Below are 57,671 nucleotides of genomic sequence, written 5' to 3'. Positions count from 1 at the left end.
TCTGGTGCTGCCGGTCACGGATGGTGTTGAACTGGGTAACAAGATCATCCCGCCGTCGTCCGGCAAAATCACCGGAGCCGCGGGCGCTGCAGAAGGTGCACCCGCCCTTGGCAATCGTGCCGTCGCGGTTCGGACATGTAAAGCCCGCATCCAGCATAACCTTGAATACTTTTTCCTGGAACTCGCTGCGCATCTCGTAATTCCATGTATGAAATCGTTTGTCGCCCCATAACGTTGGGGCGGGTCTAAGTGATGTACTCATGTGTGCTCCTTTTATAGCCGCATATGATGAATAGAGACAGGTATAACTGTGCTGCCTCAAAGTATACATGTTTTTACTTACCTTTTACTAAAGCAGATATGTCCATTGTAACAAAAAATAAAGCTTTGCGTTATATACAGGTCTTCAAGCCTAATTAAGATGTTGTTACTTGAATGAATTGCATATAATTGGTATATTTAAAGTAGAAAAATAAAAATATGATTCAAGCAATTTTGGCATGGGTATATATCGGATAGGATTCATATTTGTGTGACGTCATGGATACAATAATACCGTGAGGTGATTACGAATGAATTCATCGACAGTAAAGAATGACAGTAAAGACAAAATCGCTGTGGAGCTTACCCCGAACGAAGCTTTAGCCCTTACCGGCGTGGAGTTTAACTCCAACCAGGATGTGAAGGCTTCGGCACGTCGCAAGATTCGGGCTGCCTTTGAGAAGGCGTTTAATTTTACGTCGGAAGAAAGGTAGACTATTCACAGTTTAACTATCGCGGAACCCCAATTCCAAATATAAGAAAGAGGAACCTAAAGCCTTTGCGTTAAGCAAAGCATGGGTTCCTTTTTCTATGGGACTCTTTACTTTTGCGATTAACTTCGTCACAATAAAATGCAGTATGGGGATATCATTCTAATTTACTTGGAAAGTTTCGGAGGTATGACATGCGTTTACGCGGAAGAAAAGGTATACGGGAAAATCTGGAGCAGCAGGAAGACCTGGTCGTTTTGGACCCCGGTCAATATAGAGGGAAATGGGCTTCATTATTTGGCAATGACCTTCCGATCCATGTCGAATTCGGCATGGGCAAAGGTCAATTCATAAGCCAGATGAGTTACAAGCATCAGAATGTGAATTTTATCGGAGTGGACATGTACGACGAGCTGATTCGCCGCGCTAGCGAGAAGGGGCGCAATGCTTGGGCTCAGGACGGTATCGATACGCCGCCGAATTTGAAGCTGGCACTGTTTAATATCGAGAACGTCGAGCAGGTTTTTGAACCCGGCGAGATCGAACGTTTATATTTGAACTTCAGCGATCCGTGGCCAAAATCCAAGCATGCCCGCCGTCGGTTGACGCATCCGCGTTTTCTGGACAAGTATTCCCAGATCCTGAACGAGCGCGGGGAAATTCATTTCAAGACCGATTCGGTCACGCTGTTTGAGTTCTCTCTGAATGCATTTGCTGATTATGGCTTGCAAATGACGAATATTTCGCTGGATCTGCATCGCGACGGGCTGAACGAAGAGCATGTCATGACAGAATACGAGACGAAATTCTTCGGTCAAGGTATGCAGATTCATCGCTGCGAGGCCATTGTCGGCAAGGAAGCACTTGCTTCCTACCAAAAGAATCGCCTTGAAAAATACCGGTAAATAATGCCTTTACGTAGAGTCTTTCCTATGATAGCGTTTGCAACTATTATAATAGTTAGGAAATCTATCAATGGCGATGATATGTTTACAGACAACGGCGTAAAAAAGGTGTGCTCCCTTTTTAGGAGTACACCTTTTCGTTTTCCAGCATGTCGATGATGCTGCGTGCGCTTTGCATCGGATGGAAGCGTCCGATGTCTCGCAAATTTTGCGCCCGTTGCTGTTGGATTACGTCATATTGATGAAGCAGTTTGTTCATCCAGTTGCCAATAACCTCGAGCGAGTGGATAGGCTCACCCAATCCCTGCGCCGTGAAGTACTGGCAGTTCTCTTCTTCCTGCCCCGGAAGTGGCTGATGGAACAGCATCGGGATTCCTTTGGCCAGGCCCTCGGTACATGTCATGCCGCCAGGCTTCGTAACGAGCAGATCCGACACCTCCATGAGCTTGTCGATCTCGCGCGTAAAGCCCAAAATCCGGATGTTCGGATGCTGGAACCGAGGGTTGTTCCCCAGCTCCTCGCGTCCCTTGTCGTTATTGCCGAGGCAAAATATAATCTGGACTTCTTCGCGCCATCTGGTTAGGAATTCATGCACAACTTCGTCGTTCATGATGCCCCAGCCTCCGCCCATCACAAGCACGGTGGGCATATCGGACAGATTAAACCGTTCTCTGATTTCCTTCTTGCTCGGATGCGTCCAGAAGTCGGGATGGATTGGAATGCCGGTGACCTGAATTTTGGCTTGGGACACCCCGCGATTGAGCAGCTTTCGCTTCACTTCCGGCGTGGACACGAAATATCGGTCGACTTCGGGACTAATCCATGTATCGTGAGCATCATAATCGGTTATAACGGTACACAGAGGCACATCAATGCCCAGCCGCTTCAAACGCGAGATAACCGCACTTGGTATGAAGTGGGTACACACAATGATGTCGGGTTTGAGCTGTCTGACCACATTTTTGGTGCTTGTATAGAACATTCGGTGAAGTGCTAAAGCCGTAAAGCGGTTAAAGGACTTTTGATGGCGGTACATGTACCCGACCAATCTCGGGCGAGTTGTGATTGTCTTTCTGTAGGCCGAAATGATCAGTGGAGCGATTTTAGGGTTCAAGAAGCTCCCGAGCTCGAGAACTTTGGTCTGTACGCTAGGCGATAACTGGCGCAGGCTGCTGGAGAGTGCATGAGCGGCCTGTGTATGGCCTGCACCGAACCCTTCAGATAACAGCAAGACTCTTTTTTTAGCCACTACTATTCACCCGTTCTGCAGCGTTATTCTTTAACTTTAACATATCGACTTTGGGAAAAGAAATCAACCATTCCCCACTTGCGTTTAGGGGACTTTGGTCCCGGAAACGTAAGCTTTATTCGGCAAGATTCTCGCTGGCGCCTTGCTACTTAAGGAGTTAGTCAGCGACGCGCATTTTGTAGAAAATCAGGGTCCGTGGTCTTTTGACTTGAGTAGGAGATGCCGCTACAATGATTCAAACGGACATCAAAAAGTTTATTAGAGAAAGAGCATGTAAAAAACGAAAACTTTTTGGGTGTTTGTTGCGTTTATTTATTGGCGGACAAGTCGAAAAAGAAAAAATGGGCAGCCAAGAGAAATAAAAAGTAAGGAAACGGATGAAAATAAGAACTAAAGCCGTTTGAAACGAAGCTTGCTGGCAAACTGGATTGCAAGCTGAGCTCTTTTACGAAGTTTTTCCGTAAATTAGAGCATTCCACGGTTTTGACAAAAGATTCAAAAGTGTGGAAAATCGTGTATGACGTGCGAAGTTGCCCCGCGGCACCGAGGCTACTAGAAGAACAGACACAAGTCACAGGGTCATAGCAACAACAAAAAAAGCGAAAAACTTAGAGAGAAAAAAATAACAAACATTCTCGGGTTATAAAAAGGGGGTAACGGAGAATCATGACAGACGCCATCTTTATCGCGCTCCAACTATTCTTGGCCGCGGTGGGTGTGTACCAGTTCGTATTCTCTTTGTTTGGTCTGGTCAAAAGAAAAAAGAAACAACATTTTAAACCCAATAAATCATTTGCAGTGTTAGTTGCTGCGCACAACGAAGAACAGGTTGTCGGTGCATTAATGGAGAACCTGAAACAGCTTGATTATCCGAAACATCTGTACGACGTATTTGTCATTTGCGACAATTGTACAGATCGTACAGCAGAGATCGTCCGTGCCCACGGGATGAACGCATGCGTGCGTACGAATCAGAATCTTCGAGGCAAGGGTTATGCCATCGAATGGATGCTGAAAGAGCTCTGGGCAATGCCGCGCCAGTATGATGCGGTCGTCATGTTTGACGCGGATAATCTGGCAGATCCGAATTTCCTGAACGAAATGAACAATGATCTTTGCTCTGGAGCAAGAGTTATCCAGGGATATATCGATACCAAGAACCCTGAGGATTCCTGGATCACTGCCTCTTATGGGGTGTCTTACTGGTATATCAACCGCTTGTGGCAGCTTTCCCGCAGCAATCTGAACATGGCGAACTTTCTCGGCGGTACGGGAATGTGCTTTGAGACCAATCTCTTGAAGGAGATCGGCTGGGGCGCAACCAGTCTGGTCGAGGATTTGGAGTTCACGATGCGCAGCGTTATGCGCGGTGTGTATCCGAAGTTCAACTATGACGCTAAGGTATTTGACGAAAAGCCGCTTACGTTTAAGGCTTCGGCCAGACAACGTCTGCGCTGGATGCAGGGTCACTTTACGGTTGCCCGCCGTTATTTCTTCCCGCTGCTGTGGCGTGCCATTAAAGAACGCAGCCTCGTGAAGCTGGACTTGGCATTGTACGGGGTCAATGTTTACATTGTGCTGTTGACTTTCTTGTTGACGGCCATCATCTGGGTTGACACCTCATTCTTCGATGGTCCGAATATCGCGAATCTATACGGTTACTTACCGCTGTGGCTGAGCTTTACGGCGATCGCGGCGAATGTGTTCACGTTCATGATCGCAATGATTCTGGAGAAGGTGAAGTACAAGAAGGTGTACTTGTATCTGGTGCTGTTCCCGATTTACCTGCTGTCGTGGTATCCTATCACGGTATATGCGTTCTTCACACAGAACAACAAGCAGTGGAGCCATACAGAGCATACCCGGGTTGTGCGACTTGAAGAAGTTCAAAGCAAACAAGGCTAATCCAATTTTTATTCCATCTATGTTGACAGAAGATAGGATGACCTGTTATACTATCCTAGTCTGTTAAACAGAATATCTGATTGCAAGCAGAAGCACCGCTTCTCACCTGACCGACATGTGTTGGCTGGTTTGATCACGAAATCAATGAATGGATTCAACTTCATTTGTGAGATGAGTATCAAATAGGGATGTCGGTGATTAACCCGTCATCCCTTTATTTTTTTTGCAAACAGGAACAACAAGTAATTTGGAGGTGGAGGACTATCAGTAAGGAACATATGATCAATGACGAGATTCGGGCCAAGGAAGTACGTTTGGTTGGTGCCGAAGGTGAACAAATCGGGATCAAGCCGATTCGTGAAGCACTGCAAATGGCAATTGATCTCAATCTGGATCTGGTGAACGTGGCCCCTCAGGCGAAACCGCCAGTATGCCGCATCATGGACTACGGTAAATTCCGCTATGAGCAGCAGAAGAAAGAGAAGGAAGCACGTAAGAACCAGAAAATTGTGGATATCAAAGAAGTATGGTTCCGAGCCAACATTGAGGAGCATGATTATCAAACCAAGCTTCGCAATGTCGTTAAGTTTTTGAAAGACGGCGATAAAGTGAAATGCTCTGTGCGTTTCCGTGGTCGTGAAATCACCCATGCTAGCATTGGTCAGAAGATTTTGGAGCGCGTGAAGGTGGAAGTGGCGGATCTCTGCGTCATTGAACGTCAACCGAAATTGGAAGGCCGCAGCATGATTATGATTTTGGCTCCAAAAGCCTAAGAGAAATTAGAGGAGGAAGTACTACAATGCCTAAAATGAAAACACATAGCAGCCTGAAAGGCCGCTTCAAAATTACTGGTACTGGTAAAGTTAAACGTTATAAAGCTTACAAAAACCACTTGCTTTCCCACAAATCCAAGCGTGCGAAGCGCGTATTGTCCAATAGCCCAGTTATGGCGCCTGGAGATGTTAAACGTTTGAAGCAAGGTCTGGCTAACTTGAAATAGTAAACAACAATTATTGGGAGGTCTTTTGATATGGCACGAGTTAAAGGCGGATTTGTCGTTCGTCGTCGACATAAAAAAGTATTGAAGCTTGCGAAAGGTTATTTCGGTTCCAAACACCGCATTTTTAAAACAGCTAACGAGCAGGTCATGAAATCCCTCGTTTATGCATACCGGGATCGTCGCAATACGAAACGTAATTTCCGTAAATTATGGATCGTTCGTATCAACGCGGCTGCTCGTCAAAATGGTCTGTCTTACAGCAAATTGATGCATGGTCTGAAGCTTGCTGGCGTGGACATTAACCGTAAAATGCTGGCTGATTTGGCTGTTAATGATCTGAACGCGTTCAATTCTTTGGCTACTGTAGCTAAAGAAAAAGTGAACGCTTAATTATACGTGTATGAAGAAACCGCCGCAATATTACGGCGGTTTTTTTATTTTGTGCTCCTGTCCGTCATACATAGGAATCGTAAGCGCTGAATGAGGGGATGAGAAGCTTTTTTACCTATCTTTAACCATCGTAAGGGCCATAAAACAAGCAAGGGAACTCCTTCCGGAATAGATTGAAATATATATTACCTGAGGAGGGATCTTATGCACAAGCCTGTCAGCAAGGCAAAAGTGAAATCATATGTGGGCAAACAGATCGTAGCGTATAAGAAGGACGGGACGATGGTGACAGGCAAGCTGGTACGCGTCTCCGGCAACCGCCTTTTTGTAGAACCGGCAACCAAAGGGAAAAAGGTGAAAACCAAGGCGATTCTTCCGCTCGCATTGTTTGATCTTCTTGCCATTGGTACAGCACCCTATGCATATGGTGGCGGGTTCGGTGGATATCCGGGAGGCTACCCAGGGGGCTTCGGCGGATTTGGACCGGGTTTTGGCGGACCAGGCTTCGGAGCGGGCTTTGGGCCAGGCTTCTTCTGGTAATTAGAGGAACCAACTCTTTTCCAGTTCATAACATCGACTGGGCTCGATGATTCTGGCTACCGTGTAGCCAAGCTTTCGGTAAAAGTTTAGGCCGGTATGGTTGCCAATATCCACCATAACTTTGGCACGTTTGCATCCGCGGGATACAGCGAAACGTTCGGCATATTCCATCAATCGGACACCCCACCGTTTTCGCTGTGCGGTGGATGCGACGGCCAGCATATCGATATACAGCAGTTCGCCGTGCAACATGAAATGGACAAAGGCAATGATTTTATCGTTATCCTGAGGCGAAGCAACAAGGGTCACGCCGCGTCGTAATCGAGAGGGAATATCCTTACGGATGACGTCCAGCTCTTTTTTTGTCATATGGGAAAGCGGGACGAGTTGGGACTCAATGAGTTGTAGAATCATCGGATCATCTTGCTCCGGTTTTCGATAGCGGATCATCGTGTTGTTTCCTCCCTTCACCGCGATTAAGGATAGCTCCATTTATCATATGTAGCAGGGTTTAAGAGCGTGTTTTGCATTAAGGAAACGAAGGGATTGCTCCAGTTGTGAATGAAAACCTTTCATCGGAAGTAAAATAAATGTGTTGACTTCTGGAATGAATGAATCATATAATGTTTCTAAACATTTTAACGAATATATCCAATCGGCAATGATGAGGACGAAGTTTAAAGGGCTCTTTTGCTCAGAGAGTGGATGGATCAGCTGAAACCACCACCAAAACCCCTTTTATACGAGCTCACCTCGGAGCTGTTTCCCTGAAAGATGCTACGCTATGACTTTATCGCATTAAGTCGTAACAGCGTTTATTAGGGGGAATCGTCTTAGTCCACGTTACGGACTGCAGATATTGAAGAGCTGTGTTCATTATGTTCTTCATACCTGCTGAGGCTTTACACTGCGAAGTGTAGGGCAAACATGGGTGGTACCACGGAAGCTAAACCTTTCGTCCCTCACACGGAGATACTTCGGGTGTGGCGACGGAAGGTTTTTTTGTTGCTTGAATGAAGAGTGCCAATATTTGAGAGGAGGATGACTGATGAGCGCGCAAACTCCAGAAGTGCGGTCTACAGAACAATTACGAGAGAAATGGTTGAAGCCTGAAGTGATTACCGGATCGGAAATCTTGCTTCGGAGCCTTCTGCTCGAAGGTGTCGAATGCGTCTTCGGGTATCCGGGCGGAGCGGTCCTGTACATCTACGATGCCATGTATGGTTTTGAGGACTTTAATCACGTCTTGACCCGTCACGAACAAGGCGCCATTCATGCGGCTGACGGTTACGCTCGCGCAAGCGGCAAAGTCGGTGTGTGCATAGCGACTTCAGGACCGGGGGCAACGAACCTTGTGACCGGTATCGCAACAGCTTATATGGATTCCGTTCCGCTCGTTGTTATAACCGGTAACGTTGCAACAACCCTGATCGGTACGGACGCTTTCCAGGAAGCGGACATTACGGGCATCACGATGCCGATTACGAAACACAGCTATCTGGTAAGAGATGTAAATGATCTGCCAAGGGTGATTCACGAAGCCTTCCATATCGCTTCAACCGGCCGCAAGGGTCCGGTGCTGATCGATATTCCGAAGGATGTATCCGCGGCAACAACGCTGTTCCAGCCGGAAGAACGAATTCAACTGAGAGGATATAATCCTCGAACGGTACCAAACAAACTTCAGTTGGATAAGCTGGCCCGCGCGATTGAGGAAGCCGAGCGTCCGATGATCATTGCTGGCGGCGGGGTGATTTACTCCGGAGCTCATGAAGGGTTGTACGAATTCGTGAACAAATCGGGGATTCCGATCACGACAACGCTCCTCGGTCTGGGTGCTTTCCCGAGTGGTCATGACTTGTGGACAGGAATGCCGGGCATGCACGGAACCTACACATCGAACCATGGTATTCAGCAGTCGGACCTGCTGATCAACATCGGGGCAAGATTCGATGACAGGGTTACAGGTAAGCTCGACGGATTCGCGCCACATGCGAAGATTGTTCATATCGACATCGATCCAGCTGAAATCGGCAAGAACGTCCCAACCGATATCCCGATTGTCGGAGACGTGAAGACCGTGTTTGAGATGCTGAATCCGCTCGTTCCATACGCAGCGAAAGCAGATGCTTGGAGAGACCAGATTAGAAAATGGAAAGCTGAATACCCATACCGTTACGTCGATTCAGATACGGTGCTGAAGCCGCAATGGGTTATCGAAATGCTGAACGACACCACGAAGGGTGAAGCGATTGTAACGACTGACGTTGGTCAGCACCAAATGTGGTCCGCTCAGTATTACAAGTTCAACCAGCCGCGTTCCTGGATCACCTCCGGCGGTCTCGGAACGATGGGCTTCGGATTCCCGTCCGCGATTGGTGCCCAGATGGCGCATCCGGATCGCCTGGTCATTTCGATCAACGGGGATGGCGGCATGCAGATGTGTTCGCAAGAACTTGCCATCTGTGCCATCAACAACATTCCGGTAAAAATCGTTGTTATCAACAACCAGGTGCTCGGCATGGTTCGTCAATGGCAGGAGCTGATTTACGATAACCGTTACAGCCACATCGATCTGGCAGGCAGCCCTGATTTTGTCAAGCTGGCAGAAGCCTACGGTGTCAAAGGACTTCGTGCCACCACGAAAGAAGAAGCACAGCGTGCTTGGGCCGAAGCGATGGAAACACCGGGACCCGTCCTCGTTGAATTCGTTGTAGAGAAAGGCGAGAACGTGTATCCGATGGTGACGCAAGGGTCGACAATCGATCAAATGCTGATGGGGGATGCGTAAGATGAGTACAAAACATACCATTGCCGTACTAGTGAATGACCAGCCGGGTGTCCTGCAGCGCGTATCGGGGTTATTCGGGCGCAGGGGCTTTAACATCGAGAGCATTACCGTGGGACAGTCGGAGGAATCCGGTTTGTCCCGGATGGTTATCGTAACCACCGGTGATGAAACGACGCTGGAGCAGGTGGAGAAGCAGCTTTACAAGCTGATCGATGTCATTAAAGTCATCAACCTGAGCTCGAAACCGATGGTAGCCCGAGAGCTCGCCCTGATTAAAGTAAAAGCCGAGCCATCGGCCAGACCGGAAATTATGGGCGTTGTCGAGACTTTCCGTGCATCCGTCGTGGATATCGGGACAGTCAACCTGATGGTTCAGGTTGTTGGCGATACCGTCAAAATCGATGCCATGATCGAGCTGCTTAAGCCGTATGGCATCCAGGAGCTTTCCCGTACCGGGGTTACCGCGATGATTCGCGGTAATGCGTAATGATTTTACGTTTTTCTTTTATCCGGATGACAAAGTTATTGCAATATAAGCGTTAGACACCTGCATGACATGAGCGGGTGTCTCAGCAGATCGGAAAAGGGATCGGTCTATTGAGATACCCGCTCATCATGAAGGGTCTTTAAAATCAAAGGAGGACTTATACAAATGGCAATTACTACTTATTATGAACAAGATGCAGAACTCAGCGTGTTGAAAGACAAAACGATCGCGGTTATCGGTTATGGAAGCCAAGGTCATGCGCAAGCGCAAAACCTGCGCGACAGCGGACTTCAGGTTGTCATTGGCCTTCGTGAAGGCAAGTCGTTCGACAAAGCGAAAAACGATGGTTTCGAAGTACTTCCTGTAGCTGAAGCTGTTAGCCGTGCAGATGTAGTACAAATCCTGATGCCGGACGAAACGCAAGCAGCGGTGTACAAGAACGATATCGAGCCAAACCTGAAAAAAGGCGCGGCCCTGATGTTCTCCCACGGTTTCAACGTTCATTTTGGTCAAATCGTAGCTCCTAAAGACAACGACGTCCTTCTGGTTGCACCTAAATCCCCGGGCCACATGGTTCGTCGTACGTATGTTGAAGGCTTTGGCGTACCTGGATTGATCGCAATCGAGAAAGATGCAACTGGACAAGCTAAGGCGATCGGTCTTGCTTATGCCAAAGGTATTGGTTGTACTCGTGCAGGCGTTATCGAAACTTCCTTCCGCGAAGAAACTGAAACAGACTTGTTCGGTGAGCAAGCCGTATTATGCGGCGGTGTATCCGCATTGGTTAAAGCCGGTTTCGAAACGTTGACTGAAGCTGGATACGCACCGGAAATGGCATACTTCGAGTGTCTGCATGAACTGAAACTGATCGTAGACATGATTTATGAGGGTGGTCTTGCAAGCATGCGCGACTCCATCAGCAACACGGCGGAGTACGGCGATTATGTAACAGGCCCGCGTGTGGTAACCGAAGATACGAAGAAGGCAATGAAAGAAGTCCTTTCCGATATTCAACAAGGTAAATTCGCTCGCGACTTTATCCTTGAGAACCAATCGGGACGCGCGTTCCTGACCGCTACCCGCCGCAACGAGTCCGAGCATCCGATTGAAGTGGTTGGTGCCGAGCTTCGTGAAATGATGCATTGGATCAAGAAATAAGAATATATAGAATTCATAAGGAATTTCTTCCGGGTATAGAGCAGTTCAGCATGAGATGGATGGTGCTGCTGCACGGGACCCGTTAGATTAAGCAGCCGGCGGCAGGGGATTAAGTCAACCTGCCGCCGGATGTTTACGTCAAGCGATAAACTTCAAGGAGGTGCCGACATGCGAAAGATTTATGTCTTTGATACAACGCTGAGAGATGGAGAACAATCTCCTGGCGTGAATTTGAACACTCGGGAAAAGGTGGAAATTGCCCTTCAACTCGAAAAGTTGAAAATCGACCGCATGGAAGCAGGGTTTCCAGCGGCGTCACCCGGTGACCTTGCTGCTGTGAACGCTGTGGCACGCGCGGTTAAGGACGTCACGGTCATTGGATTGTCACGCTCCAGAGAGAGTGACATCGATGCGGTTCGCGAAGCGCTTCAGGGTGCACAGGATCCATGCATTCATGTATTCCTGGCCACTTCCCCGATTCACCGCAAGTTTAAGCTGCGGATGGAGAAGCAGCAGGTGCTGGAAACGGCCCAGGCCTCGATCCGTTATGCAAAGAAATACTTTTCCAAAGTGGAGTTTTCCCTGGAGGATGCCGGCCGGACGGAGCTGGATTTCATGGCTGAGGTTGTCGGCATGGCTGTGCGCGAAGGAGCCAATGTCGTGAACATTCCGGATACCGTGGGTTATTTGAATCCTTCGGAGTACGGGGCCATCTTCAAATACTTGAAGGAAAATGTTCCGGACATCGAGAAGGTGCAGCTGAGCGCGCATTGCCATAACGATCTGGGCATGGCGACGGCGAACACCCTTGCCGCCATTCTGAACGGGGCCGATCAGATCGAAGGAACGATCAACGGAATCGGTGAACGTGCAGGTAACACCGCGATTGAGGAAATTGCGATGGCGCTGGAGACGCGTTCCGAGTTTTTCGGAGCGAAGACGGGGCTGGTACTGACGGAAATCGCCCGCACGAGCCGCCTTGTGAGCAAGCTGACTGGTATGGTTGTACCGGGCAACAAAGCGATTGTCGGCGCGAACGCATTCGCTCATGAATCGGGCATTCATCAGGACGGCATGCTGAAAGAGAAGACGACCTACGAAATTATGACGCCGGAGTCCATCGGGCTCAAAGAAAGCAAGCTGGTGTTAGGCAAACACTCCGGCCGCCATGCTTTCCGGGAGAAGCTGCTGGATCTGGGTTATGAGCTGAGCGAAGAACAGGTGAATGATGCATTCGCCAAATTCAAAGTGCTGGCCGACAAGAAGAAGGAAGTATCCGATGAGGATCTGCTGGCTCTGCTGGAAGAGAAACTGATCGATACGCCGGAAGTGTTCAAGCTGGAAACAATCTTTGTTGCTTACGGCAATGAATCTACGCCGACGGCGCGGGTTCGTATTGCGACTGCGGAGCAGACGATTGAGGGAGAGGCCGAGGGCAACGGTTCCGTGGACGCGATCTATAACGCGATCGACAAGGTGACCGGAGAAGAGGTTACGCTTGCGGATTATTCCATCAAGTCGGTTACGCATGGCAAGGATGCTCAAGGCGAGGTGCATGTGGTGCTGTCGCAGAACGACGTGGCAGCACAAGGCCGCGGCTTGAGCACGGACATTTTGGAGGCGAGTGCAAGAGCTTACGTGGATGCGGTTAACGTCCTGATCGAGAAACGCAAAACGTTTAGCCAGCGCGAGCGCGCTACACTGTAATCCATACTTGGCGTGATGGGAGCTCTGATTGTAGTGTGAGCGATGAAGGAGCATACCATGATAAAGAGGGGCCGCTGTTGAAGCGGCTCCTCTTTTAATTGTTTTATTAAACTGTTGGGCAGACGTGTAATGCTGGTATCAAAACACTTGCACCGAGCCTTAACGCCTCATAGCAGTGCGCCGATACCGGCTTGATGCAGCTGATCAACGAGATAAGACAGAGTTTTATTTGGGCATCGAAGCGGAATCCGAACCTTACCAGGCGTAGGCCTGCGGAGCGGCGCCGCCCGGACCCGGGAAGATTTCATCCAGACGCTTCATCACGGATTCATCGAGTTCAATCTCAAGTGCGCCCAGAGAGCTTTCGAATTGCTCCAACGTGCGCGGCCCGATAATCGGTCCCGTAACCGCGGGGTTCTTAAGCACCCAGGCAAGGGCGACATTGTCCTGCGGTTCGCCCAGCTCCTGGCAGAGTGCCGCGAACTGTTCCAACTGCGAACGATACTTCTCCACGCGTTCCGCGTTGCCTCCGCTGCGCGTGCCTTCTATTTTCTTAAGCGCATTGCGTCCCAGCAGCCCGCCGTCCAGCGGACTCCATGGAATAACGCCGAGTCCGAGCTTCTGTGAAGCGGGAAGCACTTCGAGTTCCGGCAATCGGCAAGTTAGACTGTATTTATGCTGCTCGGAAACCAAGCCGAGTAAGTGTCGGCTCTGAGCTACGGCTTGTGCAACCGCAATCTGCCAGCCCGCAAAGTTACTGGATCCGACATACCCGATTTTTCCTTGATGAACCGCAACCTCAAAAGCCCCCCATAGCTCGTCCCATGTGACAGAAGGATCCACGTGATGCATTTGGTACAACTCGATATGATCTGTCTGCAGACGCTTTAACGATGCTTCCAGATGACGGCGCAGTTTATAGCTTGATAGTCCGGCTTCATTGTTGGGGCCATCCAGAGGATCACTCATGGAGCCGTAGAATTTGGTAGCCAAAACGACGTTCTCGCGGCGGCCCCCGCCTTGATTAAACCAGCGTCCGATAATAGTTTCAGTCAGCCCGGAGTTCTCGCCCCAGCCGTAGACATTGGCCGTATCGAAGAAATTGACGCCGGCGTCAAGCGCTGCATCCATGATGCGGAAGGCTTCCTTTTCATCCGTGGCAGGACCGAAATTCATCGTCCCCAGACACAAACGACTTACTTTCATACCGGATTTACCTAGAGCAGTGTACTGCATAATCAATGATCACTCCTTGGTCGTTTAGGGTATAAGACAAATTCACCCCTATTGTAGCGTATTGGCAGAAAAATGTAACTAATGACGTGGGAGAACTTAATTTCAAAGAAGCAAGAAGTAGAAACAAGCAGCAAATCAAGCAGCAGGAGCAAGAAACAAGTAGCAGACAAGCAGAAAAAAGAAAGTCTAGGAGTAAAAGAGCTCCCAACAAGATGTTACCTTGAAGAGCCGCCCCATGCTTTATGCATAGGGCGGCTCTTCAAATTCCCACAACCCTTGTGGTCAGGGAGATTCGCTCTTCTCCATTGAGCCTGCTAATCCGTTCGGCTTCGAAGCAGCGGAGAGGACGAATCGATTCCGGAAAAGCGAAGCGGTCGCCTTTGGAGCCGAATTTCAACCCCTAAAATACACTCCAGAAATTCGGCGACAACAGCGATTGGAGGAACGATACGTACTCGGAGCCTCCACACCAGGCCTGACCTCGAAGCAACGGCCATCAGAAACCTCTCCTCATGACTTTCGCTCACGACTTTCGCTCACGACTTTCGCTCACGACTTTCGCTCACGACTTTCGCTCATGACCTTCTCTCATAGCCTTCTCTCAGGACTTCCCCCCAGGAACTCCCCCGAAAGCAGCTCCAGCTCAAAAGCGCTCCGCCACCAAAGCGCATCTCTCTGATCACATTCCCCTACTTATAGGCAAAACGAATTAAGTTCATAGTTTCTATATCTTGGTCAATCGAGGGGGAAGTATGTTACAACAGTAACTAGATGATTAAATACGACCAGTGTATATATAAATAAGGAGTGACGAAGAATGGCAGAAACGAAAAAAATCGCGGTAATTGCCGGAGACGGCATCGGCCCTGAGGTAGTGGCGGAAGCAGAGAAGATCATTAAACGTACCGAAGAGGTGTTCGGATATTCATTTACGACGGAACATGCGCTGTTTGGCGGCATTGCCATTGACGAGAAAGGGACGCCGCTGCCAGAAGAAACGCTGAATGTATGTAAAAGTGCTGATGCTGTATTGCTGGGTGCGGTGGGCGGACCGAAATGGGACAACAATTCGAAGGAGCTTCGTCCGGAAACCGGATTGCTTGGCATCCGTAAAGAGCTTGGCCTGTTCTCCAACCTGCGTCCGGCTGTCATTTTCGATTGCTTGAAAGATGCTTCCACATTGAAGCCTGAAGTTCTGGAAGGTACCGACTTGATGGTCGTTCGTGAGCTGACAGGAGGCATATACTTCGGCGAGAAGTTCAGACGCGAAGGTGCTGGTGGGGAAGAAGCGGTAGATACCTGCGTATACAACACGGCGGAGGTAGAGCGGATCGTTCATCAAGCCTTCGAGATTGCACAGAAGCGCCGGAAGAAGCTGGCTTCTGTCGATAAAGCGAATGTGCTGGAAACGTCCCGCTTGTGGCGCGAAACGGTAAACCGCATCGCTCCTGAATATCCGGATGTGGAACTGGAGCATGTGCTGGTAGACAATTGCGCGATGCAGCTTCTGCGCCGTCCGTCCAGCTTTGACGTGATCGTAACCGAGAACATGTTCGGCGACATTCTAAGCGATGAAGCAGCGATGCTGACAGGTTCCATCGGCATGCTGGCATCCGCATCCATGGGCGAAGGAGCTTTCGGTCTGTACGAGCCGGTACACGGTTCGGCACCGGACATTGCCGGTCAAGGCTTGGCAAACCCAATCGCAACGATTCTTTCCGTAGCGCTGATGTACCGCCTCACCTTCGGCTATGAGGATGCGGCAGACGCAATTGAACGTGCAGTTGCCGAGGTGCTTGATGCCGGACATCGGACAGCAGACATTGCTGTGGATAAGGGCAAGGCGCTCAGCACGACTGAAATGGGCAATTTGATCGCCGCGGCTATCCGTTAATAGAGGAAACATTCGTTCAAAGAAACTCCTTATTTATAATAATTATAATAAAGTAACGTTTACAATCTTGACTTTGATTAGCCTCAATGATAACATTTCTATTAAATGTTCATAGGAACATAGCATGTAGAAAATACTCGTATTTTCTTACATATGTTAAGGAGGAATTCAATCATGGCAGAACGTTTGGTTGGTAAAGCGGCTCCTGATTTTACAATGGAAACTGTATCAGGAGACGGTAAAGATTTTGGTAAAGTAAGCCTGTCCGACTACCGCGGCAAATGGCTCGTATTCTTCTTCTATCCGCTTGATTTCACTTTTGTATGTCCAACTGAAATCACGGCTCTCAGCGATGCTTACGATCAATTCAAAGCATTGGATACTGAAATTCTGGGTGTAAGTGTTGACTCTATCCACAGCCACAAAGCTTGGATCAACACAGCTAAAGAAGCTAATGGTCTGGGAGCATTGAACTTCCCACTGGCTTCCGACATCACCAAAAATGTAGCAAGAGACTACGGTGTTCTGATCGAAGAAGAAGGCGTTGCTCTGCGCGGCTTGTACATCATCGATCCAGAAGGCGAATTGAAATATCAAGTTGTTAACCATAACGACGTAGGCCGCAGTGTAGAAGAAACGCTTCGCGTTCTTCAAGCACTTCAATCCGGCGGATTGTGCGCTATGAACTGGAAACCAGGCGACAGCAACCTGTAATTCCATTTCGTTAAAGAAGTGAAGGCAACCCTCATTATCTGACATTATGTGCAGGTAATGGGGGTTTTTTCACCTCTGTTTTTATTGGATGAAATCGGGGAAGACTCTTGTTTAGAGAACCGCTCTTGCGTTGATATATAATAAATATATAGGCTTACAGACTTAAGCCTGGGGAATAGTTCCTAAATTTTTAATCGAGGTTTTTTTCATGAAGGAATTAGCGGGAGTGAAAGCGAATACAATATTTTGAAACGGTTGAGAATCCACAAAAGGAGGGTGAACGATATGAGTTTTTGCTGTGGGGCTAGTATGATGGGTACAAAGGGTACACTGAAGCATTATCGCACTCAAGTACATAATGTTCCCCTGCTGTCTTGTCCGGTCTGCCATCGCGTTGAAGTACATCATCGGGTTGAGAATGAGTATGAAATATTAGCCGAATATGCCCATGGTGACGGAGCATCCCAGGTGGATTTTCAGGATTATGTGATGGAAGATGAGGACGCGATTTTTGAGAATGTTGTCAACCGGGAGTCGGAGGATCCGCTAACGGTGGTTCAGAGTCAGATTGATATGTCGTTAGATCTCCTGGTGGTTGCCAAATGGATGGAGGATGAGAAGTGGCAGGGCGAACTGAAAAGACGACTTGCCGTGATGAGTCAGCGCAGGCTCCGACTCCAGAAGCAACCTTAACAGGAATTAATAAAGCCTCGTGAATATTCGGGGCTTTTTTAATGTTTCAAATGGAATCAAAGGGGGTAATAATTATATTAGTTGTTTGGGAATAGGTGTTAGATACAATACATAGACAGAAAAACATAAGAACTAAAGATGGTATTTTTATGCAATTTCCCATTTTTCGACAGGATTTCTGATTGACGTTTCTTTGTCTCGATGACTATCATGGAAGGAAGCAGATTCGGGCTGCTTCTGATTCAAAGGCGGACAAGCTGATTATTGCAAGGTTTTTTGTCGGTTTGGTGAGTTCAACTTTTCAAGAAAAGGGGGAGCCATCTTGTTGAGTCAAATCCGTGAATCTGAGCTGCAGGCTATTCGTTCTTTTCATTCCAGCCAGCTTATTAGGAACAAGTATGAGAACATACTGGAGAATCTCGACAGCGGGATCATCCTCTTTGATAGTGACGGTGTGTTGGCATTTGTTAATGTACAGATGGCAAAATTATTAGGTGTATCCCGTAAATCGCTGACTGGCTGTACGCTGACCCAACTGTTGCGTCATCCCCAGCTATCCAAATTTAAGAAGAGAAAAATACTTCGCATTTTTCGGGAAACGGTATTCCATCGCAAGAGATTTCATGAACTGGTTGATGAATATGGCAGATCGTGGCTGATCACGATGACTTATGGGGACCAGATGGAAGGCGATTTTCTGATCAGCGTGAAGGATGTATCCGACTTCAAACGAATTGAGCAAACCGCTTATCAGAACGATAAGCTGGCCATGCTGGGAAAGATCTCGGCCTCCATTGCCCATGAGATACGCAACCCGCTCACCTCCATCCGTGGCTTCATCCAACTGCTTCGTCCGCATCTCGTAAGTTTAGGTAAGGACGAGTATGCCAGAATTATCCTTACGGAGATCGATCGTGCGAATGATATTATATATGAATTTCTAAATTCCTCCAAACCCTCTGCTCCAGAAACCAAGATTGTGTCCGTATCCTCTTTATTGAAGGAAGTCGTTCTACTAACTGAAAGTGAAGCCTTAATGAAGGGATGCCAGATTATTCTGCATACTGATAAGACCCCACCTGCGTTTATTTCCGTGGATGTGAAGCAGATCAAACAGGTGATTCTGAATATTATTAAAAATGCCCTGGATGCGATTAATGAGCATCATGATGAGAATATCACCGGAGTGATTGATATTTCCGCCCGCGATACGGGGAAACATATCAACATCTGCATTTCAGATAACGGCAGCGGCATGGATCAGAATACATTGAACCATCTATTCAATCCATTCTTCACGACGAAAGAGAGCGGAACGGGGCTGGGATTATCCGTGAGTTACAGTATTATTAGAAATCATGGTGGCTCGATTGCCGTGGATAGTCAGGTTGGTAGCGGGACGGAGTTTGTAATTACATTTCCCAAGTTGGACGTTTCGGAAGTATAAGAATGTACGATACATGCCTGAAATAAATACGAGAGCAGCTGTTCCGATGGAATGGCTTTTTCTTTTTTAGGAGGAGAAGAACGCATGCAGTGGACATTACAATTGATTGATGTGGCCACATTGACAGGTGCTGTCGTTTCGGCTCTTGGGGATATAGCCACTGGGTCCGTAACTAAGGATGGGACCTTTTTGCAAGAGCTTATTACCTCCTCTCGGAGGGCCGGCGAAAAAATATGGCCACTTCCATCCTATCCGGAGTTCTGGTATAAATTGAAGCGCTTGTTATGAAATGAAGAGTCAGTGGGAGTCCCATATCCCTTTGAAAAACGTCCGTCCTTTGGACGTTTTTGCTTTACTTTTCAACCGGGATTCAAGTATGATGAAGAGAAAAATTGCCGAGAGGAGAGTTTAGCTTAGAATGATTAAGAGTAGTCAGACAAAGATTGTAGACTGTACCATTCGCGATGGCGGACTGGTCAATAATTGGGATTTTAGTGTGGAATTCGTACAAAATTTATATGCGGGCCTGAATGAGGCTGGCGTGGACTATATGGAAATCGGTTATAAAAATTCGCCTAAACTGCTGAAAGGCGCTGATCAGGCGGGCCCTTGGCGTTTTCTGGATGATGAATTCCTCAGAGAAGTGATTCCTCATAAAGGCAAGACCAAACTGTCCGCCCTTGTAGACATCGGCCGTGTGGATGAAGACGATATTTTGCCGCGCGAGGAAAGCTTGCTGGATCTCATCCGTGTCGCTTGTTACATCAAAGACGTGGATAAGGCGCTTGCGCTGGTTCAGACCTTCCATGATCGTGGTTACGAGACTACGCTGAACATTATGGCTCTCTCCAACGTGATGGAGAACGAGCTGCTGGAAGCTTTTGAGCTGATCAAGGAGAGCGTCGTGGATGTGGTGTACATCGTCGATTCTTACGGAAGCCTTGATCATAAAGATGTGGAATACCTTGTAAATAAGTTCAAGACCCATCTGCCGAACAAACGTCTGGGCGTTCATACCCATAACAACATGCAGCTGGCGTTCTCCAACACGCTGGTCGCTGCAGATCTTGGTGTTGAGCTCCTGGATGCATCCGTGTACGGGATGGGACGTGCGGCGGGCAACTGTCCGACCGAGCTTCTGGTTACCCATCTGAAAGGCACGAAGTATGAGCTGCGACCGGTACTGGATATTATCGAGCGCTACATGATCCCTCTTCGCGAAAAAGAAGAGTGGGGTTATATTATGCCTTACATGATTACAGGCACCCTGGACGAACATCCACGCTCCGCCATGGCACTCCGTGCTTCAGAGGATAAAGACAAAATAGTGGATTTTTATGATAAATTGACGACACCGGAAGTGACATTCGACAAAAAATAGGCAAGGTGCTTTTACAGCCCTCATATCAGGTCAAGGTAAAGCAGCATCCTTCCCTCCCGGGAAGGATGCTGCTTGCTTTAATATACGGACGATCCATTTTCCATAAAATACATGTTGAAATTATATGTTCGACATGGTATATTTATTTTTGTCTTCAAAAGACGCCATCTTCATTATCGGGACGTAGCTCAGCTTGGTAGAGCACCTGGTTTGGGACCAGGGGGTCGCATGTTCAAATCGTGTCGTCCCGATTCGCTTATGAATTAGGGCCTCGCAAAAGTAATCGAAATATGCTCCGAAGCATAGCGTCGCTTTTGTAGGTATATGTGCGGGTGTAGTTCAATGGTAGAACTCCAGCCTTCCAAGCTGGTAGCGTGGGTTCGATTCCCATCACCCGCTTATAGTTAGAACGAAAACCCTTGGTGACAAGGGTTTTTTGTTTGCGGAAATCCGAATTTACGAACTTTCGATTTCCCGTTCGATTCCTATAACAAGCACCATACATACAAAAAAGTCCTTGAAAGAACAAGGGCTTTTTTTGCTGTAACGATGCTCTTATCTAACCGAAGCTTGATGGGCTGCCGGTAGAGCGCTGCCAATGCCCCCGCATGAAGGGCTAGCGACTTAATATGCTGCAAAAGTACAGTTTTTTACCGCGTTGGCGGGGAATTTCGGGAGAATTCTAACGATTGCTTTGTCATAAAAAAGGTGGTACACTCTCATTAAACAGTGTTTAAAACAATATTTAAAACAATGTTTAAAACAATGTTTAATAAATTGTTTGCATCAGGATAGATAGGGAGGGGTTCGATGGCATCGCCAGACCACAGCAATGACACCAAAGAGAAAATTTTGCAGACGACACTAGACGTAATCAAGCGGGAAGGATTCGACAGTGTTACGATTCGCAAGATTGCTTCCCGTTCCGACGCCAACATCGCGCTTGTCAATTACTATTTTGGCTCGAAAGACAAGCTGATCAACGAGGCGATCAAGGGATTGCTGATCGGCTTCCGGGATACATTCGATGTGTTCGATCACGTGTCTGTGCCACCGAAGGAGCGATTGAAATTATTTTTAACCCGTTACGTTCAGGTCATTCAGCAATATCCGGAGCTGGTGCTGCACACGATAGCGGCCGGCTCGGCGATGTTCGCGTCTCAACATGAGTATGGGGAATTTTTGCAAGCAACTGGATTTCATAAGCTTCAAAAGGTGTTTACAGAGATCACGGGGGAGGAACGGCCGGACTCGTTAATGATGATGGTTACGCAAATTTTCGGCGCCATTTTTCTCCCTGCATTAATGAAGCCGCTGCTCGAATCCGGAGCCGGGGTCAAGCCTGCTCCCATCGACCGGCAAATCGATTTTTTGTTTGAGCGCTATTTTCCTGAACATGGAGAAGCAAAGGAGCGAGGAAAATGAAATTTCTAAGAGATTATTGGCAGGATCTGGGCATCGCTGTCGCCTTCTTTGTATGCATTGGATTGTTGGTCAATGGGGATCGCATGCCGGAAATCGAAACCATTTTATGGCTCAGCTTTGTGGCGATATTGGTGCATCAATTCGAAGAATATCGGTGGCCGGGGTATTTCGGAGGGCTGTTTAACGGCGTCATTTTTCGAAGCGAGCATCCGGAACGCTATCCGCTGAATACGCAGTCTGCTATGATCATCAACCTCGGCATCGCTTATCTGTTTTACCTTCTTCCCGTGTTTGTCCCGCATCTCATCTGGCTTGGTCTTGCCCCCGTCTTCATGGGCTTTTTCCAATTTATTTGGCACGGCATATTTGCCAACATCAAAGCAAAAACGATATACAATCCCGGCTTGGGCGCCGTCCTGCTGTTTCATTTTCCGATCGGCGGCTGGTATATCTATCATATCGTTAGTTACAATCTGGCAAGTGCGTGGGATTGGATTTTGGGCTCGGTTTATTTTGTTATCGCCGCGTATATCTTCATCATCAAGGGGAATATGTGGCTGAAGGACGAACACACGCCGTATTCGTTTTCTCCGAAGCAGCTAGGCCCTTATAACGTGTCTCCGAACACGGTATGGGTCGACGACGAAATATAGGAGCGACATTAGGCCCCTGCAAAGATCGGTCATCTAGAAGGTTGACGGCGGTGTTGACCGACAAGGGCGAGATGAGTTTACCCCTTTTACAAGCGCAGAATATCTGTTATAATGACCATAATTTCATTCCAAGAATGCGAGGTAACCCAGTCCAATGAAGTAAGACACCCTTTTCTCTAAACAACTGCATGTGGTTTTGCAGGCGTTTCTCTACGGCGGTAGAGGGAGAGATTTGGCGTGTCTGAACAATGTGACTGGGGTACCTCTTTTTGTTATGTCGAAACGGTACTCTTATGAAAGACAATCACATATACGGAACGGATTTGCAGCTTCCGCTAACGGCGAGGTTATTGAGCTTCATCTCAATGACAGTCAAGGCTGGACTGGAATGAACAGCCGAAGTTAGTGTCGGTCGTGCGAATTCGTCCCGTTAATTCAGACCAAACCCATACCTCTCTTTATAACATCCGCCGCAGGCCATCGCTTGCGGTTTTTTAGTTTTTTCAAAGAGAGAGGATGAAGCGATATGACCATGATTCTAAAAGCGAAAGATATAAGTATGGAGCTCCAAGGAAGGCCGCTGTTTGAAGGTATTCAGCTGGAGGTGGCGGAAGGAGAACGGATTGCGCTGTACGGGCGCAACGGTACCGGCAAAACCACGCTTCTCTCGATTCTGGCCGGCGAGCTCGAACCGACCTCGGGCGTTGTGGAGACGATTCTCCCGCGGGAGCGCTGGGGCTGGCTCAGGCAGCAGGATGAGCCGAACGAAGTCGATATGAGTGCAATTGATACGGTGCGCAGCCGCAGTCATCCTTCATTATGGCAGCTGAAGCTTCAGCTTGCCGGAGTGGAGCAGCGAATGAATGGCGGCAGCCCTGCAGAAATGGAACCATTGCTTGAGCAATATGGCAATCTGCTGGAGCGTTACGAGTCCCAGAACGGTTTCCAGTGGGAAACCGAGGTGGAGAAAGCGATGACGATGCTGGGCATCGGGCCGGAGGTGTGGCCTGTATCCTACCGCGAGCTGAGCGGAGGCCAGAAGACGAAGGTCATGCTGTCAGGGCTCCTTGTATCGGCACCGAAATTTTTACTGCTCGACGAGCCCACGAACCATCTGGACAGTGACAGCTTGGTCTGGCTGGAGCAGTGGCTGGTATCGTCCTATAAAGGCACTGTGTTGTTTGTTTCCCATGACAGGGAATTCATCGACCGGGTAGCAACCTCTGTATGTGAGCTGACCTCGGAGGAACTCCGGCGTTACCGGGGAGGATATACGGATTATCGCCGTGAAAAAGAGCGGGAGCTGCGCGAACAGGAGACACTTTACCGGAAGCAGGAGCTGGCTCGCAAAGCGCTGGAGGAATCGATCCGAAGATACGAGGAGTGGTTCCATAAAGCGCATAACGCGGCCGGGGACGTAAGTGACGTCAAGATCACCGCCAGCTTTTACAAGGCCAAGGCCAAGAAGAACATTTCAAGATATCATGCCAAGGAAAAAGCGCTGGAACGGCTGGAAGCAGAGCGGGTGGATAAACCGCGAAACGGTCCTAAGCTGAACATGGAGCTGGAAGGGGAAGCTTTCGGCGGCCGTACTCTTGTCCAAGTGAAGGACATCTGTTTTGGCTACGAAGATCAACCGCTTTTTAATAAGCTCACCTTCTATCTGAACCGCGGCGACCGGTTGGCCGTAAGAGGCCCTAACGGGAGCGGGAAAACAACACTGCTCAAGCTGCTGCTGGGCGACATCGAACCGCAGGAGGGCCGAATTACCCGAAATCCTTCCGTTAAGATCGGTTATTTCTCACAGGAGCTTGAGGGGTTAGAACCCGAAACCACGCTGCTGGACAGTCTGCTCGTCATTCCGGGAATGACGGAGAGCCGTGCGCGTACCTTGCTGGGCTCGTTCCTCTTCAGGCGGGACGATGTGTTTAAGAAGATGGGGCAACTGAGCATGGGGGAGAAGTGCAGAACGGCTTTTCTCAAGCTGTATTTCAGCGGGGCGCACCTGCTCGTGTTGGATGAACCCTCGAATTACCTGGATGTGGATACCCGAGAGGTGATTGAACGAGTGCTCGTGAGCTTTCCGGGTGCGATTGCGCTCGTATCCCACGACCGGTATCTGGTGCGCAAAATCGCGAACCGGCTGCTCACGCTGAAGCCTGGGGAAGCTCCGGTTTGGTTTGAGGGAAGTGTGGATGAGGAGGAGGAACAGGCCTCGCGGACCGGCGTGATCAGGGGGAATACGGAGAAGGACAATCGGCGAATGGAGCTCGAATATCGGATTCAGGAATTACTGGGCTTATCAGCCGAAGATTTTGAAGCCGGGGACGAGGTGAGCTGGCTTGCCGAGATCAGGGAGCTCCGGGCTGAGCTGACCAGGCTTCAGTCGGAATAAGATCAGGGATCACGATTAAAATCAGTCAGATGGGGTTAAAATGGGGAAATGAAACTTGCCATATCCCGAAAGGTTGCATATAATAAACCCTATATATTTGCATATGTAATAAATGCGTGGATGGAGAAAAGTAGCTAGTGCCTCTTTACAGGGAAGGGATGCCGTGGATTGAGAGTGTCCCTATAGAAACAGGCTAGTGAAGTTCGCTCCGGAGCAGTTCCTTGAACACGGCATGCAGCCGGTCAGTAGGGGATAACGGGTCCGATTCGTTACGTCGGTCAAGTGAGCATGATGATGCATACTCAGGGCCTAAGGCTTTTTCCCGCCTTGGTTAGGGTATGATGCATGTTAACAAGGGTGGTACCACGGTCTCTTCGTCCCTTTTCGGGAGGAGAGGCCTTTTTTGTTTTCAGTACAATGATGGAGTTTACAAAGGGGTGTGCGAATAGCCATGAAGGAAAAATTAGAAGCATTGAAGCAGGAAGCATTGGCGCAATTGCAGGATGTTACCGATCCGCAGCAGCTGAATGATTTGCGGGTGAAATACCTTGGCAAAAAAGGTGCTTTGACGGAAATCCTGCGCGGAATGGGAGCGCTGAGCGCAGAAGAGCGTCCCGTTATCGGCCAGGTGGCCAATGACGTTCGGGGCGCGATCGAGGAAGTCATCTCCGGCAAGCAGGAAGCGTTCCTGCAGCAGGAAACCGAAGAGCGCCTGCGTGCAGAGAAGGTGGACGTAACCCTTCCGGGGCGCAAGCTCAGCCAAGGCGCGGTTCATCCTTTGAGCAAGGTGATCCAGGATATCGAGGATATTTTCATCGGGATGGGTTATCAGGTAGCGGAAGGCCCCGAGGTGGAAACGGACTACTTTAACTTCGAAGCGCTGAATCTGCCGAAGAATCACCCGGCACGCGACATGCAGGATTCCTTCTATTTGACGGAAGATCTGCTGATGCGTACTCAGACATCCCCGGTGCAAGCCCGGACGATGCTGTCGATGAATGGAAAAGCACCTGTCAAAATCATCTGCCCGGGTCGTGTATTCCGCCGGGACGACGATGATGCGACGCATTCGTTCCAGTTCCATCAAATCGAGGGCTTGGTCATCGGCGAGAACATTCGCATGAGTGATCTGAAAGGGACGCTGCTGCAATTCGTGCAGGAGATGTTCGGCGATAACACGCAGATCCGTCTGCGTCCAAGCTTCTTCCCGTTCACGGAGCCGAGCGCGGAAGTGGACGTATCCTGTGTAAGATGCGGCGGCAGTGGCTGCCGTGTATGCAAGCAAACAGGCTGGCTTGAGATTTTAGGCTGCGGCATGGTTCATCCGAAGGTGCTTGAAATGGGCGGTTATGACCCTGAGAAGTACAGCGGTTTTGCTTTCGGTATGGGGGTTGAACGGATTGCGATGCTGAAATACGGTGTGGATGACATCCGTCACTTCTTCAACAACGATACAGCATTCTTGAATCAGTTCACGCGGATCTAATTTTAACGATAAAGGGAAGTGAATAGACAATGAGAGTTTCAACCGATTGGTTGTCCGATTATATTTCGCTCGAAGGCGTAACCTCAGAGGATTTGGCGAGCCGCATTACTTCGGCTGGTATTGAAATCGATGTGATCGAGAAACGGAATCAAGGCATTAACAAAGTGGTCGTAGGCTACGTCAAGAGTAAGGAGAAGCATCCTGACGCAGACAAGCTAAATGTATGTATCGTGGATGCGGGTCAGGAGGAAGATCTCCAGATCGTGTGCGGAGCCAAAAATGTGGATGCTGGCCAGAAGGTGCCGGTGGCGCTTGTTGGCGCGAAGCTGCCTGGCGGTATGGATATCAAGAAGGCCAAGCTGCGCGGCGTGCTCTCCCAAGGCATGATCTGCTCGGCGAAGGAACTGGGCATGAATGGCAAACTGCTGCCTAAAGAATTGCAGGAAGGGATTCTGGTCCTTCCGGCTGATACGGAAATCGGCAAACCAATTGAAGATGTGCTGGGTCTGAACGATGAAATTTTGGAGCTGGATCTGACGCCGAACCGCTCCGACTGTCTCAGCATGCTGGGAGCAGCTTACGAAGTGAGCGCCATTCTGGGGCGCGAGCTGAGTCTTCCGAACCCGGAGAAGGAAATTCTGGAGGTTCAAGATGCAGCAGCCGATCATATCTCGGTTACGATCGGTGCTGATGAGCAGTGCAGCCATTACGCGGCACGTTATATTACCGGGGTCAAGATCGGTCCTTCTCCGCTGTGGATGCAGAACCGGTTGATGGCAGCGGGCGTGCGCCCGATCAGTAATATCGTGGACATTACGAACTATGTGATGCTGGAATATGGCCAACCGCTGCACGCTTTTGATGCAGATCAGCTAAAGGATGGCGCGGTCCATGTGCGTATGGCTGAAGCTGACGAAACGATGGTGACGCTGGACGACGCGGAGCGTCGCCTGGAGCCGCATATGCTGGTGATTACAGCAGGGGGCAAGCCGGTAGCCTTGGCTGGCGTTATGGGCGGCCTGGACTCCGAAGTAACGGACAGCACGGTGAATATTTTCCTGGAGTCGGCTAAGTTCGATGGCGGTACCGTTCGCAAAACATCCCGTCAACTGGGACTGCGTTCGGAGGCAAGCTCCCGCTTCGAGAAGGAAGTGGATCCTGCCGCAGTTATTCCTGCACTGAACCGTGCAGCGGCATTGATGGCGAAATATGCCGGCGGCGCTGTCCATCAGGGAATCGTAGAAGCAGGCAGTGCGGACACCGAGCCTACCGTGATTACGTTGTCGCTGGAGAAGCTCAATCGTTATCTGGGTACGGAGCTGTCTCTGCTTGAGGTAAAAACGATCTTCGCCCGATTGCATTTCCCTTGCGGAGATGCGGGTCAAGGAATGGTGGATGTTCAGGTGCCGTCCCGCCGCGGCGATATCGTGCTTGACGTAGACCTCATTGAAGAGGTGGCCCGTCTGTATGGATACGACAATATCCCGACAACGGCGATTGAAGGTCCAACGACACCGGGTTCATTGACCATCGCACAGGCCATCCGCCGCTCGCTTCGCCGTTTACTCACGCATAGCGGATTTCAGGAGGTTCTGGGGTATTCCTTCATCCATCCGCAGCAAGCGGAAATGTTCACCTCTCTGTCGTCAGATGGCACGGCTGTTAAGCTGGCCATGCCAATGAGCGAGGACCGCAGCGTCCTTCGCACCAGCCTGCTTCCGCAGCTGCTGGATATCGCGGTGTACAACCATAACCGGAAACAGCCGGACTTGGCCCTGTTTGAAATAGGGAACCTGTTCCATACGCATGAGAAGACGTTGACGAAGCAGCCGCTGGAACGCCCGGTTCTCGGGTTGCTGCTGACGGGACGCAAAGGCAGCAAGCAATGGAATGTTCAGCCGGCCAAGGTCGATTTCTTCGATTTGAAGGGGGCGCTCGAAACGGTGCTCGACTACCTTGGAATTCGCGCAGAAGAGATCACTTACGAGGCCAACGGACCGGAGGGCTTCCACCCGGGACGTTCCGCTTCCGTATATGCGGGTCAAGGCGAGAACAAGCAGCTGTTAGGTGTACTTGGACAAATTCATCCGAAGACGCAGCAGGAGCTGGATTTGGAAGATACCTATGCCGCCGAGATTCTCCTTAAGCCGCTGTATGATCTGACTAACGCCCGCGTCGTTTACCGCGATTTGCCTAGATTCCCGGGTATGGAACGTGATCTTGCCATCGTGGTGAATGAGGAGGTTGAAGCCGGCTCCCTGATTCAAGTGATCAAGGAGAATGCAGGTGAGCTTCTGCAGCAGATTCAGGTATTTGACGTTTTCACAGGCAGCAAGCTTGGAGAGGGTAAGAAGAGTGTTGCCATCTCCATGACGTACCGTCATCAGGAACGGACGCTGACCGATGAAGAGGTTGCAAGCGTCACGGAAAAAGCAGTTGCTGCCCTTCAGCAAACTTTTGGCGCGGAATTAAGAAAATAGCAGGAATTGTGAACGTCCGCATCGAATCCATTACATCAGGGATTCGATGCGGGCTTTTTTGCTCTAAATTGAACTGGGATTTGCATCGGGACGCCCGCAGGGTACATAATTATAAGCACAAAACTGTGTTATCATATACCAAACTTCGGTCTGTTTTCTTGAGGTTCGTCTACAGACGCTATCTCATATATAATGAATGTAGAGAATAGACCATTTCAGACATCATAGAATCTACACATAATAGAAGGAGGGCACAATTTTGACTACATCGGACCGTAAAAGCGTTACCGTAGACATCTACGGAACTTCCTATAAACTCGTTGGCAGTAGCAGTGATTATACCAGACAGGTAGCGAACTATGTAGATGACCGCATGCGCACCATATCCAAGGCGCACTCTCGATTGGATACCCCGCGCATTGCCGTCCTAGCTGCAGTACATATGGCTGAAGAAGCTTTGCAGAAGCTGGAGTTTCAGAATGAGGCCAAGCAGATGACGGCCGAGCGAAATGAACTGCGCACGGAGCTTGCCAAGGTGCAAGGACTTCAAATCGAGCAGCAGGAGAGACATCGTCAGCAGATGGAGCAGCTGGAGCGCGAGCTGGCGGAGCAAACAACGCTGGCTGAGGAATACAGGAAGTCCAAGGAGAATCTAACCGCGGAGTCAGAGCGTACGAAGGAATTGCTCCAGAAGGAATCCGACCGCGTGGCGGAACTGCTGAAGGAGAAACAGCAGCTTGAAGCACGTCTTAAGGAGCAGCGCGAGAAGCTGGAGAGCGGCCATAAGCAGTCTATTGAAGATATGAAACGCCGCTATGAAGGGCAAATTTCGCAGCTGACGCTCACTCATAAGCAGGCTATCGAGAAGCTGGAACAGAGTCAACGGACCTCTGCGAAGCAGGCCGAAGAGAAGCTGGCTGAGCAATTGAAGAAACAGGAGAGCACCTATAAACAAGAGGCCCTCCTGAAGGAGCAGCAGCACTCGAAGACCGTGCACGATATGGAGCAGAAGTATACGAAGACGGTGCAGGATATGGAACAGAAGAACACGAAGACCGTGCAGGATATGGAGCAAAAGCATACAAGTACCGTCCAGGAGCTGGAGAAGCAGCTTGCCGAGCAGCGAACACGCGGAGGGCAGCTCCAATCACGTTTGTCGTCCGCGGAGAAGGAACTGGGTGCTGTAAAAGCAGAATCGGACAAGCTGAAGGAAGCGCTCCAGTCGTCCAGACAGCAAGCCGAGGCCTCTTCGCAGGAATTGCGTTCCTTCCGTACGAAGGTGGAAGGGCTGACGAAGGAGCTCGAGGGCCTGAAGCAGGAATCCGCCAAGTCGGAGGAAGAGCGCCGTCGTCTGCAGAAACTTGTGGTGGATGCGAATCAGACCTCCCGCAAGCAGCAGGAAGAGCTGCAGCGTCTAAGCAGCGAGCTTCAATCCTGGCGCACGCTGGCTGATCAGCGCAAAGAGGAAACCGGTGAGCTGGAGATGAGAATTGTCGAGCTTATGGAAGCGAACGAGAGCCTGGAAGAAGGAATGAAGGGACTTCAGGATGAGATCCAGGTCATGAAAGACGAAGCTGACCGGAGCATGTCCGAGCGTAGAAGTGCCCAAGAGGAATTGAAGGAACTGCAACTTCGCCATGAAGAGCTGGAGAAGCTCACGAAGGAAGCGGGAGTCCGAGAGGAAGAGACCAGCAAACTGTACGCTATGCTGGAAGAAGAATACGATACGGTGTCGAATCAGCTGGATGAGCTTCGCAAGAAGGCGGCTGCCAGTGAAGAGCGCGCACGTGAACTCGCCGAGCAGCTGAGAGATTCAGGGGAACGCGCCGTTCAGTGGCAGGAGCAATACCAGCAAGGGATAGCGGAACGGGAACAGCTTGCCGATGACAGCGAGAAACTGGCCGCAGAGCGTGATGAGTGGAAACGAACCAAGCTTGCTCTCGAAGAAGAGCTCCAGTCCTGGCAGCAGGAAATTGCATCCGCGCGCCAAGCCTGTGAACGTCTGGAAGACGAGAAAAGTGAAGCGGCACAGCAGTATTCCGATTTAGGTGAACAGTATGAGCTGGTCATGCACCAATATCGTCTGCTTCAGGCAGAACAGGAATTGAGGGCGGAGCAATCTGCGCAGCTTGAAGAAGAACACCGTAAGCTGAAGGAAGAGTATGCGAAGCTCCAAGTTGAATATAATGAGTGGATCGAGTTGATTGAGCAGGATCAGCGTTAGGCCATGGCGAAGATGTGAACCTGAAAAAACCTCCGGATTAGACAGAGGATACTCTGGCGATCCGGAGGTTTATTTTCGTGAGGAAGATCTACTATTCTTCGACGATAAGTTTGGATATCATTTTGCTGTGACCCGCTCCGCACATAATGGAACACGAAACTTCGAATTCTCCCGTTTCATCTGGCGTAACGACAGTTGAGTTGTTTTTACGGTCGAGCTGCAGTCCGAGTGCAGGAATCATAACGCCGTGGTTGCCGTCTTCGTTCTCGTAAGTAATCTTGACAGGCACACCTTTCTTGAGACGATATTCCTCTTGGTCGAATTGGAAATTGGTGCCCTTAATCACGAGTTCAGCTTCCGGTGCTACACCAGTATCCGAGATCGCTGAATCTCCCTGGGACTCTTTCTGGTCTCCACCGCAGGCAGCCAATACAAATAGGAGCATACATGAAACAAGTAAAGCAATGCCTTTTTTCACTGAAATCTCTCCTGACTATGAAATAATTGTGAAATATAATTTCCAATCTTTATGATAGCGCAGAAAAAGAGTAGGTGCACATACGTGTTATGAAAAATTGGTGAACGTGAACGGTTTCAAAAGATGATATAGATTTACTTTATAATATAGGGGAAGATGGAAAACCCCCTGTTCAGATTAACAGGGGGTTAGTGTGGGGATACAGCTGCCGTTCGGTTCGTTTAGAAAGAGGGCTTCAGAGGAATCCTCTAACAGAAGCGGGCGTTCTGCTATCTTATTCTTTGCGGGATTTGCCTGCTTCAAAAGGGGTGGAAACCGGAATGAACAGATCGATGATCCCGATGACCAGTGCAGCAAGCAAGGCGCCCAGTACGGAGACGCTAACGCCTCCAACGATGAATTGGGCAAGGTAAATCACGAGTGCGCTCACCAGGAAGCCCACGATACCACGTCCAAACGGCGTGACTTTTTTGCCGAAAATGCCCTCGATAGCCCAACCAATCAGGGCGATAACGAGTGCAAGCAACAGGGCGCTTCCGAATCCGCCGACGGTGAATTGGGGGACAATCCATCCGACAACCATAAGAACGAGCGCGGCAACGATAAATCGAACAACATGCCCGAGAAATTGCATGGTACCTGCCTCCTTAGAATAAGACTGGAATGTTACGCAGAATTTATTTTGTTCAATAGGGCCGTCGGTTATGTGTGGAAGGTTTTTGGATTCCTTGGCGAATTCGTATTAGTTTCGATATAATATATGCATTGATTGAGAGGAGTTGTGAACTTCTTGAATGACAAGATTTTGCAAACTTTAGAATACCGAAAAATTTTAAATACATTAACACAATACACTCAAACTTCCATGGGAAGTGCGAGAGCTGAAACGTTAATGCCTGATACCGACCTGGAGGCGGTAAAGGATCTGCTTGCGGCTACTGACCAGGCTTACACCGTAGACAGGCTCAAGGGCAATCCGTCTTTTCGCGGGATTACCGATATTAACGACGCATTGAAGCGAGCCAGAATCGGGGGGACGCTTAATCCCCATGAATTGCTGGCTGCGTCGAATACGATTCATGGATCACGCCGAATCAAGCGGTTTATTGCAGCGATCCACGAGGACGAGGAGATTGAGATCCTCTATAATCTGAGTGATCTTATTTCGGAGCAGAAGCCTCTGGAGGATGCCATTCGGCTCTGTATTGACGATGCTGCTGAGGTGCTGGACTCCGCAAGCGCGGAGCTTTCCCAGATCCGGCGGGAATTGCGGGGCGGAGAAGTTCGCATTCGCGAGAAACTGGAGTCCATGATTCGATCGCAATCCGTGGCGAAGATGCTGCAGGACCAGTTAATTACAATTCGCGGCGACCGTTTTGTCATTCCCGTAAAAGCGGAATATCGCTCGCATTTTGGCGGTATCGTGCACGATCAGTCCGGGTCAGGCGCGACGTTGTTTATTGAGCCGGAATCCATCGTAGCCATGAACAACAAGCTGCGCGAGACGCGAATGCGGGAAGAGCGGGAGATCGAAGTGATTCTGCAGAAGCTGACCGCTCAGGTCGGCGAACAGGCTGAGCTGCTATCCATTGACTTGGATCTGATCGGCCAGCTCGACTTTATTTTTGCCAAGGCTCGTTTAGCCCATGTAATGAAGGCTTCACTACCAAGAATGAATGACAGAGGTTATATTAAGCTGCGCAAAGGCCGACATCCGCTGATTCCGGCGGATCAGGTTGTGCCGCTTGATGTGGAATTAGGCAATTCCTATACATCCATCATTGTCACGGGACCGAATACCGGCGGTAAGACGGTTACGCTCAAAACGATCGGATTATTAAATCTGATGGCGATGTCCGGACTCTTTATTCCTGCCGAAGAAGGCAGCCAGATGTGCGTGTTTGATGCGATCTACGCGGATATTGGCGATGAGCAAAGCATTGAGCAGAGCCTCAGTACCTTCTCCAGCCATATGACGAACATCATCCGCATATTAAGCCAGATGACGCCGAAGAGCCTGGTGCTGCTTGATGAGGTGGGAGCGGGGACGGACCCTGCGGAGGGTTCCGCTCTGGCGATTTCCATCCTGGAGCATATCCACCGGATGGGCTGCCGCATGATCGCGACAACGCACTATTCTGAATTGAAGGCTTATGCATACGAACGCAAAGGTGTCATCAACGCCAGCATGGAGTTCGATATCAATACCCTAAGTCCGACCTATCGCCTGTTGGTAGGCGTGCCTGGACGCAGTAATGCGTTTGCCATTGCAGAACGTCTGGGATTGCCGGGATCCATTCTGGAATTTGCCCGTGGCGAAGTGAAGGAAGAAGATCAACGGGTGGAGCATATGATTGCATCGCTCGAAGAGAACCGGCACACCGCGGAAGTAGAGCGTGAGAAGGCGGAGCAGGTTCGGAAGGAAATGGAGGAACTGCGTCTTCGTCACCAGCACGAGCTTCAGAAGCTGGAAGAGCAGAAGGACAAGCTTGTTGATAAAGCTCGTACGGAAGCAAGGCAGATCGTGGACAAGGCCCGGAGTGAGGCGGAGGAAATCATCGCGGATCTGCGCAAGATTGCCCAAGAGGAAGGGGCTTCCGTTAAGGAGCACAAGCTGATTGCTGCCAGAAAGCGTCTGGATGACGCCGAACCGCAGCAGGGTAAGATGACAGCTGGCCAACGTTCAGCGAAGCAGCAGCGCAGCATTGAGCCAGGAGACGAGGTTCGGGTATCCAGCCTGAATCAGAAAGGGCATGTTGTAGAAATGGCCGGGTCCAAGGAAGCTGTTGTTCAGCTTGGCATTATGAAGATGAAGGTGGCGCTGGATGATTTGGAGCTTTTGTCGAATCCGGCAGCAAACGCGAAACAAGCGCCGAAACAGCATGCTACCGTCTTGAAGCGGACTCGCGATACCAACATCCGGAATGAGCTGGATTTAAGAGGAGCGAATCTGGAAGAAGCGCTGATCGAGGTGGATCGGTTCATTGATGAGGCTTTTCTGGGGAACCTGGGGCAGATCTACATCATACATGGTAAGGGAACCGGAATACTGCGAACCGGGATCCAGGATTATTTGCGCAAACACAAACATGTTAAGAGTCATCGTTTAGGCAATTACGGCGAAGGCGGCAATGGCGTTACGATTGCCGAGTTGAAATAAGGAAAGTAAGAAATCAGGAACCGTTTTCTCCTTCAATCGTATAACATATCATCATAAGGTTCAGAACGACGGGATGCGAAAGGTGCCGCATCCCGTTTATATCAGGGAGGAAAAAAGGGAATGACGGAAGCGATTGATCATTTGCTGACCCATCCACTTGGGGTGCTCGTCGGCTATTTCTCGGTTGCGATACTTGCACTTATTGTTTACTTGTATTGCTTTGAATTGGTTACCAAGTACAACTGCTGGGATGAAATACGCAAAGGAAATGTTGCTGCAGCTATGGCGACCGGCGGCAAGGTCTTTGGCATCTGTAACGTGATGCGGTATAGCATAACAGCCAATACGTCCATTTATGGCATGATTAAATGGTCATTCTTCGGGTTTATACTGCTTTTATTGGCTTATTGGTTGCTTGAGTTCTTGACGCCCGTATTTTCGGTCGATGAAGAGATTGGCAAGGATAACCGCGCAGTTGGCTTGATCGTACTAATTATCACCGTATCTTTATCTTACATTATTGGAGCGAGCATTATTTAAGGGCTTCGGGAGGAAAAGGACGATGAAATATTTACCGCGGATATTGTTTGCGGCTGCCTTGATTTTTTTTGTGGCGGGTATTGTATACTTGATGTCTCAATAAAATAAAGTTAATAGGGCCATTCATGGCCGTTTGAATAAAGAAAGGGATGAATGATCGATGGAACCGACGGTTTGCCCATGGTGCCAAAGTGAGATTGTATGGGATGAAGAAATAGGTCCCGAAGATACTTGTCCTCACTGTGCGAACGAGCTTAAAGGCTACCGCACATTGAATATCGCATTGGAAGACGAGGATGTACAGGACGATCCGGAGGAATATGAAGAGGCATATGAGGCTTCCGAAGAGGAAGCGGGTGATCTTCATCGTATATGGGGATCAGACCATGAAACACTGTCCTCGCTTCGAACCGTGGATAAGTATGGGGAGGATCATGACCTCTTTGCATTTGAGGAAACGGTAGAGGGGATTCTGGACCAGCAAGAGGAAATTCCCGAGTGCTTGCATTGCAGAGAGTATATGCTTCATGCCGGAACGCAGCATGTGAGTGGGGAAGGCTTCCAGCCGGTTAACGCAGCCTTGATTCAAGGCCCTATCCTTCAGCCGCCATATGATCTAAATGTATATGTGTGCCCTGGATGCTTCCATGTACAGTACAATCTGGCAGAGAATGACCGGCTTCGGATGATCAAAAGCTTTATCCATAAAAAGGAATAGAGTTTGCGGAAAGGCGCTGTATGCCGATCCACGGCTAGTTTAAGGAAACTGCTTGCGGCGGTTTCCTTTTTTTTGTTCATGAAGTGGGGATTAGAGGGGTAAAATACCTTGGACTTCAAGTGTGAGGGCAAGGGAGGAACTGTATATGAAGTTGACAAAGGACCCCCAGGCTATGCTTCTGTTATCCGTTCATGGGTTGTTTATACTATCGAGTGCATTGTCGGGTACATTCCTCAACGTATACTTATGGAAAAGCCGCCAGGACTATACGATGCTCGGTTGGTTCACGATTGCTCAGCAGGTCGCATTGGGCTTGACGTTCTGGGCCGCCGGCAAATGGGTGAAGGAGCATAACAAAATGAATGCGCTTCGCCTGGGTATTGCGGTGTCCGCCCTGTTTTATCTATGCGTTCTATGGGTAGGGCGGGATGCCGTCCATTATATTTGGCCTCTCGGCTTGCTGTTCGGCGTGTCATTGGGATTATTCTGGTTAGCCTTTAATGTGGTTTATTTCGAGATTTCGAGTGCAGAGAATCGGGACTGGTTTAATGGCTGGATCGGACTCCTGGGCTCCATAACGGGGATTATCGGCCCGTGGATGGCGGGTTGGATCATCACGATGATGCATGGGGATCAGGGCTACCGGTTTATTTTTACCGTATCGATGGTCATCTTCGCGGCGACGGTGGTGCTGAGCTTTTTTCTACGAAAACGACCGGTCCAGAGCGACTATCATTGGCTGGAGGGGGTTAGCCGACTCAAGGAGGGCGGGGTCTGGAAATACGCGGTATTCGGCTTGGCCGTTCAGGGAATCAGGGAAGGTGTGTTTTCCTTTCTCATTACACTCCTTGTTTTTGTGGCTACGGACCAGGAATCGAAGCTGGGGCAATTCGCATTGATTACTTCAGCGGTTTCGCTGCTCAGCTACTGGGCCTGCGGGAAGTGGTTCAAGCCCAAATTCCGTAAAACCGGCATGCTGGTAGGTTCGATATTGATGCTGCTGGTAATTATGCCGCTGCTGTTTGCTGTTAACTATACTACGCTGTTGGTGCTGGGAATCGGGACGTCGCTGTTTATTCCGCTGTACATGATGCCGGCTATATCGGCCAGCTTTGATCTTATGGGAGTGAATCAGGAAAACGTGGAGAAGCGGGTGGAACTGGTCGTGCTGCGGGAACTCAGTCTAACCATAGGCCGAATTACGGGTCTCCTTGTGTTTATTCTTGTTCTGTCATTTAGACAGGACACGTTAACGGTAACCCTGCTGCTGCTGTTTCTGGGGGCTTCCCCTATCGGATCGTGGCTGTTTATACGAAAGCTGTTTCCTTCCAAAGGACAAGTCACCTGAACACCTGAAGCCTAATCGCATCCGCTCGCGTCAAAAGCGTTGTGCCAGTTAACGAACGGCGAGTTGATAAACAAGAGACAGCGTTACGGCGCAACCCCTACAACGCAAAGGTATCTCCAAGGCCCCATGGCCAATAAGGAGATACCTTCAATTATTTTATGTGATTTTCAGGTCAATTGGCCGTGTCAGGGAGAACCATTTCAGCTCTTCGGGCTCACGTCCTGCAATCGTCTCGGCCAGCAGATCCGCAGCGATCATGCTGTAAACGGTCCCGTTTCCACCATACACCTCGATAAAGTAGCTGTGCGGATACTGCGGGTGTCTGCCGATCAACGGGATGCCGTCTTGGGTTGTGGCAAACACGCCGGCCCAACTGCAAGCGATTTTCAAATCCGACATATGGGGGAACAGTTGCTGGATTTCATATAGCAATCTCCGGCCTCTCGGTTCAGCGTATTCCTCTGGTTTGCCTGAAGGAGGAAGTGGTTCATCCAGCCCTCCGGCTATGATTCGTTGATCCGGCGTTGTCCGGAAATAGAGATAAGGGCGATTTGTTTCCCATATGAATGCGCGCTCGTACCATGAAGACAGATCGGATACAGGCTCCGTCAGGATGGCATAGGTGTTGAGCAGCTCCGCTTGATAATCAGGCTTCCATTCTTGGGTGCTATACCCGGTGGCCCAGATCACGTTCCTGGCGAGGACGCTTCCTTGATCGGTTAAGACGGTGACATCGCTGTCGGTATACCGAGTTTCCTTCACTTCGCTATTTTCGTAAATTCGCAGCCCGTGCTCGCAGGCATCTTGAAGAAGATTATGCCCGAAACGGTAGGGATCGACTTCGGCATCGCCGTGAGTATAGATGGCAGCTTCTTTTGAGAACGGGAAGTTAGCCTTCATATGCTCGCGGCTCCAGTACTCTACATCGAATCCCTTGCGTTTGAGCAAGTCATACTCATGGCGAAGCATGCCGACATCTTGGGGGTTACTGGCATAGTAGAGGCTGCTTCGCGGGATCAGGCCGGAATCCCTGGACAGATGATTTGCGATTTCGGTGAGCCGACGTACAGCATTTTTGCACATCATGTAGAAGGAGGAGCCCCGTTGATCGTTAAATTGTTGGATCAGATCAGATAGGGGGCAGTCGTTGGAGAATTGCAACAGCCCCGAATTGGCGGATGTGCTGCCTTCGCATACGCGTTTTTTCTCCAGCAGGACGGTGTCCACGCCTTGCTTGGTCAGCACATAGGCCATCAACGCACCGCTAATACCGCCGCCGACAATTAGCACATCACAGCTGAGCTGTTCTGATAGACCAGGGTATCTTTTTACAGGTTCGGTGTTTAAATATTTCCAGGGCGTTGTTCCGCCGGTCAGTAACATGGTCCCTCACCCCCTCATTGTCACATCGTTATTAGTTTGGACGTTCTTTTCATATTTAATGACATCTCAAGACATAGATTTTTATATAGGTGGCATACTAGCCCTGTGCAACCTAATTGGAAAGGGGAATAAACACAAAGATGATACCTAATCAGCAATTACAGCCTCTAACCTCAAAAGAACTGGACTATATTGCGGATTGCATTTCCAACGAGACCATGCTGGCCAAGCATTGTGCCGCGACAGCCGCAGCTAGTCAAAATCCTGCAATCCAGCAGGCGCTGCTGGGATTCGTAAGTCGCCATGAGCAGCATCTCGATACATTGGTTAACTCACTGCAGATTCACAGCAATATCGCGCCGACGCAGCCTCAATAAGAGGAGATATAGAACAGGATGCATAATTGTTAAGGAGGAACGACTTATGATAACGCCTAATGGATCTTCATACCTGCCCGAAGAGGATATGCTTAGCCCTATTCTGGGAGAACTGAAACGGGTCGTGCGAGAGTATACGACAGCTACAACGGAAGCCTCTTGTCCTGATGTCCGTCAAATGTTTACGGATCTGACTGCGGATACACTGATGCTGCAAGGTGAATTTTTTAATATGATGAAGCAGCAGAACATGTATACCGCGCCTCGGCATGCATTGAAATACGATGTGGACAAGCAGTATAAGCAAGCGCAGCAGTCCCAGCAAAAAACGCGGGAAACCGTTAATCAAAAAACTTCCGGTATGGGCGCGTTCGCGCATCATCCGAATGTAGCGCCGCATACCACTAATGTAGCGCCTACATCTAATAATGTAACCCAATAATCCCATGGTTAACTCAAACAATAAGCCGATGACACCCGCAGCCCGTTGCTGCAGGGATGCATCGGTATTTTTTTTTGCACATCCCGTGTAAGTTATTGTAATATAAGTATTAATCTCTGTTCCGAAATATCATGCATGAAGAATGGTTGTTCGGAATAAGTGCTGGAGGATACGTATATGGAAGAGCTTAGCGAATTGAAACTGAAGGTGCTTGACCTGCTGAAAGAAGACGCGAGAAGATCGCCGGCTCTACTCTCTACTCTACTCGGTGTAGATGAGGAAGAAATAAAGACCTCCATTGCGGAGCTTGAACGAGATCACGTTATTGTTAAGTATGCGACCGTTGTCAACTGGGGCAAGATGGAAGACGAGAAGGTTACGGCGCTGATCGAGGTTCAAATTACACCTGAGCGCGGAAGAGGCTTTGAAGGAATTGCCGAGCGGATTTATTTATTCCCGCAGGTGAAGTCGGTCTATCTTATGTCTGGCGCCTACGACTTGCTGGTTGAAGTGGAAGGCAGAAACTTGCGTGAGGTGGCCAACTTTGTTTCGGAGAAACTGTCACCTATCGATTCTGTATTATCGACCAAAACGAATTTTATTTTGAAAAAATATAAACAAGACGGGATTATTTTTGAAGAACGTCAAGAAGACAATCGTCTCCTGATCTCGCCGTAAAGGAAGCGTGTGCTATGATTGTGAACGAACAGCAGCTTGCAGAAAATAACAGGAAATCGATGAGCTCTTATTTGGCGCCTAGGGTCAGGGACATTCAGCCCTCTGGAATCCGGAAATTTTTTGATCTCGTCAGTGGAAATAAGGATATTATTACACTTGGTGTCGGTGAGCCTGATTTCGTAACTCCCTGGCATGTAAGAGAAGCCTGCGTGTATTCATTGGAGCGCGGGTTTACAGGATATACGTCCAATGCCGGTATGCCGGAACTGCGGGAGGCGATCGCGGAATATTTGAATGACAGTTTCCACGTGACCTATAATCCTGCCGATGAAATGATTGTAACCGTAGGCGGCAGTGAAGCGATTGATCTGGCGCTGCGTGCCTTGATTGTTCCCGGAGATGAAATTTTGATTCCCGAACCGTGTTACATTTCTTACTCGCCGATTGCTTCAATCGGTGGCGGGGTGCCCGTTGGTATTGAAACGACGGCAGAGCATCATTTCAAACTGACGGCCGAGGCGCTTGAAGCGCAAATCACGCCCAAATCGAAGATTCTAATCCTGTGCTACCCAAGCAATCCGACGGGAGCCATCATGACCTATGAGGATTGGCTGCCCATTGCAGAAGTGGTGGAAAAACATGATCTGATTGTGATCTCCGATGAAATCTATGCGGAGCTCACATATGAAGGCAAACATGTCAGCTTTGCCTCGATGCCAGGCATGATGGACCGCACCATACTGGTGAGCGGCTTCTCGAAGGCGTTTGCTATGACCGGTTGGCGTATGGGGTATGTGTGTGCTCATGCCGATCTGATCGGCGCCATGCTGAAAATACACCAATATACGGTCATGTGTGCACCCGCAATGGGGCAAGTCGCCGCGCTCGAAGCATTGCGCAACGGCATGGGGGAGAAGGATCGAATGGTTGAATCCTATAACCAGCGGCGCAGACTGGTGGTTCAAGGGCTGCGCGAGATCGGTTTGGATTGCCACGAACCACAGGGAGCGTTTTACGCATTTCCGAGTATCAAGCGAACGGGACTCGGCTCAGAAGAATTTGCCCAGCGCTTGCTGACTGAGGCGAAGGTGGCTGCCGTGCCAGGCACCGCATTCGGTCTGGGCGGGGACGGATTCATTCGCTGCTCTTATGCTACATCCATTGCCCAGCTGAATGAGGCCTTGGAGAGAATGGGCAATTTTGTGGAAAAAATAAAGTAGACAAGGAATTCGTTGAACTTTTTCCTTGAATTAACAAAAAATTCACTTTCCATTGGGAAAATATATGTTATAATTTTATTTTGTGGGCAGAATTTTACTTTCCAAGGAGGGATCACCAGTGTTTTGTGATTATGAATTGTCAAACTACCGTGGTGACTATACGGCTGAAGACGATAATCACGGTAAATGGTCAATTAAATCAGCCAAATCCACTCCTCAGGAAATTACCTTGGAAGACGAAATTCACATGCTTCGCCGGAAGATGGAACAGATTTTTTTGGAAGAGCAGTCCTTTACGTCGGAAATTGTCATCGAGATCAGCAGTTTGCTGGATTTGAAGATTAACGAATATATGAAGGCTCATCCAAAAAAGAAACTATAAAATACGATTTGATTGAATAAAACAAGGTTGCTCCTGAGTGTAATGACCCCAGGATCAGCCTTGTTTGCGTTTAAATGATTTCACCATGATGATAGAACCTCGCCAAGGAATCATGATCCGGCCTGGGGCTTATTCCGCCATAGAGGGACCGTTATCCGAAATTATGCTATAGTTGAGCATAATAAGAAAAACGTCTATCGACGTACTTTCTCAGAAGACAGACCGCGGTTAAAAGAAGTTTTTCTTGCGATTATAGAATTGTTCAGCTTCGCTGAAAACTTATAAATTCTATAATCTTAAGAAATATGGTGTTCGTTCGATAAGGATCGACTTTGAAATGGAGGAAGATGGGATGAAGGTATATACGAGAACGGGAGATGCGGGGGAAACTTCAATTATTGGCGGTCGCGTGCCCAAGGATGATCCGCGCATCGAAGCGTACGGCACGATCGATGAACTGAACAGCTTTGTCGGTCAAGCTGTATTTTTGGCCAAGGAAGCCGACTTTGAGGAGCTGCATCTTCAACTCGTTCGAATCCAGCATGAACTGTTCGATTGCGGCTCGGATCTAGCCTATGCGAGACCTCGCGAGGATAAACTCAAGGTAGGCGCCGAGCTAGTGGATAATCTGGAGGTATGGCTGGATGCATTCGAGGAGAAGAACCCTCCGCTTGAACGATTTATCTTGCCAGGCGGAAGCGCGTTGTCATCGTTGCTTCATGTATGTCGGACCGTATGCCGCCGCGCCGAGCGGTTAACTGTTTCGCTGCAGCGAACCACAGAAATCAATCCGGAGGTCCGCCGGTATTTGAACCGACTGTCCGACTATTTCTTTGTGACTGCGCGGGCAGCCAATGTGCACGCCGGGATTCCGGATGTTGAATATGAGCGAAGTGGAAAGGTGTTTCGGTAATTCATGAGTTTGTACTATCCGCCAATCAGCTATGTCGTGTCCCCACACGAAGACGGCATGCTGCTCAAGACTATATTGCAAAAACGAATGGGGGTATCCCGCAAGCTGCTCTCGCGCCTCAAGTTGACCGAGCAGGGCATTATGCTGAACGGGACCCGTGTATACATTAGCGTGAAAGTGCATGCGGGAGATCTGGTCGAAATCCGGATGGAGCAGGAACGTTCGGACGATATGCTGCCCCAGCCGATGGACCTTCATATTCTGTACGAGGATGAGCATCTGCTTGTTCTGAACAAGCCGGCAGGGATTATTGTGCATCCGACGCACGGTCATTATACGGACACACTGGCTAACGGCGTTGTTCACTACTGGCAGGAGAAGGGCTGGAATTACCGGTTCCGAGCGGTTCACAGGCTGGATCAGGAAACTTCCGGCGTGTTGGTGGTGGCCAAGAATCCGTATATTCACCAGCATGTTTCCGAACAAATGATAGCAGGTACCGTTGATAAGAGGTATGTTGCATTTGTTCATGGCAAGCCTGCTTTGCCGTCAGGCGATATTGACGGTCCGATTGATCGGGATCCGTTAGAGCCCCACCGCCGCATCGTAACCCCGGGCGGATATCCTTCATTGACACGGTATCAGGTATGCGAAACCTATCATTCCGCATCCTTGGTTGAATTGAAGCTGGAAACGGGCCGGACCCATCAAATTCGGGTGCATATGCTTAGCATCGGTTGTCCCTTGATTGGGGATCAGATGTATAGGCATCCGGTATACAGTGAGCGGGAGTTACGATCAGATGGGACGGAAGCTGCGTCCTATGGGAACGAGGGATCGGCAGAGCCGGAAGTCGTATCATCCATCATGAGGGTGGACCGCTATATGGGCAGGCAGGCGCTGCATGCAGCAAGCCTGACGCTGATTCACCCGATTGAGGGGAACACGATGGTATTCACAGCTCCGCTTCCTGAGGATATGAACTCTCTGAGAAATATGCTTGCACAAGAGGCGACTTAAATATTTTCAAAACAACATGAGAAGGAGAATGTATCGAATGAGCAAACTGAAAGTATATCAATATCCGAAATGCGGGACATGCCGTAACGCGGTCAAATGGCTGCAGAACGAAGGACATGAGCTGGAACTTCAAAATATTTTTGAACAACCGCCAGAGAAGGAAGAATTAGCCGACCTTATCGATAAGAGCGGCCTGGAGCTTAAGAAATTCTTCAATACGAGTGGCGAGGTCTACAAGGAAATGAACCTGAAAGACAAGCTGCCTGGACTCTCCGATGAGGAGAAGATCCAACTGTTGTCGTCTAACGGAAGATTGATTAAGCGTCCAATCGTGACGGACGGAAGTAAAGTGACCGTCGGCTTCAAAGCAGAACAATATCAGGAGTCATGGCAGAAGTAGAATGGCTATTTTTGGTAGGAGGCAATGACGGCCAATTGAGGCCGATTGAAAGAGCTGATTGGCCTCCGGTTGTTGAAGGCCAAAGATCCGGCATAGACACATTTTCCTGCTGATAAAGGTAGATACGTTCCCCGGTGTGTCAAGCATCCCAAGGTCTTTTGGCCGCCGGGATGCTCTTTCGTTTTAAGAGATAAGAAAGTATAAACATCCCAGGCTTAGTATCCTTATCTCGCAAGAAAAACTTCCGCTATATGCGGTCTGTCTACAGAGAAAGTACGTCGATAGACGTTTTTCTTAGGAACAGCCAATGATAGGAAATTCAAAGAAATACCTTGTGACAAGCCCAAGTCTATATAGGGATATGGTATAATGACAAGGTATATTTAAGGTTATATCAGAGAAGTTAAAGTTAGGAGCGATCATGACTGTGATACCCAATCAACAACCATCCTTAATGCTTGTAGACGGGATGGCTTTATTATTTCGTGCTTACTATGCAACCGCGTCAAGCGGCTATATCCGTCGAACCAAAGCGGGTGTGCCGACCAACGCGATTTACGGCTTCCTGCGGTATATGTGGGATGCTATCGATAAATTTCAGCCTACCCATGTAGCGTGCTGCTGGGATATGGGTTCGAAAACATTTCGTACAGAGCAATTCGCCTCGTATAAAGGCAATCGTCCGGAAGCGCCGGATGATCTGGTTCCACAGTTTTCGTTGGTTCGTGATGTGACGGAATGTCTGGGAATTCCGAACCTGGGCGTCGTGGGCTATGAGGCCGATGATTGCATCGGGACACTGGCCAAACGGTACGGGGATAGCATGAATGTCATGATCCTGTCGGGGGACCACGATCTGCTTCAGCTCGTGAACGATTCCACTTCTGTCATTATTATGAAAAAGGGACACGGCAATTATATGCACTATACCCCGGAAACGCTGTATGCCGAAAAAGGACTTTCCCCAAAACAGGTTATCGATGTGAAAGGCCTGATGGGAGATACAAGCGATAATTATCCTGGCGTACGTGGGATTGGCGAGAAAACGGCGGTCAAGCTGATTCAGGAGTATGAAACCGTGGAGGGAATTCTTGCGAATCTTGAGTCACTGACCAAGGGGGTCCGCACCAAGATCGAGGCAGATCTGGAAATGCTGCATCTGTCCCGGTCTTTGGCGGAAATCCATTGCGAGGTTCCAATGGAATGCGAACTGGAACTATGCCGCTTGAGCGTGGATCACGAACGTGCCTTGACCAAACTGGAGGAGCTTGAGATGAAGAGCCTGGGCCATCTTTTTGGGGTGGCGGTGGTTTCCTAGTCATGTGGAGACAGTTTGATTTCGGTAGAAAATCAATCTTGACCGGATTACTGCTTGGGGCCATGCTGCTTCTTATATCCGCATGTGCCTCCAATCAGCTTCCTTCAACCGAAACCTCTAAGCAGCCGGCAGTTGCTGAAAAGAAGGTTGAAGTTATGGTTTCGGCAGCAGCAAGTCTCAAATCCAGCATGGAAGAGACCGGACGACGATTTGAAGCAGAGTTTCCGAATGTTACGCTGCGTTATAATTTCGGCGGCTCGGGCTCTCTAGGACAACAGCTTGAGCAAGGGGCGCCTGTAGATTTGTTTGTATCCGCGGCAACGGAGCCGATGGATCGTCTGGTCGAGAAGGGGATCGTACCATCCGATGCGGTTCAGTTAATGTTTCGAAATGCGTTGGTGCTGATTGAGCCTGTTGGCAAACAGAATGTGAAGCAGTTATCCGATCTGCTCAAACCTGAAGTACGCGTTCTGGCTATCGGGCAGCCGGATACTGTACCGGCCGGGGAGTACGCGAAGGAGACTCTTCAGAATGAAGGCCTTTGGGAAGATGTCGAATCCAAGGCGGTGTATGCCAAGGACGTGACGCAAGTTCTCGCTTATGTGGAGTCGGGGAATGCGGATGCCGGTTTTGTGTACAAAACCGATCTGAAGAGTTCCGCCAAGGCAACACTTGCGCTTGAGGTTGACCCGGACAAGCACCAGCCGATCGAATATCCTGCAGCGATTCCGGGCAATGCCAAGCATCCGCAGGAGGCTGAGGCGTTCCTCGAATTTATGCGGAAGCCCGAGATCAGGGATATCTTCACGGAGGCTGGATTTGAGGTAGCGGAGGCGTCGCCGTGACTGCGACCGAAATGTTCTGGATGCCGGTATGGCTGTCGATAAAAACATCACTGCTGTCCAGCATCATTGCATTTATACTGGGATTAGCGGCAGCGCGCTGGATGTCCAGGCGCTCGTTTGTCGGCAAGACGGCGGTTGAAACGCTGCTGATGCTTCCGCTTGTGCTTCCGCCTACGGTGGTTGGCTTTCTTCTGCTTGTCATGCTGGGCAGAAACAGCTGGATTGGCGCAGCTGCCGAATGGCTGTTTGCCAGGCCCATTATTTTCAGTTGGGGGGCCGCGGTCATAGCGGCTATTGTCGTCTCGTTTCCGCTTGTGTATCAGAGCATGCGGGTGGGCTTTGAGTCCGTGGAACCGGAGCTTGAGGATTCGGCGCGATCGGCAGGGGCCGGCGAATGGCAGGTGCTTCGCTGGATTACGCTGCCGCTTGTCCGCAGAGCGGGGATTTCGGCGTTCATTCTGGCTTTTGCCAGAGGTTTAGGTGAATTTGGGGCAACCTGGATGGTTGCAGGCAATATACCGGGCGTTACGCAAACGCTGCCCACGGCGATTTACGTTGCGGTAAGCAATGGCGAGAGCGGACTGGCGTGGGCGTGGACGGCTGTCATTATTTTGTTCTCATGGCTGTTGCTGGCCGCGTCAGGAACGGGCAGAAGCAGAGAAAGAGGCGGGCGGACTTGACTGGAGCACAATGTTTACATATGCTTCGAATAGAGCTTGTTAGCAACTATATAGAGAACAAGGCATAGCACATCGTGGAGAGGATGGAAGAAGCATGAGTTTACTTGGAGCAATTGAAGCAGGAGGAACCAAGTTCGTTTGCGGCGTGGGTATGGAGGATGGAACGGTTGTGGAGCGAGTGAGCTTCCCGACAACAACCCCTGAAGAAACCATGGCAAACGTCTTTAACTTTTTTGCTGATAAGGATATAGAGGCGATCGGAGTCGGTTCTTTCGGACCGATTGATCCGGTGAAGGGCAGCCCGACTTATGGCTGTATTACTACGACACCGAAGCCACATTGGAGCAATTACAATATTGTCAAAGCACTGGAAGAGCGTTTTAATGTTCCGATTGGATTTGATACCGATGTAAACGGAGCCGCTCTTGGAGAATATACATGGGGCGCTGCCCAGGGACTGGATAGCTGTCTGTATATCACCATCGGAACGGGAGTAGGAGCAGGCGCCGTGGTAGCTGGCGAATTGATTCACGGCTTGTCTCATCCGGAGATGGGGCATATTTATGTGCGCCGCCACCCGGAAGATCGGTATGAAGGGACATGCCCTTATCATGCAGACTGTCTGGAGGGGCTTGCTGCCGGACCGTCTCTTGGCAAACGTTGGGGAGTTCCTGGTGTGGAATTGACGCCGGATCATCCGGCTTGGGAGATGGAAGCTTATTATCTGGCTCAAGCGCTGATGAATTATGTCCTTATTCTGTCCCCGCAGCGTATCGTGATGGGCGGAGGCGTTATGAAGCAGGAGCAGCTGTTCCCGCTGATCCGTACGAAGCTTCAGGAGCTGCTGGCCGGATATGTTCAGCATCCAAGCCTTCATGATGGGATTGATCAATTTATCGTTCCGCCGATGCTCGGCGATAATGCGGGTCTCTGCGGCGCATTGGCGTTGGCCAAGCTGGCAGTAGATGAGGCCAAGAGCGTTCAAGCTTGACCCTATTTCTTATATAGAGTGAATCAAAATTAGGTTGATTTTATTACAGATTATGGTATTATGATTTCAACAGTATAACGTATGGAACGGGAAGCACCTTTCTTTGTCGCTGCGGCGGAGGAGAGGTGCTTTTTTGCGTTGTTTCATCGTTGTGCTGAATGCGCAAGCGGGAGGTATTCGAGGGATGCAAATTGTGTTCATGAATCAGATGAGCGGAGCGGATGAGTCAGGTCACATCCGTTCTGCTCAAGTATGGATCGGTGAGGAAGAGGGGGGATGGCGGCTTGGCTGGCGGAACATGGAACCAGACGGTGATGTATCCGATGATGAGTGGTATGAGGGAAATTCATGGAATGAGTTATTATGCGTGTACCGACATCAATTAGCGAAGAAGCTTGGAGAGGGCTTCCGGCCGCTAGTTGAGGGGGGATTCCATGAACCGGGAGAGACTGGAGGCAAGAATCTCGGCGCTCAGAAGCTGCAGTGCTATAGTGAGCTTTATGGCTCGGAGGAGCTGTACACGGAGCTGTGTGCCTGGCGCAGGAGAAAGGCGGCCTCCGGAAGAAAAGCGCCTTATTTCATTGCCAGCAATCGAGTGCTGCGTATGATTAGCGCCTTCATCCCCCAGAATGAGGAAGAGCTGCTGCAGCTTCCGGGAATCGGGGTCAGCAAGGCTTCGGAGCATGGGGCGGAGTGGCTGGAGATCACGACGAAAATCGAACGAACCACAACCTTTCCACTGGATTGGGTTTACGAGCAGCTGCAGGAAGAGGTGTTCTTGTCCTGGCTGTATAAACAGAAGGAGCAGCGATACAAGCAAGAGCTCGACCGCTTCCGAATCCGCCGTACGATGCTGATTGGGATAGCTGAGGGAGCTTCACTGGCCCAGCTGGAAGAGCGCACCTCGTTATCTCGTCGGGATTTGGTTGAGGAATTGGAGGGGCTCGAGAAGGAAGGTTATGATACGGAGCAACTGCTTGAGGTTGAATTGAATACGATGACGGCTTCAGAGCAGGCAACGGTATGGAAGGCGTTTGAAGAGCTGGGCGATACGTTTCTTAAACCCGTATTACAACGGGTATATGGAGAAGGACAAGCCCGGAATGGAGAGGTAGAAGACATTGGCGGAATGGAGAAGCTGTATGAGCGGCTGCGCCTGATACGGATTCGCTTCCGGCGGGAAGAGTCTGGCAAAGCAAACGCAAGCTAATCCGCATAAACGAAAATCAGGACGGATTTCCTCGTGGCAAGGAGATCCGTCCTGATTCTGTCTATGGTTCTGTAGATGAGGCAGCACATTTCATATCCAGTCTTTTTTACGGAACAGATAAAACATGAGAGCACCGGCAAAAACCATGATGCCTAGAACCACATAATAAGAGTATTTCCAGTGAAGCTCAGGCATATTGTCAAAGTTCATGCCGTAGATGCCCGTAATCAGCGTCAGTGGAATGAAGATGGTTGTGATAGCGGTAAACACACGCATGATTTCATTGGCCCGATTGGCGATACTGGATTGGTAAGCCTCTCGAAGGTTCCCCATGAGATCCCGGTAAGTCTCGAAGGTTTCGGAAATCTTCACGGCATTTTCATAGATGTCGCTAAAATATTTCTGCAGTTGGTCATCAATCAGCCGGAGATCTTTTTTGTTGAGCGTATTAATAACTTCCTTCTGCGGTCCGAGCACTTTTTTCAACCATAGAATCTCGCTTCGCAGACCGATAATCTCGCTTAAGTGGGATTTTTTGGTATGCATCAGGATGTCTTCCTCCAGCTTTTCAATCCGCGCCTCGATGCGGTCCCCGACGGAAAAATAGTTGTCCGTGACAAGGTCGATCAAGAGATAGAGGAAGCGGTCAGGCGTGCTGACTTCGTCCTCCCAGAGAAGCGGCTTAACCGAGCGAAGCTCGTGGATTTTTTGCTTGGTCATCGTAATAATAAAATGCCTGCCCAAGAAAACGTTCAAAGCGCGAAGGAAAATCTCTTCGTCGTCAAACCGGATGCTGTTCACGACGATAAAATAGTGGTTCTCGTATATTTCAATTTTGGGACGCTGCTCTTCTTCGCTGAGGCAATCCTCAACCGCAAGATCATGCAGGGAGAAGAGAGGTTGCAGTTCGGCTAAATCATCCTCGTCCGCATCCAGCCAGTAGAAGCCGCTGGCCGGAGGGGTCAGCGTCATTTCGATGTCATCAACAGGGGTAAATACGCCCGAATCGACCAACCGGATTTTCATCTGATATCACTCCTTTGTCAAATACGAGCTGCTTGGTTAAGCAGTAAAGGCACAGGATATCAGCCCACCGGTGTAGGGGCATTTCAAGGAAGGTTAGAATACGATAAAAGCGCATGAAAAATAACGCCGCCCTCTGCCGGTAGACTGATCTTAATCCTATGCGGTTGTGCGTCTTGATCTAGTTTCTGGCTCGGGTCACCGTCCATCTTCCATGTCACCTCTTTCATACTCGGTTTTAAACAGCACTTGTCTAGTATAACGCCGGGTGTAGGACCTTTCAAGTTGAAATCCGGTGCAATCAAGTGTCATTTGTACAGGGTATGGAAACCTTCGGTGAAGTGTGACGGACTTATGAAAAGGTTCTTGACGAAAAATTAGGAATGATTTAAAGTAAGTATCAATTACGAACAATTTAAGACAACTGAATAAAGCGAAATCTTATCAAGAGCAGGTGGAGGGACTAGCCCTATGAAACCCGGCAACCGGCGGCAACATCGCACGGTGCTAATTCTTGCAGGAGATACGACGCTTCTTAGAAGCCGTTGTATAGACTGACAGATGAGAGAGGCGCATTGTGATACGTATATGATGACCTTTCTCTACTTGGAGAAAGGTTTTCTTGCGTTTATACAGTCTAACGCTCTTTCTCACAGCTTTTATGGATGTATCATTTCATATTTCGAAGGAGTGAGCCACGATGCCGATTAAAATTCCGGATGCCTTGCCGGCAAAGGAAGTTCTGGCTGGAGAAAACATTTTTGTCATGGATGAGAGTCACGCATTTCATCAGGATATCCGCCCATTGCGGATTGCTATTCTGAACCTGATGCCAACCAAGGAAACGACGGAGACCCAATTGCTGCGATTGATCGGTAACTCCCCGCTCCAGGTGGATGTTGTCCTTCTTCATCCGAGTTCCCACGTTTCGAAGAATACGTCGGCTGAGCATCTGAAATCATTTTACAAAACCTTTGAAGAAGTGAAGAACCGTCGTTTTGACGGCATGATCATTACAGGAGCTCCAGTCGAGCAGTTGGAGTTTGAAGAAGTGAATTACTGGGATGAGCTTACTGAAATTTTTGAATGGACCAAGACGCATGTGACCTCCACGCTCCATATTTGCTGGGCATCGCAAGCCGGGCTTTATTATCATTACGGCGTGCCGAAATACAGCCTTGAGGAAAAATGCTTTGGCGTATTTCCACATACGATCAATGAAGCGTGTATCAAGCTGCTCCGCGGCTTTGACGAAATGTTCTTTGTTCCGCACTCTCGTCATACGGAAGTTCGGCGCGAAGACATTACAGGCATTGACGATCTGGTCATCCTGTCCGAATCCGAGGAAGCAGGAATTTATTTGGTTTCAAGCCGGGATGGCAAGCAGATTTTTGCCACAGGACATTCCGAGTATGATGCGGACTCTCTGAAATGGGAGTATGACCGGGACGCTGCCAAAGGCATGGATATCGCGCTGCCGCGCAACTATTACCCGAATGATGATCCAACAAGGACGCCTCCGTCCATATGGCGAGCGCATGCAAACTTATTATTTACTAATTGGCTCAATTACTATGTATATCAGGAAACGCCATACGATATTGGTCCGCAAATATAGAAGTATCCGGGAGGAGAGTTTGTGATGGAGAAGAAACCTTTGAATATAGAGAGCCGGCTGGCACAGATCGGGTCGGTGCAAGAACCGGTAACCGGAGCCGTGAATTTTCCGATTTATCAGGCTACGGCATACCGCCATCCCAAATTAGGCCAGAGCACAGGGTTTGATTACACCCGTACGAAAAATCCGACCCGTTCGGTACTGGAGGATGCCTGCGCCGAGCTGGAATCCGGTGATGCCGGCTTTGCCTGCAGCTCGGGCATGGCTGCCCTTCAGACGATTTTTGCTTTGTTCGGTCAAGGGGATCATCTGATTGTATCGCTGGATCTGTATGGAGGGACGTATAGGCTTCTGGAGCGGATCATGTCTAAGTTCGGCGTAACGGCCACGTACGTGGATACGAATGACCTGGATGCGCTGGAAGGGGCAAGAAGGCCCAACACGAAGGCTGTATTTATCGAAACGCCGACCAATCCGCTTATGATGATTACGGATATCGAAGCCGTCTGTACGTGGGCAAGGCGCCATCAACTGATCAGCATCGTGGATAATACGCTTTTGACTCCATATTTCCAAAGACCTATCGAGCTTGGGGCGGATATCGTCATACATAGCGCCACCAAGTATTTGGGAGGACATAACGATGTGCTGGCGGGTATCATCGTAACGAAGGGCAAGGAACTATCGGAGGAGATGGCTTTCCTTCATAATTCCATCGGCGCGGTGTTAAGCCCGACCGATTCCTATCAGCTGATGAGAGGAATGAAGACGCTTGCCCTGCGCATGGATCGGCACGAAACGAATGCAACCGCAGTGGCATCATTTTTGACAACTCACCCAGCGATTGGCGAGGTGTATTATCCTGCCCTGCCGGATCATCCGGGACATGACATCCAGAATCGTCAATCCAGCGGCAACACCGGCATCTTCTCTTTCAAGGTGAAGGACGCCCGCTATGTGGAGCCCGTGCTGCGGCACATTAAACTGATTGCGTTCGCAGAAAGCCTGGGGGGCGTCGAGTCTCTGATGACCTACCCTGCCGTCCAGACCCATGCGGACATCCCGCTTGAGATTCGGGAAGCGATCGGTGTGGATGACCGCTTGCTCCGGTTCTCGGTCGGCATCGAGCATGCGAATGATTTGATCGCGGATTTGGATGCTGCACTGAGCGCAGCCATAGCTGAAGTGGAAGGGAGCACGGGAGAATGAGCATCGATAAAGGTCCATCAGGCTTGGAAACGCAAACCAAGCAGTTATCAGCAAAACGGGGACACGAAGAGGATGAACTCCGTTTCGAGACGAAACTATTGCATTTCGGCGGGGAAATCGACCGGGCAACCGGTGCCTCCAGCGTTCCGATCTATCAAGCCTCGACATTTCATCATGAGGACATCTTTAACCCGCCGCAACACGATTACAGTCGTTCCGGCAATCCGACGAGGCAGGCGCTGGAAGAATATATCGCCCTCTTGGAGGGAGGCGTACGCGGTTTCGCTTATGCTTCCGGTATGGCGGCGATCTCCAGCTCGTTCATGCTGCTCTCCGCGGGCGATCATATGATCGTGACGGAGGATGTGTACGGAGGAACCTACCGCCTGCTAACCAGCATTTTAAGTCGCATGGGCATCGAGAGCACCTTCGTAGACATGACCGATCTGGATCAGGTGGAGGCTGCCCTCAAACCGAATACGAAAGCTGTCTATATGGAGACCCCTTCGAACCCGACCCTGAAAATTACCGACATTGGTGCCGTGACAGATTGGGCGAAGGAGCATGGACTGCTTACCCTGCTGGATAATACGTTCATGACGCCGTTTTACCAGCGTCCGATTGAATTCGGTGTGGATATCGTCATTCACAGCGCGACCAAATTCCTTGGCGGACACAGCGATGTGCTGGCAGGTCTCGCGGTAGCCAGAACCCAGGAGCTTGGAGACCAATTGAAGCAGCTGCAAAATGGTTTGGGCACGGTGCTTGGGGTCCAGGATTCCTGGCTCCTTATGCGCGGCATGAAGACGCTCAGCACACGTATGGCCCACTCCGAGCAAAGTGCAGCCAAGCTGGCGGCCTGGCTGCAAGGGAGAAGCGATATTGAGCAAGTGTACTACCCTGGTCTCTTGAATCATCCGGGACGTGAGGTCCATGAAAAGCAATCAAGCGGTTATGGCGCAGTCATCTCCTTTGACGTTGGCTCAGGCGAGCGTGCCAAGCAGGTGCTGAACCATGTGAAGCTGCCGCTGGTAGCGGTCAGCCTGGGAGCTGTGGAGAGCATCTTGTCTTACCCGACGATGATGTCCCATGCAGCTATGGGCGAGAAGGTTCGGCATGAACGCGGAATTACGGATGGTTTGCTCCGTTTCTCGGTCGGACTCGAGGATGTGGACGATCTGATTGCTGATCTGGATCGGGCTTTTGCTGCCAGTTACTAAAGATTTGTTTGAAGTTAGGAACGTCATTTGGAGATTTGCCAAATCATAGAATTCGGCATCCTGTCACGGACGGGATGTCGTTTTTAATGCCGGATTGTGGTAGGATGAGATAGAAAAAGTTTTACTGGTGTTTGTTATTTTGCTCTAAGTAGGGAGGCTGCAAGAATGAGTGCGGTAAACCGTATATTGGATAAAGCTTTACGCGGTGAGCGTTTAAACCTTGAAGATACCGTGACGCTTTTTGAAAGTGATGAGATTGAGAAAATTGGTCATGCGGCGGATGTGATGACAAAGCGTCTGCATCCGGATCCTATCACGACATTTGTTATCGGCCGGAATATCAATTACACGAACATATGTGATGTGTTCTGCCGTTTCTGTGCTTTTTATCGCAGACCGGGCTCTTCCGAGGGCTACGTTCTGCCCGATGAGACGATCTTCCAGAAGATTCAGGAAACCGAGGATGTGAACGGTACTGAAATTCTGATGCAGGGCGGAGTCAATCCGGATTTGCCTTTCAATTATTATACGGATCTGCTTCGCAACATTAAGAAGCGGTTTCCTAACATTACGATGCATTCCTTCTCCCCGGCGGAAATTATGAAGATGGTGGAGATCTCCGGGCTTACGCTCGAAGAGGTGATGCGCGAGCTTCACAGCGCGGGTCTGGACTCATTGCCTGGCGGCGGTGCAGAAATTTTGGATGATCGTATCCGCAAAAAAGTCAGCCGTCTGAAAGGCACATGGCGCCAGTGGATGGATGTCATGCAAACGGCCCATAAAGTCGGTATGAACACGACGGCTACTATGGTGATCGGCCTGGGCGAAACGATGGAAGAGCGTGCGCTACATATGCTTCGCGTACGTGATGCGCAGGATGAATGCATTCAGAACGGTTATGATTCCAAAGGTTTCCTGGCCTTCATTCCATTTACGTTCCAGCCGGACAACACGAACCTTAAGCGTGAGCGTGAAACGCCGGAGGCGTACTTGAAGACGGTAGCCATCGGTCGCTTGGCAATTGATAACGTTCCGAATCTGCAGTCGTCCTGGGTAACGATGGGACCTGAGATCGGCAAGCTGTCACTCAGCTATGGCTGTAATGACTTTGGCAGCACGATGATGGAGGAGAACGTGGTTTCTTCCGCAGGAGCCGTGTATAAGGTCAATATTGAATCGATTATTCAATTGATCCGTGAGACCGGCAACATTCCGGCTCAACGCAACACCCGGTATGATATTCTGCGCGTGTTCGAAGATAACAGCACCGTTGAGCGCGACTTCGTCATGCAGAACTAATTCTATACTTCATGAAGATCCGCAAGGCGGGCCGAGCAACTCGGTCCGCTTTTTGCGCGCCATTTATTAGATATTCTTTCGGACTTGCTTGTTTTTCCAAGCAGGAGTTCCGTATATCCCCGAGCGGGTCCCCATATACTGAAAAGGGAACTCGAAAGGAGTGATTCCATGGAACTGTTCAGCATCTCTGTCGGTACACGGACGGAAGACGAGAAAAAGGCGTTTCACCGTATATTGTCAGACAAGCAGAAAGAGCTACATAAACAATGCAAGCAGCTGAAATTCACATTCAGCGCTTCGGATGACCGCGTGATTTGGACGTGCTCCGGCAAGCTTCCGCTGTCCTCATGGACCGCATCGGCCGACACGCTGCGCCGGCTCACTGCCGAAGCAGTCACTGCTTATATTATGGAAGAGAAGGAGCAGGAGATTGCTGCACGGTTAATGTTCTCGGAATTCGAGTTTGATGATGAGGAAGAAGCAGGGCGGATTCTGCAGTGGTTTTTGATGCTCCTGCAAAAAGAGGAAGGCCCGTCCGGCGATTTCTGGCAGAGCCGCAGGCGCAAGCTGTCTGAAGGCATATATCAGTGCCTGAATGAAGCAACTGAGCTTAACCTGGATGGATTTATGACCTTCCGACTTCAGTCCTACGAACAGGAGCTCCGCGAGATGGCGGAGTATGCAGTGGATGAATTTATGCTCGATCAGCAGTACGAGGAGTTCGTCAGCCTGCTGAAATATTTTGTTTATTTTCAGGAGCCCAAAATGCCGCTGGTTCACGTCATTCATAAGGGGGAGGAAGATTTTCTGCTGCTGGATGGCAATCTTCGCCCGATTGAACGTCCTCGAGATGAAGGACTCATTATGGAAAGGCTGGACCAGGATATGGAGATTGAAGATATGGTGGTCAGTACGCTGATTTCGGTATCTCCGGCCCGCATGATAATCCACACAAGACAGCCTGAGCTTCCCGTCATTGTGACATTGGCTCACATCTTTGATAACCGCGCCGAAGTATGCTGCAGCTGTCCGGAATGCAGTGCGCTTCTCGGAAGCGGACGAATGATGACTTGACGCACCGAAGCGGTGAGGATTATAATTACTGATAAATTCACGTAAAAGCTCTGACAAAGACATGAATCAATCCGGATTTGACCGCTCAGAGAGAGGAACCTCGGCTGTAATTTCCTCCGGTTCGCCATTGATTTACCCCTTTGTAGCTGTGTCGTCGAACCCGCACATCATGATGAATGCGGATGAGTAGGCTTCACCGGTTCATGACCGTTACTCAATGCTGATGAAGGATCTTAATCAATTATGTACCAGGTACATAAGCTGATGGAGAGATCGAATTAGGGTGGAACCACGGGTATAACACTCGTCCCTTCGCGGGACGGGTGTTTTTTGCATGTTCCGGTATCTTTCGTTGAAGTCCAGGCGGGACCGAGCGGTTCATGCCTGGAGTTCGCGGGGAGACTAACGCGTCCTTCATATATGGAAGAAACGTGAAATTCTTTTTCTTGGGAGGAATACAAGGTGGCTATTAGCATTAAATTGCCTGACGGCTCTGTACGGGAGTATGAGGCGGGCAGCAGTATTGAGGATGTGGCTGCGTCAATCAGCAGCGGACTTAGAAAGAATGCGGTCGCGGGAAAAATGGACGGGATCGTCGTGGATCTCTCGACGCCGCTTCAGGACGGAGCTTTGATCGAGATCGTAACCCAGGATACGCCTGAAGGGCTTGAAGTGATGCGCCACAGTACAGCGCATTTGCTGGCTCAGGCAACCAAGCGGTTGTATGGAGCGAAAGAAGTAAAGCTGGGCGTGGGTCCGGTCATTGAGGACGGCTTCTACTATGATATGGATCTGGAAGAGCCTTTGAATCCGGAGGACCTGCAGAAGATCGAGAAGGAAATGGAACGCATTATCGGAGAGAATCTTCCGATTGTCCGCAAGGAAGTGAGCCGTGCGGAAGCGCTGCGCATCTTTGGCGAGCTTGGGGATCCTTACAAGCTGGAACTAATCGATGCCCTGCCTGAGGATAGCGTTATCACGATCTATGAGCAAGGCGAATTCTTTGATCTCTGTCGTGGCCCGCACGTCCCTTCAACCGGCAAGATCAAAGTGTTCAAACTTATGAATGTGGCAGGCGCATACTGGCGCGGCGACAGCAAGAACAAAATGCTTCAGCGCGTTTACGGTACGGCGTTCGTGAAAAAAGCGCAGCTCGATGAGCATCTTCACCTGCTTGAGGAAGCCAAGAAGCGCGATCATCGTAAGCTGGGCA

The 57,671-nt window shown here is 49.7% G+C and carries 56 protein-coding genes, 2 tRNA genes and 1 riboswitch (2 of these 59 only partly in view); of the genes, 49 read left to right on the top strand and 9 right to left on the bottom strand.

Features of this window, described 5'->3' with window-relative positions; genetic code table 11:
* Window positions 1–262: the beginning of a tRNA modification radical SAM protein MnmL/YtqA gene (gene mnmL, locus J7E85_RS15880; protein ID WP_098748584.1), read on the bottom strand. Its footprint begins 692 nt before the window's first position; 262 of the gene's 954 nt are visible here — the first part of the coding sequence; it begins with the start codon at window positions 260–262; its stop codon lies beyond the left edge, outside the window.
* A 310-nt stretch (window positions 263–572) separates the two neighbouring features.
* Between mnmL and J7E85_RS15875 the strand changes: the two genes are divergently transcribed.
* Together J7E85_RS15875 and trmB are read left to right on the top strand one after the other, a co-directional pair.
* Window positions 573–755, top strand: coding sequence for a hypothetical protein (locus J7E85_RS15875; RefSeq protein ID WP_215159306.1), 183 nt, complete (start codon window positions 573–575; stop codon window positions 753–755).
* Window positions 756–946: 191 nt separating this feature from the next.
* Entirely contained in the window at window positions 947–1,657 is a 711-nt protein-coding gene (trmB, locus tag J7E85_RS15870) for a tRNA (guanosine(46)-N7)-methyltransferase TrmB (RefSeq protein ID WP_215159303.1), read from the top strand.
* A 121-nt stretch (window positions 1,658–1,778) separates the two neighbouring features.
* Here trmB and J7E85_RS15865 read toward each other — a convergent pair whose 3' ends face one another.
* Window positions 1,779–2,906 (bottom strand): MGDG synthase family glycosyltransferase, encoded by a 1,128-nt coding sequence (locus J7E85_RS15865; RefSeq protein ID WP_215159301.1) that lies wholly within the window; start codon window positions 2,904–2,906, stop codon window positions 1,779–1,781.
* Window positions 2,907–3,136: 230 nt separating this feature from the next.
* Here J7E85_RS15865 and J7E85_RS34580 point away from each other — a divergent pair, with 230 nt between their 5' ends.
* From J7E85_RS34580 to J7E85_RS15840, 6 genes are all read left to right on the top strand, one after another.
* Window positions 3,137–3,268, top strand: coding sequence for a hypothetical protein (locus J7E85_RS34580; RefSeq protein ID WP_285228821.1), 132 nt, complete (start codon window positions 3,137–3,139; stop codon window positions 3,266–3,268).
* Between the two features lie 304 nt (window positions 3,269–3,572).
* Window positions 3,573–4,811, top strand: coding sequence for a glycosyltransferase family 2 protein (locus J7E85_RS15860; protein WP_076324543.1), 1,239 nt, complete (start codon window positions 3,573–3,575; stop codon window positions 4,809–4,811).
* 278 nt (window positions 4,812–5,089) lie between these two features.
* Complete coding sequence (gene infC / locus J7E85_RS15855) at window positions 5,090–5,584, top strand: translation initiation factor IF-3 (protein ID WP_114149316.1); 495 nt, start codon at window positions 5,090–5,092, stop codon at window positions 5,582–5,584.
* A 26-nt stretch (window positions 5,585–5,610) separates the two neighbouring features.
* Window positions 5,611–5,811 (top strand): 50S ribosomal protein L35, encoded by a 201-nt coding sequence (gene rpmI, locus J7E85_RS15850; RefSeq protein ID WP_007127239.1) that lies wholly within the window; start codon window positions 5,611–5,613, stop codon window positions 5,809–5,811.
* A gap of 30 nt (window positions 5,812–5,841) precedes the next feature.
* Window positions 5,842–6,201 carry a 50S ribosomal protein L20 gene (gene rplT, locus J7E85_RS15845; protein WP_006212255.1) on the top strand — a complete coding sequence of 120 codons (360 nt, stop codon included), beginning with the start codon at window positions 5,842–5,844 and terminating at the stop codon, window positions 6,199–6,201.
* A gap of 204 nt (window positions 6,202–6,405) precedes the next feature.
* Complete coding sequence (locus tag J7E85_RS15840) at window positions 6,406–6,741, top strand: hypothetical protein (RefSeq protein WP_215159395.1); 336 nt, start codon at window positions 6,406–6,408, stop codon at window positions 6,739–6,741.
* On the opposite strand, the gene J7E85_RS15835 is transcribed toward J7E85_RS15840, so the two are convergent.
* A complete protein-coding gene (locus J7E85_RS15835) occupies window positions 6,742–7,191 on the bottom strand; it encodes a GNAT family N-acetyltransferase (RefSeq protein WP_215159299.1) in 450 nt (149 codons plus the stop codon).
* A gap of 598 nt (window positions 7,192–7,789) precedes the next feature.
* Between J7E85_RS15835 and ilvB the strand changes: the two genes are divergently transcribed.
* From ilvB to J7E85_RS15815, 4 genes are all read left to right on the top strand, one after another.
* Window positions 7,790–9,532 (top strand): biosynthetic-type acetolactate synthase large subunit, encoded by a 1,743-nt coding sequence (gene ilvB / locus J7E85_RS15830; RefSeq protein WP_215159297.1) that lies wholly within the window; start codon window positions 7,790–7,792, stop codon window positions 9,530–9,532.
* 1 nt (window position 9,533) lies between these two features.
* A complete protein-coding gene (ilvN, locus tag J7E85_RS15825) occupies window positions 9,534–10,019 on the top strand; it encodes an acetolactate synthase small subunit (protein ID WP_215159295.1) in 486 nt (161 codons plus the stop codon).
* Window positions 10,020–10,184: 165 nt separating this feature from the next.
* Window positions 10,185–11,177 carry a ketol-acid reductoisomerase gene (ilvC, locus tag J7E85_RS15820; protein ID WP_009589347.1) on the top strand — a complete coding sequence of 331 codons (993 nt, stop codon included), beginning with the start codon at window positions 10,185–10,187 and terminating at the stop codon, window positions 11,175–11,177.
* Between the two features lie 168 nt (window positions 11,178–11,345).
* Window positions 11,346–12,884 carry a 2-isopropylmalate synthase gene (locus tag J7E85_RS15815; RefSeq protein WP_076324538.1) on the top strand — a complete coding sequence of 513 codons (1,539 nt, stop codon included), beginning with the start codon at window positions 11,346–11,348 and terminating at the stop codon, window positions 12,882–12,884.
* 255 nt (window positions 12,885–13,139) lie between these two features.
* On the opposite strand, the gene J7E85_RS15810 is transcribed toward J7E85_RS15815, so the two are convergent.
* Complete coding sequence (locus J7E85_RS15810) at window positions 13,140–14,120, bottom strand: aldo/keto reductase (RefSeq protein WP_215159289.1); 981 nt, start codon at window positions 14,118–14,120, stop codon at window positions 13,140–13,142.
* Between the two features lie 314 nt (window positions 14,121–14,434).
* Window positions 14,435–14,647: a hypothetical protein gene (locus J7E85_RS15805; RefSeq protein WP_215159287.1), complete on the bottom strand. Its 213-nt coding sequence runs from the start codon at window positions 14,645–14,647 to the stop codon at window positions 14,435–14,437.
* 290 nt (window positions 14,648–14,937) lie between these two features.
* Between J7E85_RS15805 and leuB the strand changes: the two genes are divergently transcribed.
* The 14 genes from leuB (at window position 14,938) to J7E85_RS15735 (ending at window position 30,912) form a co-directional block, all read left to right on the top strand.
* Window positions 14,938–16,014: a 3-isopropylmalate dehydrogenase gene (gene leuB, locus J7E85_RS15800; RefSeq protein WP_215159285.1), complete on the top strand. Its 1,077-nt coding sequence runs from the start codon at window positions 14,938–14,940 to the stop codon at window positions 16,012–16,014.
* 174 nt (window positions 16,015–16,188) lie between these two features.
* Complete coding sequence (locus J7E85_RS15795) at window positions 16,189–16,728, top strand: peroxiredoxin (RefSeq protein WP_009593058.1); 540 nt, start codon at window positions 16,189–16,191, stop codon at window positions 16,726–16,728.
* 285 nt (window positions 16,729–17,013) lie between these two features.
* Window positions 17,014–17,421, top strand: coding sequence for a hypothetical protein (locus tag J7E85_RS15790; protein ID WP_015737147.1), 408 nt, complete (start codon window positions 17,014–17,016; stop codon window positions 17,419–17,421).
* A 322-nt stretch (window positions 17,422–17,743) separates the two neighbouring features.
* The gene (locus tag J7E85_RS15785) at window positions 17,744–18,868 is read left to right on the top strand and encodes an ATP-binding protein (protein WP_215159283.1); all 1,125 of its coding nucleotides are present in this window, start codon (window positions 17,744–17,746) and stop codon (window positions 18,866–18,868) included.
* A gap of 84 nt (window positions 18,869–18,952) precedes the next feature.
* Window positions 18,953–19,156 carry a M17 family metallopeptidase gene (locus J7E85_RS15780; RefSeq protein ID WP_251035738.1) on the top strand — a complete coding sequence of 68 codons (204 nt, stop codon included), beginning with the start codon at window positions 18,953–18,955 and terminating at the stop codon, window positions 19,154–19,156.
* Window positions 19,157–19,286: 130 nt separating this feature from the next.
* Window positions 19,287–20,249 carry an aldolase catalytic domain-containing protein gene (locus tag J7E85_RS15775; RefSeq protein WP_215159281.1) on the top strand — a complete coding sequence of 321 codons (963 nt, stop codon included), beginning with the start codon at window positions 19,287–19,289 and terminating at the stop codon, window positions 20,247–20,249.
* 177 nt (window positions 20,250–20,426) lie between these two features.
* Window positions 20,427–20,500, top strand: a tRNA-Pro gene (locus J7E85_RS15770).
* Between the two features lie 77 nt (window positions 20,501–20,577).
* Window positions 20,578–20,648 (top strand) — tRNA-Gly (locus J7E85_RS15765).
* A 411-nt stretch (window positions 20,649–21,059) separates the two neighbouring features.
* The gene (locus J7E85_RS15760) at window positions 21,060–21,674 is read left to right on the top strand and encodes a TetR/AcrR family transcriptional regulator (RefSeq protein WP_215159279.1); all 615 of its coding nucleotides are present in this window, start codon (window positions 21,060–21,062) and stop codon (window positions 21,672–21,674) included.
* The gene (locus J7E85_RS15755; protein ID WP_215159277.1) at window positions 21,671–22,327 is read left to right on the top strand and encodes an HXXEE domain-containing protein; all 657 of its coding nucleotides are present in this window, start codon (window positions 21,671–21,673) and stop codon (window positions 22,325–22,327) included. The genes J7E85_RS15760 and J7E85_RS15755 overlap by 4 nt, the downstream gene beginning before the upstream one ends.
* Before the next feature lie 526 nt (window positions 22,328–22,853).
* On the top strand, window positions 22,854–24,722 hold the full coding sequence (gene abc-f / locus J7E85_RS15750; RefSeq protein WP_215159275.1) for a ribosomal protection-like ABC-F family protein: 1,869 nt from the start codon (window positions 22,854–22,856) through the stop codon (window positions 24,720–24,722).
* Window positions 24,723–25,173: 451 nt separating this feature from the next.
* Window positions 25,174–26,208 (top strand): phenylalanine--tRNA ligase subunit alpha, encoded by a 1,035-nt coding sequence (pheS, locus tag J7E85_RS15745; RefSeq protein WP_098748571.1) that lies wholly within the window; start codon window positions 25,174–25,176, stop codon window positions 26,206–26,208.
* Window positions 26,209–26,237: 29 nt separating this feature from the next.
* Window positions 26,238–28,688 (top strand): phenylalanine--tRNA ligase subunit beta, encoded by a 2,451-nt coding sequence (gene pheT / locus J7E85_RS15740; RefSeq protein WP_215159273.1) that lies wholly within the window; start codon window positions 26,238–26,240, stop codon window positions 28,686–28,688.
* A gap of 259 nt (window positions 28,689–28,947) precedes the next feature.
* Window positions 28,948–30,912, top strand: coding sequence for a hypothetical protein (locus J7E85_RS15735; protein WP_215159271.1), 1,965 nt, complete (start codon window positions 28,948–28,950; stop codon window positions 30,910–30,912).
* 91 nt (window positions 30,913–31,003) lie between these two features.
* On the opposite strand, the gene J7E85_RS15730 is transcribed toward J7E85_RS15735, so the two are convergent.
* The gene (locus J7E85_RS15730) at window positions 31,004–31,390 is read right to left on the bottom strand and encodes a cytochrome c oxidase subunit II (protein WP_215159269.1); all 387 of its coding nucleotides are present in this window, start codon (window positions 31,388–31,390) and stop codon (window positions 31,004–31,006) included.
* Window positions 31,391–31,664: 274 nt separating this feature from the next.
* Complete coding sequence (locus tag J7E85_RS15725; protein WP_076324525.1) at window positions 31,665–32,024, bottom strand: phage holin family protein; 360 nt, start codon at window positions 32,022–32,024, stop codon at window positions 31,665–31,667.
* Between the two features lie 156 nt (window positions 32,025–32,180).
* On the opposite strand from J7E85_RS15725, the gene J7E85_RS15720 reads away from it, so the two are divergent.
* From J7E85_RS15720 to J7E85_RS15705, 4 genes are all read left to right on the top strand, one after another.
* Entirely contained in the window at window positions 32,181–34,550 is a 2,370-nt protein-coding gene (locus tag J7E85_RS15720; protein WP_215159267.1) for an endonuclease MutS2, read from the top strand.
* 120 nt (window positions 34,551–34,670) lie between these two features.
* Window positions 34,671–35,090, top strand: coding sequence for a DUF350 domain-containing protein (locus tag J7E85_RS15715; protein WP_076324523.1), 420 nt, complete (start codon window positions 34,671–34,673; stop codon window positions 35,088–35,090).
* Window positions 35,091–35,250: 160 nt separating this feature from the next.
* Window positions 35,251–35,808 carry a hypothetical protein gene (locus tag J7E85_RS15710; protein WP_215159265.1) on the top strand — a complete coding sequence of 186 codons (558 nt, stop codon included), beginning with the start codon at window positions 35,251–35,253 and terminating at the stop codon, window positions 35,806–35,808.
* Between the two features lie 121 nt (window positions 35,809–35,929).
* Complete coding sequence (locus J7E85_RS15705) at window positions 35,930–37,156, top strand: MFS transporter (RefSeq protein WP_353049505.1); 1,227 nt, start codon at window positions 35,930–35,932, stop codon at window positions 37,154–37,156.
* Between the two features lie 156 nt (window positions 37,157–37,312).
* On the opposite strand, the gene J7E85_RS15700 is transcribed toward J7E85_RS15705, so the two are convergent.
* Window positions 37,313–38,539 (bottom strand): NAD(P)/FAD-dependent oxidoreductase, encoded by a 1,227-nt coding sequence (locus J7E85_RS15700; RefSeq protein ID WP_215159261.1) that lies wholly within the window; start codon window positions 38,537–38,539, stop codon window positions 37,313–37,315.
* A gap of 140 nt (window positions 38,540–38,679) precedes the next feature.
* Here J7E85_RS15700 and J7E85_RS15695 point away from each other — a divergent pair, with 140 nt between their 5' ends.
* From J7E85_RS15695 to J7E85_RS15635, 13 genes are all read left to right on the top strand, one after another.
* Window positions 38,680–38,916 (top strand): hypothetical protein, encoded by a 237-nt coding sequence (locus tag J7E85_RS15695; RefSeq protein WP_083659766.1) that lies wholly within the window; start codon window positions 38,680–38,682, stop codon window positions 38,914–38,916.
* Window positions 38,917–38,962: 46 nt separating this feature from the next.
* Window positions 38,963–39,358: a spore coat protein gene (locus J7E85_RS15690; protein ID WP_215159259.1), complete on the top strand. Its 396-nt coding sequence runs from the start codon at window positions 38,963–38,965 to the stop codon at window positions 39,356–39,358.
* A 177-nt stretch (window positions 39,359–39,535) separates the two neighbouring features.
* Window positions 39,536–40,036 (top strand): Lrp/AsnC family transcriptional regulator, encoded by a 501-nt coding sequence (locus J7E85_RS15685; protein ID WP_076324518.1) that lies wholly within the window; start codon window positions 39,536–39,538, stop codon window positions 40,034–40,036.
* Between the two features lie 14 nt (window positions 40,037–40,050).
* Window positions 40,051–41,256: an aminotransferase class I/II-fold pyridoxal phosphate-dependent enzyme gene (locus J7E85_RS15680; protein ID WP_215159257.1), complete on the top strand. Its 1,206-nt coding sequence runs from the start codon at window positions 40,051–40,053 to the stop codon at window positions 41,254–41,256.
* A gap of 118 nt (window positions 41,257–41,374) precedes the next feature.
* Window positions 41,375–41,638, top strand: a complete 264-nt coding sequence (locus J7E85_RS15675; protein ID WP_098748561.1) for an aspartyl-phosphate phosphatase Spo0E family protein — start codon at window positions 41,375–41,377, stop codon at window positions 41,636–41,638.
* A gap of 352 nt (window positions 41,639–41,990) precedes the next feature.
* Window positions 41,991–42,551, top strand: a complete 561-nt coding sequence (locus J7E85_RS15670; RefSeq protein ID WP_076324515.1) for a cob(I)yrinic acid a,c-diamide adenosyltransferase — start codon at window positions 41,991–41,993, stop codon at window positions 42,549–42,551.
* Window positions 42,552–42,554: 3 nt separating this feature from the next.
* Window positions 42,555–43,571 (top strand): RluA family pseudouridine synthase, encoded by a 1,017-nt coding sequence (locus tag J7E85_RS15665; protein ID WP_215159255.1) that lies wholly within the window; start codon window positions 42,555–42,557, stop codon window positions 43,569–43,571.
* A 37-nt stretch (window positions 43,572–43,608) separates the two neighbouring features.
* Complete coding sequence (locus J7E85_RS15660; protein ID WP_098748558.1) at window positions 43,609–43,971, top strand: arsenate reductase family protein; 363 nt, start codon at window positions 43,609–43,611, stop codon at window positions 43,969–43,971.
* Window positions 43,972–44,398: 427 nt separating this feature from the next.
* Entirely contained in the window at window positions 44,399–45,289 is an 891-nt protein-coding gene (locus J7E85_RS15655; protein WP_483311321.1) for a 5'-3' exonuclease, read from the top strand.
* A gap of 2 nt (window positions 45,290–45,291) precedes the next feature.
* A complete protein-coding gene (gene modA, locus J7E85_RS15650) occupies window positions 45,292–46,134 on the top strand; it encodes a molybdate ABC transporter substrate-binding protein (RefSeq protein ID WP_215159251.1) in 843 nt (280 codons plus the stop codon).
* Window positions 46,131–46,814 (top strand): molybdate ABC transporter permease subunit, encoded by a 684-nt coding sequence (gene modB, locus J7E85_RS15645; protein WP_353049504.1) that lies wholly within the window; start codon window positions 46,131–46,133, stop codon window positions 46,812–46,814. The genes modA and modB overlap by 4 nt, the downstream gene beginning before the upstream one ends.
* A 94-nt stretch (window positions 46,815–46,908) precedes the next feature.
* Window positions 46,909–47,805 carry an ROK family protein gene (locus J7E85_RS15640; RefSeq protein WP_215159249.1) on the top strand — a complete coding sequence of 299 codons (897 nt, stop codon included), beginning with the start codon at window positions 46,909–46,911 and terminating at the stop codon, window positions 47,803–47,805.
* A gap of 184 nt (window positions 47,806–47,989) precedes the next feature.
* The gene (locus J7E85_RS15635; RefSeq protein WP_215159376.1) at window positions 47,990–49,015 is read left to right on the top strand and encodes an HRDC domain-containing protein; all 1,026 of its coding nucleotides are present in this window, start codon (window positions 47,990–47,992) and stop codon (window positions 49,013–49,015) included.
* A gap of 90 nt (window positions 49,016–49,105) precedes the next feature.
* Here the strand turns inward: J7E85_RS15635 and corA are convergent, their stop codons facing one another.
* On the bottom strand, window positions 49,106–50,041 hold the full coding sequence (corA, locus tag J7E85_RS15630) for a magnesium/cobalt transporter CorA (protein WP_076324508.1): 936 nt from the start codon (window positions 50,039–50,041) through the stop codon (window positions 49,106–49,108).
* Window positions 50,042–50,476: 435 nt separating this feature from the next.
* Window positions 50,477–50,606, top strand: a riboswitch (SAM riboswitch).
* Between the two features lie 132 nt (window positions 50,607–50,738).
* On the opposite strand from corA, the gene metA reads away from it, so the two are divergent.
* The 6 genes from metA to thrS form a co-directional block, all read left to right on the top strand.
* The gene (metA, locus tag J7E85_RS15625) at window positions 50,739–51,656 is read left to right on the top strand and encodes a homoserine O-acetyltransferase MetA (RefSeq protein ID WP_215159247.1); all 918 of its coding nucleotides are present in this window, start codon (window positions 50,739–50,741) and stop codon (window positions 51,654–51,656) included.
* Window positions 51,657–51,680: 24 nt separating this feature from the next.
* Entirely contained in the window at window positions 51,681–52,865 is a 1,185-nt protein-coding gene (locus tag J7E85_RS15620) for a PLP-dependent transferase (protein WP_215159245.1), read from the top strand.
* Window positions 52,862–54,085, top strand: coding sequence for an aminotransferase class I/II-fold pyridoxal phosphate-dependent enzyme (locus J7E85_RS15615; RefSeq protein ID WP_215159243.1), 1,224 nt, complete (start codon window positions 52,862–52,864; stop codon window positions 54,083–54,085). Before J7E85_RS15620 ends, J7E85_RS15615 begins: the two co-directional genes overlap by 4 nt.
* Before the next feature lie 165 nt (window positions 54,086–54,250).
* On the top strand, window positions 54,251–55,384 hold the full coding sequence (gene mqnC, locus J7E85_RS15610; protein WP_015737124.1) for a cyclic dehypoxanthinyl futalosine synthase: 1,134 nt from the start codon (window positions 54,251–54,253) through the stop codon (window positions 55,382–55,384).
* A 168-nt stretch (window positions 55,385–55,552) separates the two neighbouring features.
* Complete coding sequence (locus J7E85_RS15605; RefSeq protein WP_215159241.1) at window positions 55,553–56,458, top strand: putative sporulation protein YtxC; 906 nt, start codon at window positions 55,553–55,555, stop codon at window positions 56,456–56,458.
* A 462-nt stretch (window positions 56,459–56,920) separates the two neighbouring features.
* Window positions 56,921–57,671, top strand: the beginning of a protein-coding gene (gene thrS / locus J7E85_RS15600; protein WP_215159239.1) for a threonine--tRNA ligase. Its footprint extends 1,187 nt past the window's final position; the window shows 751 of its 1,938 coding nt (coding positions 1–751); its start codon is at window positions 56,921–56,923; the stop codon falls past the right edge of the window.

Origin of the sequence: Paenibacillus sp. ISL-20, assembly GCF_018613005.1 — a bacterium.
Lineage (GTDB): Bacteria > Bacillota > Bacilli > Paenibacillales > Paenibacillaceae > Paenibacillus_AQ.
This window is presented reverse-complemented; position numbering and strand designations above follow the sequence as displayed.

What these genes read in the sequence shown, in the direction of transcription:
- J7E85_RS15875 (WP_215159306.1), top strand. Translation starts at nt 573, where the DNA reads ATGAATTCATCGACAGTAAAGAATGACAGTAAAGACAAAATCGCTGTG.
- trmB (WP_215159303.1), top strand. Translation starts at nt 947, where the DNA reads ATGCGTTTACGCGGAAGAAAAGGTATACGGGAAAATCTGGAGCAGCAG.
- J7E85_RS34580 (WP_285228821.1), top strand. Translation starts at nt 3,137, where the DNA reads ATGATTCAAACGGACATCAAAAAGTTTATTAGAGAAAGAGCATGTAAA.
- J7E85_RS15860 (WP_076324543.1), top strand. Translation starts at nt 3,573, where the DNA reads ATGACAGACGCCATCTTTATCGCGCTCCAACTATTCTTGGCCGCGGTG.
- infC (WP_114149316.1), top strand. Translation starts at nt 5,090, where the DNA reads ATGATCAATGACGAGATTCGGGCCAAGGAAGTACGTTTGGTTGGTGCC.
- rpmI (WP_007127239.1), top strand. Translation starts at nt 5,611, where the DNA reads ATGCCTAAAATGAAAACACATAGCAGCCTGAAAGGCCGCTTCAAAATT.
- rplT (WP_006212255.1), top strand. Translation starts at nt 5,842, where the DNA reads ATGGCACGAGTTAAAGGCGGATTTGTCGTTCGTCGTCGACATAAAAAA.
- J7E85_RS15840 (WP_215159395.1), top strand. Translation starts at nt 6,406, where the DNA reads ATGCACAAGCCTGTCAGCAAGGCAAAAGTGAAATCATATGTGGGCAAA.
- J7E85_RS15835 (WP_215159299.1), bottom strand. Translation starts at nt 7,191, where the DNA reads ATGATCCGCTATCGAAAACCGGAGCAAGATGATCCGATGATTCTACAA.
- ilvB (WP_215159297.1), top strand. Translation starts at nt 7,790, where the DNA reads ATGAGCGCGCAAACTCCAGAAGTGCGGTCTACAGAACAATTACGAGAG.
- ilvN (WP_215159295.1), top strand. Translation starts at nt 9,534, where the DNA reads ATGAGTACAAAACATACCATTGCCGTACTAGTGAATGACCAGCCGGGT.
- ilvC (WP_009589347.1), top strand. Translation starts at nt 10,185, where the DNA reads ATGGCAATTACTACTTATTATGAACAAGATGCAGAACTCAGCGTGTTG.
- J7E85_RS15815 (WP_076324538.1), top strand. Translation starts at nt 11,346, where the DNA reads ATGCGAAAGATTTATGTCTTTGATACAACGCTGAGAGATGGAGAACAA.
- J7E85_RS15810 (WP_215159289.1), bottom strand. Translation starts at nt 14,120, where the DNA reads ATGCAGTACACTGCTCTAGGTAAATCCGGTATGAAAGTAAGTCGTTTG.
- leuB (WP_215159285.1), top strand. Translation starts at nt 14,938, where the DNA reads ATGGCAGAAACGAAAAAAATCGCGGTAATTGCCGGAGACGGCATCGGC.
- J7E85_RS15795 (WP_009593058.1), top strand. Translation starts at nt 16,189, where the DNA reads ATGGCAGAACGTTTGGTTGGTAAAGCGGCTCCTGATTTTACAATGGAA.
- J7E85_RS15790 (WP_015737147.1), top strand. Translation starts at nt 17,014, where the DNA reads ATGAGTTTTTGCTGTGGGGCTAGTATGATGGGTACAAAGGGTACACTG.
- J7E85_RS15780 (WP_251035738.1), top strand. Translation starts at nt 18,953, where the DNA reads ATGCAGTGGACATTACAATTGATTGATGTGGCCACATTGACAGGTGCT.
- J7E85_RS15775 (WP_215159281.1), top strand. Translation starts at nt 19,287, where the DNA reads ATGATTAAGAGTAGTCAGACAAAGATTGTAGACTGTACCATTCGCGAT.
- J7E85_RS15760 (WP_215159279.1), top strand. Translation starts at nt 21,060, where the DNA reads ATGGCATCGCCAGACCACAGCAATGACACCAAAGAGAAAATTTTGCAG.
- J7E85_RS15755 (WP_215159277.1), top strand. Translation starts at nt 21,671, where the DNA reads ATGAAATTTCTAAGAGATTATTGGCAGGATCTGGGCATCGCTGTCGCC.
- abc-f (WP_215159275.1), top strand. Translation starts at nt 22,854, where the DNA reads ATGACCATGATTCTAAAAGCGAAAGATATAAGTATGGAGCTCCAAGGA.
- pheS (WP_098748571.1), top strand. Translation starts at nt 25,174, where the DNA reads ATGAAGGAAAAATTAGAAGCATTGAAGCAGGAAGCATTGGCGCAATTG.
- pheT (WP_215159273.1), top strand. Translation starts at nt 26,238, where the DNA reads ATGAGAGTTTCAACCGATTGGTTGTCCGATTATATTTCGCTCGAAGGC.
- J7E85_RS15725 (WP_076324525.1), bottom strand. Translation starts at nt 32,024, where the DNA reads ATGCAATTTCTCGGGCATGTTGTTCGATTTATCGTTGCCGCGCTCGTT.
- J7E85_RS15715 (WP_076324523.1), top strand. Translation starts at nt 34,671, where the DNA reads ATGACGGAAGCGATTGATCATTTGCTGACCCATCCACTTGGGGTGCTC.
- J7E85_RS15710 (WP_215159265.1), top strand. Translation starts at nt 35,251, where the DNA reads ATGGAACCGACGGTTTGCCCATGGTGCCAAAGTGAGATTGTATGGGAT.
- J7E85_RS15700 (WP_215159261.1), bottom strand. Translation starts at nt 38,539, where the DNA reads ATGTTACTGACCGGCGGAACAACGCCCTGGAAATATTTAAACACCGAA.
- J7E85_RS15695 (WP_083659766.1), top strand. Translation starts at nt 38,680, where the DNA reads ATGATACCTAATCAGCAATTACAGCCTCTAACCTCAAAAGAACTGGAC.
- J7E85_RS15690 (WP_215159259.1), top strand. Translation starts at nt 38,963, where the DNA reads ATGATAACGCCTAATGGATCTTCATACCTGCCCGAAGAGGATATGCTT.
- J7E85_RS15685 (WP_076324518.1), top strand. Translation starts at nt 39,536, where the DNA reads ATGGAAGAGCTTAGCGAATTGAAACTGAAGGTGCTTGACCTGCTGAAA.
- J7E85_RS15680 (WP_215159257.1), top strand. Translation starts at nt 40,051, where the DNA reads ATGATTGTGAACGAACAGCAGCTTGCAGAAAATAACAGGAAATCGATG.
- J7E85_RS15670 (WP_076324515.1), top strand. Translation starts at nt 41,991, where the DNA reads ATGAAGGTATATACGAGAACGGGAGATGCGGGGGAAACTTCAATTATT.
- J7E85_RS15665 (WP_215159255.1), top strand. Translation starts at nt 42,555, where the DNA reads ATGAGTTTGTACTATCCGCCAATCAGCTATGTCGTGTCCCCACACGAA.
- J7E85_RS15660 (WP_098748558.1), top strand. Translation starts at nt 43,609, where the DNA reads ATGAGCAAACTGAAAGTATATCAATATCCGAAATGCGGGACATGCCGT.
- modA (WP_215159251.1), top strand. Translation starts at nt 45,292, where the DNA reads ATGTGGAGACAGTTTGATTTCGGTAGAAAATCAATCTTGACCGGATTA.
- J7E85_RS15640 (WP_215159249.1), top strand. Translation starts at nt 46,909, where the DNA reads ATGAGTTTACTTGGAGCAATTGAAGCAGGAGGAACCAAGTTCGTTTGC.
- J7E85_RS15635 (WP_215159376.1), top strand. Translation starts at nt 47,990, where the DNA reads ATGCAAATTGTGTTCATGAATCAGATGAGCGGAGCGGATGAGTCAGGT.
- corA (WP_076324508.1), bottom strand. Translation starts at nt 50,041, where the DNA reads ATGAAAATCCGGTTGGTCGATTCGGGCGTATTTACCCCTGTTGATGAC.
- metA (WP_215159247.1), top strand. Translation starts at nt 50,739, where the DNA reads ATGCCGATTAAAATTCCGGATGCCTTGCCGGCAAAGGAAGTTCTGGCT.
- J7E85_RS15620 (WP_215159245.1), top strand. Translation starts at nt 51,681, where the DNA reads ATGGAGAAGAAACCTTTGAATATAGAGAGCCGGCTGGCACAGATCGGG.
- J7E85_RS15615 (WP_215159243.1), top strand. Translation starts at nt 52,862, where the DNA reads ATGAGCATCGATAAAGGTCCATCAGGCTTGGAAACGCAAACCAAGCAG.
- mqnC (WP_015737124.1), top strand. Translation starts at nt 54,251, where the DNA reads ATGAGTGCGGTAAACCGTATATTGGATAAAGCTTTACGCGGTGAGCGT.
- J7E85_RS15605 (WP_215159241.1), top strand. Translation starts at nt 55,553, where the DNA reads ATGGAACTGTTCAGCATCTCTGTCGGTACACGGACGGAAGACGAGAAA.